The 52,321-nt window shown below is 46.1% G+C and carries 46 protein-coding genes and 1 tRNA gene (1 of these 47 only partly in view); 38 read left to right on the top strand and 9 right to left on the bottom strand.

Features of this window, described 5'->3' with window-relative positions:
• Together recJ and ICN46_RS07600 are read right to left on the bottom strand one after the other, a co-directional pair.
• A protein-coding gene (gene recJ, locus ICN46_RS07595) for a single-stranded-DNA-specific exonuclease RecJ (RefSeq protein ID WP_216206810.1) crosses the window boundary here: on the bottom strand, positions 1–1,002 show its 5' portion. It extends 744 nt beyond the left edge of the window; 1,002 of the gene's 1,746 nt are visible here — the first part of the coding sequence; its start codon is at positions 1,000–1,002; its stop codon lies beyond the left edge, outside the window.
• Positions 999–1,952 carry a hypothetical protein gene (locus ICN46_RS07600; protein WP_255538793.1) on the bottom strand — a complete coding sequence of 318 codons (954 nt, stop codon included), beginning with the start codon at positions 1,950–1,952 and terminating at the stop codon, positions 999–1,001. The genes recJ and ICN46_RS07600 overlap by 4 nt, the downstream gene beginning before the upstream one ends.
• 90 nt (positions 1,953–2,042) lie before the next feature.
• Between ICN46_RS07600 and ICN46_RS07605 the strand changes: the two genes are divergently transcribed.
• From ICN46_RS07605 to ICN46_RS07675, 15 genes are all read left to right on the top strand, one after another.
• Positions 2,043–3,305 carry a lipoprotein-releasing ABC transporter permease subunit gene (locus ICN46_RS07605; protein ID WP_216206817.1) on the top strand — a complete coding sequence of 421 codons (1,263 nt, stop codon included), beginning with the start codon at positions 2,043–2,045 and terminating at the stop codon, positions 3,303–3,305.
• Entirely contained in the window at positions 3,298–4,005 is a 708-nt protein-coding gene (locus tag ICN46_RS07610; protein WP_255538794.1) for an ABC transporter ATP-binding protein, read from the top strand. Before ICN46_RS07605 ends, ICN46_RS07610 begins: the two co-directional genes overlap by 8 nt.
• On the top strand, positions 4,002–4,853 hold the full coding sequence (locus ICN46_RS07615) for a TatD family hydrolase (protein WP_370625499.1): 852 nt from the start codon (positions 4,002–4,004) through the stop codon (positions 4,851–4,853). Before ICN46_RS07610 ends, ICN46_RS07615 begins: the two co-directional genes overlap by 4 nt.
• 4 nt (positions 4,854–4,857) lie before the next feature.
• Positions 4,858–5,691, top strand: a complete 834-nt coding sequence (locus ICN46_RS07620; protein ID WP_255538795.1) for a ComEC/Rec2 family competence protein — start codon at positions 4,858–4,860, stop codon at positions 5,689–5,691.
• The gene (locus ICN46_RS07625) at positions 5,675–7,198 is read left to right on the top strand and encodes a recombinase family protein (protein WP_216206820.1); all 1,524 of its coding nucleotides are present in this window, start codon (positions 5,675–5,677) and stop codon (positions 7,196–7,198) included. The genes ICN46_RS07620 and ICN46_RS07625 overlap by 17 nt, the downstream gene beginning before the upstream one ends.
• 563 nt (positions 7,199–7,761) lie before the next feature.
• Complete coding sequence (locus ICN46_RS07630) at positions 7,762–9,846, top strand: AAA family ATPase (RefSeq protein ID WP_216206823.1); 2,085 nt, start codon at positions 7,762–7,764, stop codon at positions 9,844–9,846.
• A 149-nt stretch (positions 9,847–9,995) separates the two neighbouring features.
• Complete coding sequence (locus tag ICN46_RS07635) at positions 9,996–10,247, top strand: hypothetical protein (RefSeq protein WP_216206826.1); 252 nt, start codon at positions 9,996–9,998, stop codon at positions 10,245–10,247.
• On the top strand, positions 10,244–10,543 hold the full coding sequence (locus ICN46_RS07640; protein WP_216206829.1) for a hypothetical protein: 300 nt from the start codon (positions 10,244–10,246) through the stop codon (positions 10,541–10,543). Before ICN46_RS07635 ends, ICN46_RS07640 begins: the two co-directional genes overlap by 4 nt.
• A 207-nt stretch (positions 10,544–10,750) precedes the next feature.
• Positions 10,751–11,038 carry a hypothetical protein gene (locus ICN46_RS07645; protein WP_216206832.1) on the top strand — a complete coding sequence of 96 codons (288 nt, stop codon included), beginning with the start codon at positions 10,751–10,753 and terminating at the stop codon, positions 11,036–11,038.
• 67 nt (positions 11,039–11,105) lie between these two features.
• Positions 11,106–11,759, top strand: coding sequence for a hypothetical protein (locus ICN46_RS07650; protein ID WP_216206835.1), 654 nt, complete (start codon positions 11,106–11,108; stop codon positions 11,757–11,759).
• 32 nt (positions 11,760–11,791) lie between these two features.
• Positions 11,792–12,172, top strand: coding sequence for a surface-adhesin E family protein (locus ICN46_RS07655; RefSeq protein ID WP_216206838.1), 381 nt, complete (start codon positions 11,792–11,794; stop codon positions 12,170–12,172).
• Positions 12,173–12,385: 213 nt separating this feature from the next.
• A complete protein-coding gene (locus tag ICN46_RS07660; RefSeq protein ID WP_216206841.1) occupies positions 12,386–13,078 on the top strand; it encodes a hypothetical protein in 693 nt (230 codons plus the stop codon).
• Between the two features lie 7 nt (positions 13,079–13,085).
• Positions 13,086–13,997, top strand: coding sequence for a DUF3427 domain-containing protein (locus ICN46_RS07665; protein ID WP_216206845.1), 912 nt, complete (start codon positions 13,086–13,088; stop codon positions 13,995–13,997).
• Positions 13,998–14,142: 145 nt separating this feature from the next.
• Complete coding sequence (locus tag ICN46_RS07670) at positions 14,143–15,858, top strand: DNA internalization-related competence protein ComEC/Rec2 (protein ID WP_255538796.1); 1,716 nt, start codon at positions 14,143–14,145, stop codon at positions 15,856–15,858.
• Between the two features lie 74 nt (positions 15,859–15,932).
• Complete coding sequence (locus ICN46_RS07675) at positions 15,933–16,235, top strand: hypothetical protein (RefSeq protein ID WP_216206848.1); 303 nt, start codon at positions 15,933–15,935, stop codon at positions 16,233–16,235.
• A gap of 81 nt (positions 16,236–16,316) precedes the next feature.
• Here ICN46_RS07675 and ICN46_RS07680 read toward each other — a convergent pair.
• Positions 16,317–16,393, bottom strand: a tRNA-Met gene (locus ICN46_RS07680).
• A gap of 258 nt (positions 16,394–16,651) precedes the next feature.
• On the opposite strand from ICN46_RS07680, the gene ICN46_RS07685 reads away from it, so the two are divergent.
• The 3 genes from ICN46_RS07685 to radA are packed head-to-tail and all read left to right on the top strand — an operon-like array spanning position 16,652 to position 20,404.
• Complete coding sequence (locus ICN46_RS07685; RefSeq protein WP_255538802.1) at positions 16,652–18,493, top strand: potassium transporter Kup; 1,842 nt, start codon at positions 16,652–16,654, stop codon at positions 18,491–18,493.
• Positions 18,494–18,537: 44 nt separating this feature from the next.
• Positions 18,538–18,999, top strand: a complete 462-nt coding sequence (locus ICN46_RS07690; protein ID WP_255538797.1) for a hypothetical protein — start codon at positions 18,538–18,540, stop codon at positions 18,997–18,999.
• 40 nt (positions 19,000–19,039) lie between these two features.
• A complete protein-coding gene (radA, locus tag ICN46_RS07695; protein ID WP_216206857.1) occupies positions 19,040–20,404 on the top strand; it encodes a DNA repair protein RadA in 1,365 nt (454 codons plus the stop codon).
• Positions 20,405–20,420: 16 nt separating this feature from the next.
• Here radA and prmB read toward each other — a convergent pair whose 3' ends face one another.
• The 3 genes from prmB to dapD are packed head-to-tail and all read right to left on the bottom strand — an operon-like array spanning position 20,421 to position 23,332.
• Positions 20,421–21,317, bottom strand: coding sequence for a 50S ribosomal protein L3 N(5)-glutamine methyltransferase (gene prmB, locus ICN46_RS07700; protein WP_216206860.1), 897 nt, complete (start codon positions 21,315–21,317; stop codon positions 20,421–20,423).
• 24 nt (positions 21,318–21,341) lie between these two features.
• Positions 21,342–22,493 (bottom strand): succinyl-diaminopimelate desuccinylase, encoded by a 1,152-nt coding sequence (gene dapE, locus ICN46_RS07705; protein ID WP_216206864.1) that lies wholly within the window; start codon positions 22,491–22,493, stop codon positions 21,342–21,344.
• An 11-nt stretch (positions 22,494–22,504) separates the two neighbouring features.
• Positions 22,505–23,332, bottom strand: a complete 828-nt coding sequence (gene dapD, locus ICN46_RS07710; RefSeq protein ID WP_216206867.1) for a 2,3,4,5-tetrahydropyridine-2,6-dicarboxylate N-succinyltransferase — start codon at positions 23,330–23,332, stop codon at positions 22,505–22,507.
• Between the two features lie 174 nt (positions 23,333–23,506).
• Here dapD and smc point away from each other — a divergent pair, with 174 nt between their 5' ends.
• Genes smc through ligA form a run of 3 tightly spaced genes read left to right on the top strand, consistent with a single transcriptional unit; the run spans position 23,507 to position 30,127 of the window.
• The gene (gene smc / locus ICN46_RS07715; protein ID WP_216206870.1) at positions 23,507–27,028 is read left to right on the top strand and encodes a chromosome segregation protein SMC; all 3,522 of its coding nucleotides are present in this window, start codon (positions 23,507–23,509) and stop codon (positions 27,026–27,028) included.
• Positions 27,029–27,046: 18 nt separating this feature from the next.
• The gene (locus ICN46_RS07720) at positions 27,047–28,102 is read left to right on the top strand and encodes a cell division protein ZipA C-terminal FtsZ-binding domain-containing protein (protein WP_216206873.1); all 1,056 of its coding nucleotides are present in this window, start codon (positions 27,047–27,049) and stop codon (positions 28,100–28,102) included.
• A 9-nt stretch (positions 28,103–28,111) separates the two neighbouring features.
• Complete coding sequence (gene ligA, locus ICN46_RS07725) at positions 28,112–30,127, top strand: NAD-dependent DNA ligase LigA (RefSeq protein ID WP_216206876.1); 2,016 nt, start codon at positions 28,112–28,114, stop codon at positions 30,125–30,127.
• Positions 30,128–30,130: 3 nt separating this feature from the next.
• Here the strand turns inward: ligA and ICN46_RS07730 are convergent, their stop codons facing one another.
• Both ICN46_RS07730 and map read right to left on the bottom strand, forming a co-directional pair.
• Positions 30,131–32,734: a [protein-PII] uridylyltransferase gene (locus ICN46_RS07730; protein ID WP_216206879.1), complete on the bottom strand. Its 2,604-nt coding sequence runs from the start codon at positions 32,732–32,734 to the stop codon at positions 30,131–30,133.
• 4 nt (positions 32,735–32,738) lie between these two features.
• Positions 32,739–33,575: a type I methionyl aminopeptidase gene (gene map / locus ICN46_RS07735; protein WP_216206882.1), complete on the bottom strand. Its 837-nt coding sequence runs from the start codon at positions 33,573–33,575 to the stop codon at positions 32,739–32,741.
• Between the two features lie 258 nt (positions 33,576–33,833).
• On the opposite strand from map, the gene rpsB reads away from it, so the two are divergent.
• The 16 genes from rpsB to ICN46_RS07815 all read left to right on the top strand — a co-directional run bounded on the left by rpsB (position 33,834) and on the right by ICN46_RS07815 (position 48,807).
• Positions 33,834–34,583 carry a 30S ribosomal protein S2 gene (rpsB, locus tag ICN46_RS07740; RefSeq protein ID WP_216206887.1) on the top strand — a complete coding sequence of 250 codons (750 nt, stop codon included), beginning with the start codon at positions 33,834–33,836 and terminating at the stop codon, positions 34,581–34,583.
• Positions 34,583–35,464 carry a translation elongation factor Ts gene (gene tsf / locus ICN46_RS07745; RefSeq protein ID WP_216206890.1) on the top strand — a complete coding sequence of 294 codons (882 nt, stop codon included), beginning with the start codon at positions 34,583–34,585 and terminating at the stop codon, positions 35,462–35,464. Before rpsB ends, tsf begins: the two co-directional genes overlap by 1 nt.
• A 184-nt stretch (positions 35,465–35,648) precedes the next feature.
• Positions 35,649–36,359, top strand: coding sequence for a UMP kinase (gene pyrH / locus ICN46_RS07750; protein ID WP_216206893.1), 711 nt, complete (start codon positions 35,649–35,651; stop codon positions 36,357–36,359).
• 11 nt (positions 36,360–36,370) lie between these two features.
• Positions 36,371–36,931, top strand: a complete 561-nt coding sequence (frr, locus tag ICN46_RS07755; protein ID WP_216206897.1) for a ribosome recycling factor — start codon at positions 36,371–36,373, stop codon at positions 36,929–36,931.
• 42 nt (positions 36,932–36,973) lie between these two features.
• Positions 36,974–37,741 (top strand): polyprenyl diphosphate synthase, encoded by a 768-nt coding sequence (gene uppS / locus ICN46_RS07760; protein ID WP_216206952.1) that lies wholly within the window; start codon positions 36,974–36,976, stop codon positions 37,739–37,741.
• Positions 37,731–38,588: a phosphatidate cytidylyltransferase gene (locus ICN46_RS07765; RefSeq protein WP_255538798.1), complete on the top strand. Its 858-nt coding sequence runs from the start codon at positions 37,731–37,733 to the stop codon at positions 38,586–38,588. The genes uppS and ICN46_RS07765 overlap by 11 nt, the downstream gene beginning before the upstream one ends.
• A gap of 5 nt (positions 38,589–38,593) precedes the next feature.
• Positions 38,594–39,778 carry a 1-deoxy-D-xylulose-5-phosphate reductoisomerase gene (ispC, locus tag ICN46_RS07770; protein ID WP_216206960.1) on the top strand — a complete coding sequence of 395 codons (1,185 nt, stop codon included), beginning with the start codon at positions 38,594–38,596 and terminating at the stop codon, positions 39,776–39,778.
• A 4-nt stretch (positions 39,779–39,782) separates the two neighbouring features.
• Complete coding sequence (locus tag ICN46_RS07775; RefSeq protein ID WP_255538799.1) at positions 39,783–40,925, top strand: M50 family metallopeptidase; 1,143 nt, start codon at positions 39,783–39,785, stop codon at positions 40,923–40,925.
• Positions 40,922–43,270, top strand: coding sequence for an outer membrane protein assembly factor BamA (gene bamA / locus ICN46_RS07780; protein WP_216206900.1), 2,349 nt, complete (start codon positions 40,922–40,924; stop codon positions 43,268–43,270). Before ICN46_RS07775 ends, bamA begins: the two co-directional genes overlap by 4 nt.
• Positions 43,271–43,288: 18 nt before the next feature.
• Positions 43,289–43,816: an OmpH/Skp family outer membrane protein gene (locus ICN46_RS07785; protein ID WP_216206903.1), complete on the top strand. Its 528-nt coding sequence runs from the start codon at positions 43,289–43,291 to the stop codon at positions 43,814–43,816.
• Positions 43,817–43,821: 5 nt separating this feature from the next.
• Positions 43,822–44,874 carry a UDP-3-O-(3-hydroxymyristoyl)glucosamine N-acyltransferase gene (lpxD, locus tag ICN46_RS07790; protein WP_216206905.1) on the top strand — a complete coding sequence of 351 codons (1,053 nt, stop codon included), beginning with the start codon at positions 43,822–43,824 and terminating at the stop codon, positions 44,872–44,874.
• Positions 44,875–44,933: 59 nt separating this feature from the next.
• Positions 44,934–45,383, top strand: a complete 450-nt coding sequence (gene fabZ, locus ICN46_RS07795) for a 3-hydroxyacyl-ACP dehydratase FabZ (RefSeq protein WP_216206908.1) — start codon at positions 44,934–44,936, stop codon at positions 45,381–45,383.
• Positions 45,383–46,180, top strand: a complete 798-nt coding sequence (lpxA, locus tag ICN46_RS07800) for an acyl-ACP--UDP-N-acetylglucosamine O-acyltransferase (protein WP_216206910.1) — start codon at positions 45,383–45,385, stop codon at positions 46,178–46,180. Before fabZ ends, lpxA begins: the two co-directional genes overlap by 1 nt.
• A 12-nt stretch (positions 46,181–46,192) precedes the next feature.
• Positions 46,193–47,395 carry a lipid-A-disaccharide synthase gene (lpxB, locus tag ICN46_RS07805; protein WP_216206913.1) on the top strand — a complete coding sequence of 401 codons (1,203 nt, stop codon included), beginning with the start codon at positions 46,193–46,195 and terminating at the stop codon, positions 47,393–47,395.
• Positions 47,392–47,985 carry a ribonuclease HII gene (rnhB, locus tag ICN46_RS07810; RefSeq protein ID WP_216206916.1) on the top strand — a complete coding sequence of 198 codons (594 nt, stop codon included), beginning with the start codon at positions 47,392–47,394 and terminating at the stop codon, positions 47,983–47,985. The genes lpxB and rnhB overlap by 4 nt, the downstream gene beginning before the upstream one ends.
• Entirely contained in the window at positions 47,986–48,807 is an 822-nt protein-coding gene (locus ICN46_RS07815) for a TrmH family RNA methyltransferase (RefSeq protein ID WP_216206918.1), read from the top strand.
• 8 nt (positions 48,808–48,815) lie between these two features.
• Here the strand turns inward: ICN46_RS07815 and ppsR are convergent, their stop codons facing one another.
• Positions 48,816–49,643, bottom strand: coding sequence for a phosphoenolpyruvate synthetase regulatory kinase/phosphorylase PpsR (gene ppsR, locus ICN46_RS07820; RefSeq protein ID WP_216206920.1), 828 nt, complete (start codon positions 49,641–49,643; stop codon positions 48,816–48,818).
• Between the two features lie 106 nt (positions 49,644–49,749).
• Here ppsR and ppsA point away from each other — a divergent pair, with 106 nt between their 5' ends.
• Positions 49,750–52,152 (top strand): phosphoenolpyruvate synthase, encoded by a 2,403-nt coding sequence (gene ppsA, locus ICN46_RS07825; protein ID WP_216206923.1) that lies wholly within the window; start codon positions 49,750–49,752, stop codon positions 52,150–52,152.
• Positions 52,153–52,321: the final 169 nt, after the last annotated feature.

A 52,321-nucleotide genomic window follows, 5' to 3' on the forward strand; every position in this document is an offset into this window, starting at 1 on the left:
AATCACCCGACGTTCGCGGTTAATGCGATCAAGCTCTTGAGCAAGTTCAAGCGCTTGATCAGTGTTGTCGCTTAGCAGTAATCGAATACCGAGAGTCATATCGGCAAGTCGACCGGCTGCATTAAGTCGGGGGCCAATCGCAAAACCGAGATCAAAGGTATTGGCACTGCGAGGATCACGTCCCGCCGCCTGAAATAGCGCGCCAATACCTGCTTGGCAAATGCCCGCACGAATGCGCTTCAGACCATTAAAAACCAGAATACGATTATTGCGATCAAGTTGAGCAACATCAGCAACTGTGCCTAACGCAACTAAATCTAAAAGATGTTCAATCTTCGGTTGAGTCTCGTTTGTAAACTTACCGCGCTTACGCAGTTCAGCGCGAAGGGCGACTAATAAGTAAAACATCACACCTACACCCGCTAGTGCTTTGCTGGGAAAATGACATCCTGGTTGATTGGGGTTCACAATCGCACAGGCTTTAGGTAAGCGGTCGCCTGGTAGGTGATGATCAGTAACAATGACCTCCATGCCAAGTTCACGAGCGCGTTTTACTCCAGCTTCGCTGGCGATACCGTTATCAACGGTAATGAGGTATTTGGGTTTTGGGTTTTGCTGGGCGGCCAATTCAACTACCTCTGGAGTCAAGCCATAACCCATAGTAAAGCGATTGGGGACCAAAAACTGGATAGGCGTCTCAGGCTCACTCAGCATTTTTAAGCCACGAACAGCTACTGCACAAGCAGTTGCGCCGTCGCAGTCATAGTCGGCAACCACCAGCATCGACTCTTTTCTCTCTAAGATATCTGCCAGAAGACTTGCAGTGCTTAAGCAGTTTTTAAGATCCGCGGGTGATAAAAGTTTTTTAAGATCAAGCGACAGCTCATCAGGCGATTGGACGCCGCGTGCCGCAAAGAGTCTAGCGAGTAACGGATGAAGACCACTTTGCGCTAACCAAGCACTTGTTCTTTCGGAGGCGGGACGTTGAGAAAATGGATTCATGATTGGGTGAGCTCTTTCCAGCTTAACTCTTCTGCTTTACGCCAAAACAATAAAGATTTTTTCTGAAGATCCTTGGCTTTAAAAGTGCGTTCACGAGTTTCACCCTTGGGGAAGTCGATGATCATAATTTCATCAAGTGCTTTATCAATCAATGCTTGCTTTAGTTTTGGCCAAATAGATTCAGGTTGATTGAACCAAGCAAAACCATTAACAAAATCAGAGGCGTTACATAAGTTGAGTTCTTGTAGATGTGGAGTTCCCAGAAATTTTGAGAGCCCAGCTAAGAGTGGATGCTCCCCATAGATGGTCTTTGCTTGTTTTAATGGTGCGGGCGTATGGACATCATTGAGTTTGCCAATACCACTGATCCAAATGGAATTTATCATGGGTGCCCCTCGTTGCTCACGGATCTCGTTGACTGGATCAATGTGCCAAAGCATTTGGATTTCATTCTGCAATTTTCGCCAGTTTCTTGCTACTCCTTCTGCATGCGTATCGCGTGGCATCCACCAATCAATATTGCGTCCATGCGCCTGGTCAATGCTATGACTTGCAAGACTGGCAAATGTGCCGGCAGCGATAAACCAATTGAGCACACCCTGAAACAGAATTGGATTTTGAAAATCTTCTTCAATCAGTGGAAGGGCAGCTTCCAATAATTTTCCTGACTCCTCGCTGCTGAGTTCAACTTGGTTGTGACTCATCAAGACCAGATGGTCGCGGGTAGCATGGAGGTGGACTGGTTGCAAGCAGGCAAGGATTTCATCTGGATTAACGGTCAGATTGGTTTGACCTAAAAGTAGTATGGGTGCCGCAGGGACCTTTTCCCCAAGCAGGAAGCGCTCATGAGGCAAGCCATTTTGAGGGGTGTTTTTAATGGGGTGATCGCCCTCAGGCTCAGCCGCATCGTCTCCAGGGAGCATGAGGGTAAAGCGTTTGGCGGAAGTCATATTTGTGGTCATTCCCTTGATTTTATGTGGCAATTCCTTATTTCACTCGATATTCCATCAGTCGCCTGCCAGATTCACTAAACTGTGGCTATGTTAAGACTTCCTATTGAGTTAGAAATTGGCCTGCGCTATACACGATCAAAGCGTCGCAAGACGGTTGGTAGGCGTGATGGCTTTCTTTCCTTTATCTCTGGTATTTCGACTGCAGGGATTGCTCTTGGGGTAGCCGCTTTGATTGTCGTGCTCTCTGTGATGAATGGTTTTCAGAAGGAGGTGCGCGATCGGATGCTTTCAGTGCTATCCCATGTTGAAATTACCGCTCCAGATGGGCTGGTTGATTGGGAGCCGCTGGCCCTCAAAGTTGCAGTGCAGCCGCACGTTGTAGGGGTTGCACCAATGGTGAGCTCTCAAGGGTTATTGAGTCGAGAGAGTGTCATGCGTGGTGTAGCCATTAGAGGAGTCTCACCAGAGGAAGAGGGTAAGGTATCTGCTCTACCAAAGCAATTTGTTGCCGGCAGCATTAATGATTTAAAGCCAGGTGGCTTTGGGGTTGCCCTTGGTGCGCAGCTTGCCTCTATGGTGGGGGCGCATGTAGGCGATCGTATCAATATGATCGTGCCAGAAAGTGATTTGACTCCAGCAGGTGCGATGCCCAGAATGCGCACCCTTCAAGTGGTTGGCATTGTGGATAGTGGTCACTATGAGTACGACAGTTCTTTGGCTATCATGCACTGGAAAGATGCAGCCGCTTTATTGCGCTTGCATGAGCCCTCAGGCCTACGTGTGAAAGTAGACGACATGCAGCGCGCCCCCGAGGTATCTGCTGAGTTAGCTCAAATTGTGCCTCAGGCCTTATGGGTGACTGACTGGTCAAAATCAAACCGCAACTGGTTTGCCGCCGTGCAAACCGAAAAGAAAATGATGTTCATTATTCTCACTTTGATTATTGCTGTTGCTGCATTTAACTTAGTCTCAACCTTAGTGATGACTGTGAATGAAAAACAGGCAGACATTGCCATTTTAAGAACCATGGGTGCAAGCCCTGGATTGATTCAGAGGATTTTTTTGGTCCAAGGTTTGGCAATTGGCTTATTGGGTTCATTAGCTGGAGTTGCTCTTGGCTTGCTCATTGCGCTCAATATTGATGTGATTGTTCCGGCGATCGAGGCCATTTTTCGTGTGCGCTTTTTGCCACGCGATGTTTACTTTATTAGCGAACTTCCATCGGATGTGAGGTTTGCAGACGTTCTTACTGTTGGGTTGATGGCATTTGGACTTTCCGTTTTAGCTACCCTATATCCAAGTCGCCGCGCTGCTAAGGTCCAACCTGCGGAGGCTCTGCGTTATGAGTGAGTTTATGAAGCAGGCGAATAGTTTGGTGCTGAGTGCAAAGGATTTGGCTAAAACCTATGGTCATGGTTTGTCTGCAGTAGAAGTTCTCAAGGGTATTAACCTCGATGTTGCTCCATCGGAGAAGGTTGCCATTATTGGTTCATCTGGTTCAGGCAAAAGCACTTTGCTGCATCTCTTGGGCGGCTTGGATATACCAAGTGCTGGCTCAGTTGTTTTGGCTGGACTCAATCTGAATAACTTACCGGTTGCTAAATTAGACCAATTGCGCAATCAAAGTTTGGGTTTTATCTACCAATTTCATCATCTCTTAGACGAATTTAGTGCGCAAGAGAATGTGGCTTTGCCTTTGCGTATTCGTGGACTGAGTTATGAAGAGTCTATGGATAGGGCAAGCAAGATTCTGAAATCGGTTGGTTTAGCTGCTAGAGAACTACACACTCCTGGAGAGTTGTCTGGGGGCGAGCGTCAACGCGTTGCTGTAGCTCGAGCTTTGGTGGGTAATCCTGCTTGCGTTCTGGCGGACGAGCCAACGGGCAATCTCGATACAGAGACAGCTGACAGTGTGTTTGATTTAATGTTAGACGTAGCACGTGAACAGGGCACAGCCTTCGTAATCGTGACCCATGATCCTATTCGCGCCAAACGTTGCGATCGTATTTTGCACTTAGAGCGCGGAATATTAAAGAACGTGGCTGCGTGAGTCTGTGTCAATCTTGGGTTGATACCCATTGCCATCTAGACGCACCTGAGTTTGAGAAAAACCTTTCCCAAGTGATTAATGCTGCAGCCCAGAATGGCGTTAAGGCAATTTTGCTGCCAACAGTGAAGGCTTCTGATTGCGACCATGTTAGAGCGCTTGCCTCCGAGTATGCTGAGAAAATTCCAGGTTTCGTTTATACGCTCGGTATTCATCCCCTGTATATCAACCAGGCGCAAGAATCTGACATCACTACTTTGAAGCATCAAATAGAAGAATCTTTCGTTGATCCTCGCTTTGTTGGTATTGGCGAGATTGGTTTGGATTACTTTGTTGAAGGTCTAGATCCGCGGCAGCAGGAATGGTTCTTTAATGCACAACTGGACCTAGCGGAGCAATATCAATTGCCGGTCGTCTTGCATGTACGTCGTTCCCAGGACGCTATTTTGAAGGCGTTACGCTCTAGAAAAATTCCCGGTGGAATAGCCCATGCATTTAATGGTAGCTTTCAGCAGGCAGAGCAATTTATTGGGCTTGGGTTTAAGTTGGGATTTGGAGGCGCTGCTACATTCGAGCGCGCTTTGCAGATTCGTCGACTGTTAAAAGAATTACCCCTAGATAGCATTGTTACTGAAACAGATGCGCCCGATATCCCCCCTGCATGGTTGCGTGAAGAGGGTATTGGTTTTAATGAGCCGGCATTCTTGCCTCGTATTGCTGCTGTATTAGCAGAGGTTCGCGGCGTCAGTAGTGATGAGTTTGCTATTGCTGTGTGGCGTAATGCCATGCATGTCTTACCCCGTTGGTCAGCATTACTAGCTGGTAATGCAAATCTCCACTTAACCTCCTAAGGTCTTGCGTTTAGCAATTGCGGCGTTTATCGCCGGGGGTTCGTTTCTGCTATTTTTACCCACAGTGCCTGACTATTGGTTGTCTGCAGCTATTTTTACGGTGGCCATTGCCCTACTCGGACTGCGCTTCTTTTCAAAGGCTACCAGCTCCCAGCATATATTCATCATCTTGCTTTGTGTGGCACTTGGTTTTGCTTGGAATGCAAAGTATGCAGACCACAGGTTGAAAAATATTCTCTCGCAAGAGTTGGAGGGACGGGAGTTGAGTATTGAAGGTCGAGTAGCTGCCTTGCCTCAAAGTAATTCAGCTGGGGCTAAGTTTGCCTTTGAGATTGAACATGTCTTATTAGGTGGTGATAGGATCGAGCAATTCCCCGAGAGAATTTATTTAAGCTGGCAGCCCGCTTGGAGAGATGCGCAAAAGATTCCGGAGGTGATTCCCGGACAACGTTGGGAGTTCAAGGTAAAACTAAAGCGTCCTTATGGCGCGCTCAATCCCTACGCTTTTGATTTCGAGCGCTGGTCCTTTCATCAAAACTTTGGTGCTAGTGGATCAGTTCGTTCAGGTGAGCTACTACTTGACAGAGATATTGGCTTCATCGATTTTGAATTAGCTGTAGAGTATCAACGTTGGAAGTTGAGGAAAAAGATTCAGCGATTACTTCCAGAAGATGCAGCTTATAGCGGCGTGATTGTTGCCCTTGTAATGGGCGATCAAAATGCGATAAACCAAGATGATTGGCGAGTATTTAATGCCACTGGCATTGGGCATCTCATTTCAGTTAGGTATAAAATTTACCTATCATTAGAGGGAAACAGATATGCCAGTTGCCTATAGTTACGCCCGCTTTAGCTCAGATAAGCAGAAGGATGGGGATAGCCTCCGTCGCCAGCGTGATCTAGCTCTCCAGTTCATTGAACGTAATCCAGAGCTAGAGCTTGATCTGGACACCACGCTAAACCTTACTGATGAGGGTCTTAGTGCTTATAAGGGTGTTGCCCAGACTAAGGGCGCACTAGGTGCATTCATACGATTGGTGGAAGATAAGCAAATAGCATCTGGATCTTACCTGCTGGTTGAGGCCCTAGACAGGTTGAGCAGGCAGACGCCACGTCAAGCCTTTAACCAACTTAATACCCTAGTAGATTCTGGGATTGTTGTGGTTACGCTAACTGACAACAAGATATACACCCGTGAGATATTGGACAGTGACCACGGAATGTCTTTGATCTTTGCCATCATGCTCATGGCTAGGGCACACGAAGAGTCTGTCACAAAAGGTCAGCGTATCAAAGCGGCATGGAGTAATAAGTTCGCCAAGATTAAAGATGGTGTGCAACTCACAGCTCGTGTACCTTTCTGGATCAATAAAGAGGATAAAAGCAAGTCAATTCCTGATAAGGTTGCCATCGTTAAGGAAATCTTTGAGATGAGCGCTAAAGGTATTGGAGCGATGCGTATTGCGCAAGATTTAAACGCTAATAAAAGACCAACCCCAAGCAAGCAATCCAAGAAGTGGGCGATTTCCAGCGTTAAGAAGGTGCTGGCGTCCGAGGCTGTATTGGGTACGTTGGTTACGTCAGATGGAGGTAAACATGAAAAGTATTACCCTGCAATCATTGGTCAAAGACTTTGGAGTAAATCAAGAATTACTAGTCAGAGCTCTAAGACGGCTAGAAGTACGGTTGACGTTCATCCCTTGAGTGGGCTGATGTTCTGTAAGAGCTGTGGAGCAACAGCACAGCGTAGCGGTAAGACAGGAAGGGTGAGGCAGGACGGCACGAAGAACAGCTGGAAAACATTAGTCTGTGCAAAATCCGTATCACACGCATCTAAATGCGAGTACCGATCCATTTCTTACGACAAGATACTACACTCAGTAATTATTGGGCTCGATCAGATGGCGGAATTTAGCCCGCAAGATGAGATCGGTAAACAGATACACACAAAAAGAAGTAGGGTGGAACAGTTACAGGATTTGATTGATCTTGTTACTGCGCCTACAGATGGCAGACCCGTTAAGGTGACAGCAACAGCTAAAGCTAATTTATCAAAAATGTTTGTTGAATTAGATGGCTTGCGAAAAGAAATTGATGAACTAGTTGAGATTCGTAGGCCAATGAACCAAAGGTTAATAGAGGGTGCTAGAAAAGCTATCCTAAAGGGCGAAGTCAATAATGCGCTAATGAGACAGGCAATTAAACGTAGTGAGATTGACTTTAAGAAAGCGCTATTAGATATTTATGGACACGATGGCAGCGCTATATCGGGGTTAGTTCTTAAAGACAGTGAGCAGCGTGAGAAGGATGAGGCAAAACGAGCTTATACATCGGTAAGGCGGTAAATGATTATTTCTTATTTTTTCGAGGGCAGATTTTCTCTGCAACTTACATAAGTATGCGTATGGTGTGAATTCCTCAATAAATACGTACTATTAGCTGTAACCTAAGAATTTGTGTTTAAAAGTGAATTATTTAGGGCGGGAACCGCGTTTTTGTTGTATTAGTATGTATGAGCGGTATTTTTTAATCAAGCTAAACCACTTTGGCCAGAAGTTGAAAGAAATACCTAAAAGCATTAAAATAAACAAGTTATACGGCGCTGCGTTGAGCGTTTAGAGGCTGCGGCCTTGGTGTTAGTCGCCAAAACTCAAAATCATAGCTGATGGCGGAAATTAACGACCCCGACATGTGGCTAGCCGGTAGTACAGGCGCCGCGCTTTAGACGCGGGTATGGTGTGTCAAGTAGACAAACAAGTGCGGTAGGGCGGGCGCTCTATTAGGCTTGGCAATTCAAACCAAAACGCTGTCGCAAAGACTATGGGTGGAGATGGGATCCACGGCGTAATCAGAAGAGCAAAACTTTTGTCGCTCTAAACGACTTCAAGTGTTTTGAAGGACTGATTGAATGATTAATTCACAAACGGCAAGAGGAGCCGCACAACCTCAAAAACCATCCTATGATCTATTGCCAGCGTCTATGCGCAATCTTAGGGCCTTTGTACCCTACAAACTCATGGCGCCAGAGCAGGGTAAAACCAAATGGCGCAAGCAGGCGATAAACCCTAGTACGTTAAAAGCGTTTGACTGGAACAATCCTGCTGATTTTGTAACCCTTAAAGAAGCAGATCAAATACTAAAAGCCAACCCTAAGTTTGATGGTATCGGAATTTGCTTTGCTGGTACGCCAATAATTGATGGACGATATTTGGTTAGTATCGACCTTGATGGTATTTACGATGGCGATCAACGCATCAAAGCACATCACTTATCTTTATTGAACGGCATTCAGGGGTTTGTTGAGACATCCATTAGCGGCTCTGGAAAGCATATTTTTGTATTGGCCGATGAACCGCTGCAGGACTTTAAAAATCATGAGTTGGGCGTCGAACTATTTGCTAGTAATGGATTTATCGCCTTAACAGGAGATGTTGACACTCAATTTAGCAAGGCCTTAGATGGTCCTAGTTTGGATGCAAGCCATCTTTTACTCTATCAGCGTATTTGGAAGCAGGAGTACGATGCGTTTGCCACAGAAAGTGAGCGCGATCCAAATATGTCGCCTGATGAGCTTCATGATTTGGTGATGTCTGTGCGTCCTCCTGATCCGGGTAGAGATACGTGGATCAGAATTGGGATGATTTGTCATCACCAGACGCGTGGTGATTTAGATGGTCTGGATGCTTGGCGGGACTACTCACTTCAGGGTTGTGAGCATCCTGAAATTTATGGCTCCCCAGCAAGTGAATCCGAACTGCAATACCAGTGGCATTCCTTCAAAAAGTCTCCAGCCGCTGGTCGATCGGTAACACACAGAACCTTACGATACTGGGCAAAACAGGATGCGCCAGTTGATCAGGATGTATTTAATGACGCTGAATACGATTTAGAGGAGACCACGGCAACAGAGTATGTGATTGACGGGTTTATTGCTGAGGGAATTTTTGTTCTATCTGGACAAAGTGGAATAGGTAAGACGACCTTATTACTTCCATTAGCTGCTTTAGCAGCACATATCTGCGCCGTTGATCATCCATTAAAACCAAATCTGCGTCGCCCAGTGCTGTATTTAACTGAGGATAAAAAGCAGGCTGTTCGGATTCTGTCAGGCTTGAGGAAGCATTGTGGCGTCAATATGAGTGCCACGGAAATGAACCAGTGGTTCAAGATTCGGGAAACGCATCGCATGAATAAGGATGAGATTGCTCAGCTTATTCGTAAGTTTGCCGATGAGAACAAGATGTATATGAAAGATGTTAATGGCAATGACGTCTTGATTCCAGTACTCATTATTGCTGATACAGTTGCTGCCACACTAGACTTGGATGACGAGAACAATAACTCAGAAGTCTCAAAGTTCATATCCAAAATCAAATCAGCATGCTCGGATACTGGAGCAAGTCTTTGGCTAATTGCCCATATCAGTAAGGCCATGAATCGGGCGGATGTAAATGATATGAGTGCCAGAGGTGCCTCTGCATTCGGTGCTGATGCCAATGGTACTGGATTTGTAATTGCTGGCGAAGGGGGCGATGAAGGGAAACGCTTTCTAATACTGGGTAAAAAACGATACGAGGTTAATTTCAATGAGGTTTCATTCACGACTCAAAAATATGACCTCCTTGTTAAAAACCGATTAGGACAAACCTTATCTGAGTCGTACCGAATTGGGTCAATTGAAAAATCATCAGAGCAAAATCGCAAGGCCTCCTCACAGCAAGCTCAGTTAACTCGCGATGAGAACATTGTTCTTGATGCGATTCGCCAGTGTGGAAGTATTTACCTACCAAAAACATTAATTGGCACTTTGACTGGAATGGCCTCTGGTAACGGCTATCAAAGACTGGGTGGGATCTTGGCTAAGTTGGTTGCTGATCAGGTATTAGAAGTTATGAGTACAAAAGATGCAAAGGCAAATGGCGCCAATGTATCCGCAAATACCAAAGAGGTCTACCGAATCAAGCCCGGGCCAGATTTTAAGGTCCACGAGTAGTTTTTTCCTCTAATAAATGGAAATGGAAGAAACAACCTCGAAAGAATGGGGTGCAAAGCACACCCATTCCTTATCTCTTTTTCGCTCTTTCGGAAACAGCTAGAAATAGTACGAAAGAGTGGAAATAACTCTACTTATTGAAAGAAACAATGAACGATCAAAATAATCCGATCCTTTCGTTAACGCCTAACCAGACAACTGAGCTGCGTCAAATTTGGGAACAGCAAAAACAAGAGCTTCACCCAGACGACTATCGCTTCATTAAGGTCAAGCTCAGCCGACCTGCCGCCAAGCTTAGTCAAAAGCAAGCCTATCGGATGATGATGACGCTTGCGGAAACAGACTACGAGCCAATACCAGAGTGGCTGATTGCTTTGTTTGATCCGCAGGAGGACAAATGAATCAAATCAATTGCCCCCGTTATCAGCGATGCAGTGCCGCGATTTGCCCTCTTTGGCGCCCAGTTCTAGAGCAGAAAATGGTAAAGGGTGAGCGCGTCTGCGGCGTGCTACTTGAATACCAAAAAACTGAATCTAGGGCGATATTAGCTACCCACTACGGCATGCAGACGCTTGAGGTAATGGCTGAGGCTACTGATCTGATAAAAGACCGTGGCGGGTATCTGCTTCGTTCGGCTCTAACTCGAGCCGCATCAACTGGAACACGACTATCGCTGCAAGGTTGTGATCAAGTCTAGGCGGGCGCGAGGGGCTGAGGCGGTGATTTACCTTATAAAAAGCCCCTCAAACAAAAATCCGTGGCTATTGGATATGCACTTAGCGCTATCACAGCAATAAGCCACGGCAATTTCAACATCAATCTAAGTAGTAAAACGACAATCCCGCAGTTTTCCCAGCTACGGGATTGTCACCCATTTAATTAAACCAAATAGGAGATATAAGAAATGGACAAAAAACAGGCCAAAACAGGTCGTAACAAGAACAAATTGACAACAAATAGGCAAGTAACCGATATGGCGTTAACCCTTTGGGAATGTTCCGAATACATCAACAAGTCAATGATGCGCACGAATTTAAATTCCTACTTTAGAGATAGGGTAGCCCGATTAACCCAGCGTCTCAAGAAGGAAGCCGTGGACTTGGGCAATGATTTGACCGCGCCAAATGAGAGGGCATTTGAGACGATCCAATCTACAAAAATGATAGCTAGACAGCTTGGGCTGGTTGAATAGGTTTCTATCAATTATGCATGTAATATGTATAACCAATATAGCAATTAAAGAGTTTTAGGAGTTAAAAATGAATTTAGCTGATGTAAGCATTGCTGACATTATTATTTTTATATTTAAAGTATTTATAGCGATTGTCATTATTGCTTGGATCATTGGAATGATTGGCGGGTTTGCTAAATTTCTCGCAGACATCGGCAAACTTTTTCAGTCAATACTTTCCGACCTTTTCCCTATAATTTTTAATAGCCTAGGCAGTGTTTTTAATAGTATTTGGAGACACTTAATTAAGATTGGATTTAGAAACTCATTTTGGAATCTGGTTCCTTTGCTTTGGGTATTTATAGAGATTTTTACTGCAATTTTATCTCTCTTATTTTCTCGACCTAATAGCACAAACTTTTGGCCATGGTGGAAGTATGCGCTACCTGGAGTTATTGTTTTTGGCGCAACTCTTGCGATAAATATTATGATTGGAAAATATCTAGCTAATAGAGGCATGTCATCTAAATTGGAGAATAACTCTTGCGATAATTTTACTATCGAAGAAATGCCAATTGAGGATCATGACATTGGACATAACGAAGAAAGCAATCCCTTAGAGGCTTCAAATCTGTATTGCTATCAATGTACTAAAAAATTAGGACTTGTATCAAAGAAGCATCGTGGCTTTCACTATTGTGATGCGTGTTATTTATATTGGGCTGATAGAAAAAAATGGTGAATAGCGGGATGATTTCGAAGTCAATAAAAAAGTTGCTTATAGTTAGCCTATTGTTTATATCCGTCAATACCTTTGGACAGCTATGGGAACCTGTTGTCGAGTCTGATGATGGTTCTGTTTACTCATACGATCCAACAACAGTTAAACGGGAGGGTGACATAGTTACATACTGGGAGTTATCTGACTACTCGAAACCCCTAAAATCAGGTCATCTGATAGTCGCATCTTCAAAATCTAAAATCATTCAAGACTGTAAAAATAATAGATATAAAGTTGGTGACTTCATGGATTATGACGGTCACAAAGGTACTGGAAATATAGTAAATGTCGCTATGGTGACGGAGACTAATTGGTACAAAGGCGGCGAAGGTTCGGTGAATGAAGTGATGAAGAATTTGGTCTGCAAGCAATAATGAGGTTTCAGGCTTTTTTGGAGTTACGTTTGGCCTAAATAATGTTATGAAACAGTCGGATGGTTCTGAGTTTATAAATGGGAAAGTCAGCTAGTAAGTTAGCCATTAGGAAGAAAAAAGATAAGAAAATTTAATAGGGTTTTATTGGTGGCGTGAGAAAATTTTAGGTTCAAATGTTTTAACGCAATTAATTTTTAAAAAGAGGGACTGATTTTGACTATTGTTATTGCGATCCTTTTGGCTCTAATTTTTTGGGCTCTGATCAAGGATAAGCCAAGGGGTTGGCTTATCGGTGAAAGCCCAGCACTTACAGCTGCAGCCTTCACCTTATTTTTTATTTCTTTGTGCCTTTACTACTTTGGCCTCTTTTTATCCCTCTCAGACTCAGAGACCTCAGAACAATCTTGGTATTACTGGCCGACGATATTGTTTTGGGTTTTTGGCTTTCCTGCTTTGTTGTTTATTGACAAAGGCGCCATGGCTAAAAGAGTTTTTTATGAATCTCGTAAAGAATTCTTTAAGTTGTCTTTTATATGCCTCTGTAGTACGGGTGGTTTTTTTGTTTATGTTTTGATTTATCAGTCGACCGAGCTTTGGGTGCACGAGAATAAAGTGCTAGGTTATTTAATTTGTATTTCAATCTTTTCAATTCCTTGGCTAATATTCGTAGCCAAAGGATTCATAAAGAAACAGATGTCTATTCGTTTAATAGTGAGCGATGTTCTTAAGGGGATTATATTTTTTATATCCCTTTATTTATTCGGAACCTATTGGAATGAAATAGTTGCCGGGCTTGCTTCTAAAGTTCATTATTTTTGGGTCGCCAAAGGCTTTGCTATCTTTAGTTTTATTTACATAATGTTTAAAGTATTTGAGAGCATTGACATGCGGACTAAGAAAAAATAATTAATCTATGGAATTCACTCACGGCGCACCATATACCCGCATATCTATTGGCGATCTTATAAATGATGATCGACTAAAAACTAGTCGCGAAGGCATTATTTCATCCGGTAACAATATTTTATTGTTTGTAACGCTTGATAAAACCAAGCAACTGAATGCCAAACTACAGTACAACGATTTTTTCGAGAATGATTTATTTCACTGGGATTCTCAAACCACCCAAACTATCAACACTCCACGCATTCAAAAAATCGTAAAAGGTGAGGTTGAGGTCCTCTTATTTGCGAGAGTCCATGAGAAAACAAAATCAAAAACTAACGCGTTTATTTATTGTGGAAGGCTTTCATATAAGTCTCATAACCCCGATACCTCCAAACCTGTCCACATAATTTTTACTTGCCTTGACTACGAAGAGGAGCCAAACGCTCAACTTGCCAAGATTTATGACTGGATACCTTCGGGCGATCAACCCAGAACGGCGAACTATGTGACCGTTGCACCCAATGCTAAGGCTGTTAAACAAAGTGGATCAGGCGGGCAAGGTTACGCAAAAGATCGGGCAGCTAAAGTGGCGACTGAATTGCATGCTATGAGGGCGGCAATAGACTTCTATAAAAATTTAGGCTATGAAGTAGTTGACACATCGTCCAATGAGTCATTTGACCTCCTATGTGCCAAGGGTAGTGAGGTATTAAAGATTGAGGTGAAGGGTACGGCCAGTCTAGGGAAGCAGGTTCTGGTAACTGCCAACGAAGTTAAAGAGGCAAGAATGTCAGGAGTAAAAACAGATTTGTTTATCCTCCATTCAATAAAAGTTGTTGAATCCAAGGCTACTGGCGGAACCATTAATCGCATTGAATGCTGGAATCCTTCGGACGATAGCTTGGTGCCAACGATGTTTAAGCATTCAATTTCCTAGATATTTTCAAAAAAATTATCTGAGTTTGCTTCTTGTCGGAGCCTCTCGATCGAGGGGGTGGGGTACCTGAAAAGTCGGGGTTGGTTATAAAAGAAGCCCCCGGTACCCATTGAGCTAAAAACATGCCCAAAATGATGGGTAATAATTGCACTTAATCTCGATCTCGGGACTTCACGTCACCATGCTCGCAGGGCTTGGTGCCGGACTGGCCGCAAAGTTATGGCGTCGCAAGTCTTTACCACTCCTAATTCCTGTCAGCAAGTTAGCCGCTGTTTCAGGATTTGTAACGGCATTTTTTTATGCGTGGTTGGCTGGCTTTCAAATTCCAGCGCAAAGAACTATGTATATGGTTGGAGTGGTCGCTTTTGCTTTGTGGTCTGGCCGTAACCCTCGATCCTTTGACATCTGGTGGTGGGCCCTTGCAGTTGTTGTGCTGATTGACCCCATGGCGCCTTATACCCCGGGATTTTGGTTGTCTTTTGGGGCGGTAGCCGCCATTCTTTACGGCATGGGTAGTTCGGCTGGTTTGCTAGGTATTCCAACGGGTAAAGAATTAGAGGTGCATTGGAGGCAGCGAATAATACAGGCGCTGCGAGAGGCTTGTCGTGTGCAAGTAATAGTCACCATAGCCTTATTGCCGTTTACCTTGTATTGGTTCTATCAAGTATCAATAGTTTCCCCCTTGGCAAATGCATTTGCGATTCCCTTGGTGAGTTATATCGTCACACCGCTAGCAATTGGCGGCGCGCTTTTGCCAGATTTCATCGGTAAATGGCTACTGCTCCCAGCGCATGCATCGATGGAGTATCTGGCAGTCATGTTGAGATGGATGGCGAGCTGGAAATGGGCTGTAGTTTGGTCAAGTCAGCCTACGTGGTGGGTAATGTTGGTTTCTGGGGTCGGGATCATTGCTGCTATTCGACCGGGCTCAATTAAGAAGAGTTGGCGATCAAGAATCCTGGGGGTGTCCTTACCAGCACTGTTATTTCTTGTGCCCAACTCAGGACTCAATTTACGAGATGGAGAATTTAGGGCGACGGTTCTAGATATCGGTCAAGGCACCTCAGTGTTGATTGAGACCGCATCCAAAAAATTGCTTTATGACACCGGCCCTATTCAGGGTAAAAAAGATGATGCCGGCAATCGAGTAATTTTGCCTTACCTTAGAGGACGGGGAATCGATCGCGTTGATCGACTGGTGATCAGTCATAGCGATAGCGACCATGTTGGTGGTGCCGCAACCCTCCTGAAAGAGGTACGCTTTGATTTGATGATGGGCTCATTACCGATTTCAAATCCTCTGTTAAAAAATGTACAGGCGCGAAAGATTTCAACTCTACCATGTCGTTTTGGTCAAAGCTGGGTATGGGATGGGGTGGAGTTTCATGTTTGGCATCCACATGAGGAAACCATTTTTGAATTCCAATACCCAGCTAAACCAAACGAAATGAGTTGTGTGCTTGAGGTTCGTAACCAGACCACTTCATTTTGGCTAACGGGTGACGTAGAGAAGCAAGCTGAAGCTGAAATGGTAGGGCGCTTAGACATGGCGGCACTTGAAGAGATTGAGGATAAAGAGCTTATCTTTATGGCGCCACATCATGGGAGTAAAACTTCTTCATCGGAAGCCTTATTAATACGTTTGAGCCCAGATCAGGCATTTGCACAAAATGGATACCGTAATCGCTATGGCCATCCTCACCCTATAGTGACATCCCGCTACCGCACTCTCGGCATTCCGTTTTATCAGTCTCCAATTACAGGTGCGCAGATTTGGACGTTTCCCAACACAGGGGAGGCGCCAAAAAAACGAATATTTTGGAGGGATGAGGCTAAAAGACTCTGGCATCGCCGTGAGTAGGTAAAAATATCTTTACATTTATTGCTCACTTAGTCCTGATGGCGTAGTCTTAATAAATGAAAGGAATAGAGCCAATGACTGAACTAAAAGGATTTTGTGTTTGCCTGACTGTGGGCAGTTTGTGTTTAAGCCCTCTGAATGTTTTAGCTCAGGCGATCACTTTCTCTCCGTATACCAAAGAACAATTACAGCAATTTAACTCTCAACCCATTGCACCAGCAATTTCTGTGAACGAGGTTGATGGGCAAACTCAGAGGCCACAAGATTTGAGGGATTCAAAATTCTATCAACAGCCTCTAGGCGAGGAGCAGGCTGAAGCTCTTGAGACCCAGTCGGCGGATCCATATACCCCTATGCAGCCGGCGGTAACTTTTTAGCTCGGCATGGCAAATCGATCTAAGTTATGGCGATTCAAAGTAAAAAACCTTCTAACTCAATGAATTAGAAGGTTTTAAATTTGGTTGCGGGGGCAGGATTTGAACCTACGACCTTCGGGTTATGAGCCCGACGAGCTGCCAGACTGCTCCACCCCGCGTCTGAAGCTGCAATTCTACCATTTTTAGGGTCTATCTGTCGAGGTTTACCTTCAATTACTGCATAAATAAAGCGCTTTTAGGGCTTCTACAGCGTCCTTAGCCAACCTGCATAAGGAGTAACATATTGCCACGCAACAATCATTAGAGGTCTGTAGATGTCACTTAGTAACCCAGAGTATTCTGAATCTTCGCTTTTAAGACCGGTTGAGGTTACCCGCCAGAATCATGCGCATAAGAAGGGCGCCTCGTTAACGCTCATGATTGCGGCTATTGGGGTTGTGTTTGGCGACATTGGAACCAGTCCGTTATACGCCTTGAAGGAGTGTTTCAGTCCTGACCATGGCATTCCATTTTCCCCTGGTGCTGTATACGGGGTTATTTCAATGGTGTTCTGGGCTTTTGCGATTGTTGTATCCCTAAAGTATGTTTTGTTTGTGATGCGCGCCAATAACCATGGCGAAGGTGGCATCTTGGCTCTGATGGCCTTAGCGCTGCGGACGGCTCCAGCGGGATCTAAAAGATCCTTACTCATCATCATGGCGGGTGTTTTTGGCGCCTGCATGTTTTATGGGGATGCCATTATTACACCAGCGATTTCAGTCTTATCTGCTGTTGAGGGCATGGAGGTGATCTCAAGTGATTTCACTAGATACGTTATACCTGTCACTATTTTTATTTTGGTCGTCCTATTTTTTATTCAAAAAACAGGTACCGATATTGTTGGAAAATTATTTGGACCAGTGATGCTGATCTGGTTTGCAGTGATTGGATTGATGGGTTTGCACCAAGTGATTCAGAATCCTGCGATATTTGGCGCGATTAATCCAATGCATGCTATTCATTTTATGAATGAGCATGCGCTTCAAGGCTTTATTGTCTTAGGTGCGGTATTTTTGGTGCTCACTGGCGCTGAGGCCCTATACGCAGATATGGGGCATTTTGGCGCTAAACCAATTAGGATGGGTTGGTTCTTTATTGTGATGCCTTGCTTGATCTTAAATTACTTTGGTCAAGGTGCAATGTTTTTGAGTCATCCCGAGGTTATTACCAATCCATTCTTTTTGATGGTGCCAGAAGGTTTTGTCTTCCCATTGGTGATCCTTGCTACTGTAGCTACAGTTATTGCATCTCAAGCAGTAATCTCCGGCGCTTTTTCAATGACGAGCCAGGCTATTCTTCTGGGTTTTGTACCACGGATGAAGGTGCGACACACTTCCGATCGTGAGATTGGTCAAATCTATATGCCTTTTGTGAACTGGACCTTATTAATTTTGGTTGTCGCTGTTGTTTTGGCATTTAAGAAATCTGAAAATCTGGCTGCTGCATACGGTATTGCTGTGACTACTACGATGATTGTCACCACATTTTTGGCGGCAATTGTGATGCGGGTAGTTTGGCGGTGGAATACGCTTCTGGTAAGTTTGGTAATAGGCGCTTTCTTAGTCGTGGATTTTGCATTTTTAATGGCAAATCTTTTGAAGATCATGGAGGGTGGTTGGTTTCCGTTATTGCTCGGAGCCGCCTGTTTCTTGCTGCTGATGACTTGGTATCAGGGGCGTCAGTTATTGCGCCAGCGCTCAGTAGAAGAGGGTATTGAGCTTAAGGGGTTTATAGATGTCTTAATGCAAAATCCCCCGCATCGTGTAGAGGGGACTGCTGTTTTCTTGACTGCCCACGTCGATTATTTACCCGTTTCTTTCTTGCATAACTTAAAGCACAACCATGTTCTTCATGAGCGCGTATTTTTCTTAAAAGTTAGCATTTGGGATGTGCCATATGTGAAGGATGATGAGCGCATCACTTTGCGTGATCTGGGAAATAATATCCACATTGTTCGAGCTGTATACGGCTTTAATGAAACGCCAGACATGGGTAATATTATTGAATTAATTGAAAAATCTTCAGGCCTGACATTTGACTTAATGAATACCTCATTCTTCTTATCACGTGACACAATTGTTTCTACGGAACTCCCAGGGATGGCCATGTGGCGCGAGCGTCTTTTTTGTTGGATGTATCAAAATGCTGGCCGTCAATCTGACTTTTTTAAGATCCCAGCTAATCGCCTAGTTGAATTAGGTGCGAAAGTAGAAATTTGAGAGAGGTCAATTCTCTGCGCTTAAAAATATTCATTGGGATATTTTTGTTCCTTGGTTCGACAGCTGGGGTGGCTTTAGCTACTCCTGCTGAAGAGGATCAGTTGCAGCAACTAGATAAGATTGAGAGTGAGCTCGAGGTTCAGCGTGACTGGGCAAAATATCGCTGGGAAAAAGCTTCTGCTGACTGCTATAAAAACTATTGGGTGAATTACTGCCTATCGAGTGCTAGGGCTGATTACCGTAAAGAGATTGACCCTATTAGGGCTCAAGAGGTTGAACTGCATGAGGTCCAGCGTAAATTGCGCGAGAGCCTAAAGAACCAGCGTGATTCTAAGCGAGCCGCTGAACGTGCAGCACCAGAAAAAGCTGCTGAACGTACCGCCAATCAACGTGAGTTCGAAGAAAAGCAAAAGGATGCCGCAACTCGTGCAGCCGATAGAGAGCAGCGGCGCAAGGATGCACCCAAGCGAGCGCAGGAAAATAAAGCAGGAACACAGCTCGATTAATTTCGGCTGATATCAAGCAGCTATACAAAAGGGTAATACTTTGGCTAAGGTTAAGACGATTTACATCTGTCAGTCATGTGGCGGAACATCTGCCAAGTGGCAGGGTCAATGCCCATCTTGTCAGGCGTGGAATACTCTCGAAGAGGGTTTGCCCGAGGTGAGTTCTAATTCTCGTTTTCAGGGCCTAGCTCAATCTTTGCCAAGGCAAAAACTTTCTGCAATTACTGCTGAAGATCTGCCAAGGTTTAGTACTGGTGTTGAAGAGTTTGATCGAGTGCTTGGTGGCGGCTTAGTTCCGGGTGGTGTTGTTCTCTTAGGCGGCGATCCAGGAATTGGTAAATCAACCTTGTTGTTACAAGCTTGTGCCGAGATGAGTGCTGCTGGTATGGATGTACTCTATAGTAGTGGCGAAGAGTCTGCGGCTCAAATCGCATTGCGAGCGAAAAGAATTGCTTTGGATGCACCTCAGCTTGAGGTGCTTGCTGAGATCCAGTTGGAAAAATTGCTATCCATTATGGATACAGTTAAACCTCAGGTTTTAGTGGTCGACTCTATACAGACTCTGTATTCAGAAGTGTTGAGTTCCGCACCTGGATCTGTTGCTCAGGTGAGGGAGTGTGCTGCTCAGTTAACAAGAGCGGCTAAGTCTAGTGGCATTTGTGTACTCATGGTTGGGCATGTCACAAAAGATGGTCACCTTGCTGGGCCGCGAGTGTTAGAGCATATTGTTGATACTGTTCTCTACTTTGAGGGTGATACCCATTCCTCTTTCCGCCTAGTGCGTTCGATTAAAAATCGTTTCGGTGCAGTCAATGAGCTTGGTGTCTTTGCTATGACAGAAAAGGGTTTGCGAGGTGTTGCCAATCCTTCTGCGATCTTCCTCTCCCAGCACGCTGAGATGGTGCCTGGCGCATGCGTCCTGGTAACACAAGAGGGCAGTCGTCCATTGTTGGTAGAGATTCAGGCCTTGGTAGATACGGCACATATTCCTAATCCCAGAAGATTGGCAGTTGGCCTAGAGCAGGCCAGGCTCGCCATGCTCTTGGCTGTTTTGCATCGTCATGCTGGAGTAGCTTGCTTTGATCAGGATGTCTTTTTAAATGCTGTAGGTGGCGTCAAGATTTCTGAGCCCGCTGCAGACTTGGCTGTACTGCTAGCAATCCAGTCATCGATACGTAATCGCGCTTTGCCAAAGGAGTTGATCGTATTTGGTGAGGTTGGTCTGGCTGGGGAGATTCGCCCATGCCCACGCGGCCAAGAGCGGCTTAAGGAAGCTGCAAAGCTCGGCTTTACTATTGCTATTATCCCAAAGGCAAATATGCCCAAGGCGAAGATTCCTGGATTGCGGATGATTCCGGTGGAACGTATTGATCAGGCTATTGCTGCCGCTGCTGAGCTAAGCTAAGCCATCTCTTCAATGCTTAATGCAGGTCTTCTGCCTGAATGAGTAGCACTTGCTCATCACCGGCTGATACTTCCATCCAAATGGCTGGAATCTGGGGAAAAGCTTTTTTGAAGTTCGCATACTCATTGCCGATTTCAATCAGAATGGCGCCTCTGTCTGTAAGGTAGTCGGGCGCTGATGCAATGATGCGTCGAATTAGGTCCATACCGTCATCGCCACCAGATAAAGCGAGTACAGGCTCTGCATGGTATTCAGCGGGGAGGGAATTCATGGAGCTTAAGTTCACATAAGGCGGATTGCAGATGATTAAATCAAAACGATTTTCATCATTAGGCTCCTCTAGTGCATTCCATAGGTCACCGCTGAGCAAGTCTATTTGAGAACTTAAGCCGTGACGATCAAGATTACGTGAGGCTACCGAAAGTGCGGGCATGCTAATGTCACATGCGGTCACGTGAATATCTGGACAGGAGAGCGCCAGTAAGATGGCCAAGGAGCCATTGCCAGTGCAAAGGTCTAATGCTTTGCCATCGGCTGGCAACCATGTCTCTAGAGAGCCATCAACAATTAGCTCTGCGATCCAGGAGCGCGGCACAATGCTTTGTTCGCTACAGAAAAAAGGCACACCCATTAACCAGGCCTCACCCAATATGTAAGCCAAAGGCTTGCGGGTCTCGATGCGCATCTGCGCAATTTCCAATGCTTTTTGATGTTGATCTGCTGCGATTGTTTGATCTAGCTGATCAAGAGCGTCACTTGGGCTCACGCCTAGTTGTTTACTAGTAATCCAAAGTGCCTCGCTTTGAGCGTCGATAGCACCGTGACCATAGTGCAAATCGGCTGCTTCTAGAATTTGCGTAACTTGATCAATACACTGATTGACTGTGGCTGCTTGTGAAGGCTCAGGGTCCATGATGGCGTGGTTTAAGTGAGGTAATTAAGCAATCAATTGCTCAAGGGTCTTGCGGTAAATATTCTTCAGAGGCTCGACATCATCGATGATGACGCACTCGTTAATTTTGTGACTAGTGGCATTGAGTGGGCCAAACTCCACTACCTCTTTACAGATCTTGGCAATAAAGCGCCCATCACTTGTGCCGCCAGTAGTGGAGAGTTCTGTGTCAATTTGTGTTTCTGCTTTGATGGCATTGCGCAGAGCATTTGCTAAGTCACCATTGCCGGTAATAAATGGGCTGCCACCTAAAACCCAATCGATTTCAAAATCGAGATTGTGAGTCTTGAGGATGCTTTCAAGGCGTTCGCGCAATTGCTCTGGCTTGCTCTCAGTTGAGAAGCGGAAATTGAAATCGACTACCAACTCATTGGGGATGACATTGTTTGCGCCTGTGCCAGCGTGCACGTTAGAAATTTGGAAGCTAGTGGGTTGGAAGTATTCATTTCCCCGATCCCATTCAGTCTGAACGAGTGCTTGAATAGCGGGTGCGGAGATGTGAATGGGATTTTTACCAAGGTGGGGGTAGGCGATGTGAGCCTGAATGCCCTTGACCTTGAGCTTTCCAGAAAGTGAGCCGCGACGACCATTTTTGATCATGTCGCCAATGTTCTCTACTGAAGTAGGCTCACCAATCACGCAATAGTCTAGGCGTTGCCCATGTTTTTGCAGACGATCGCACATGATGACGGTGCCATCGTTGGCAGGCCCCTCTTCATCGCTGGTAATGAGGAAGGCGATCGAGCCTTGGTGATTGGGGTGGGTGATAACAAACTCTTCGGTCGCCACCACAAAACCAGCGAGCGAGGTTTTCATATCAGCAGCACCACGGCCGTATAACAGTCCATCACGAATGGTGGGTGTAAACGGATCACTTTCCCACTTATCCAGCGGGCCGGTGGGTACGACATCGGTATGGCCAGCAAACATCAGAACTTTGCCCTGATCCCCAGATGTGCCTTTTTTGATTGCCCAAAGGTTAGTTACCTGAAAATTTTCGGGACCGCTAACAACACTTTCAGTATGAAAACCGATTTCCTGCAGTCGCTTGGCAATCAAATCTTGGCAGCCGCCATCAGCAGGCGTCACTGAACGACAGGCAATGAGAGCTTCTGTTAGTTCGAGGGTGGCGCTCATATTAGACAGACTTAATCGCGCAATAATTCGTTGATGGCAGTTTTAGCTCTAGTTTGAGCATCTACTTTTTTCACGATAATAGCCGCGTATAGGCTGTACTTTCCGCATGCGGAAGGTAAGGAGCCTGGGACTACGACTGAGCCTGCAGGAACGCGACCATAATGCACTTCGCCAGTCTCTCGGTCATAAATCTTGGTGCTTTGACCGATATAGACGCCCATCGACAATACGGCATTTTCTTCAATAATCACGCCCTCAACGACTTCTGAGCGGGCGCCAATAAAGCAGTTATCTTCAATAATGACTGGGCCAGCTTGGATTGGTTCTAGAACGCCCCCAATACCAACGCCACCAGAAAGGTGAACATTTTTGCCGATTTGGGCGCAAGAGCCTACTGTGGCCCAGGTATCAACCATCGTACCTTCACCAACATATGCACCAATATTGACGTAGGAGGGCATTAAAACGGCATTTTTCCCAATAAACGAGCCTCGGCGAGCCATGGCTGGGGGAACAACGCGAAAGCCGCCCTTGGCAAAGTCATCGGCAGTGTAGTTTTCAAACTTGCTCGGAACCTTATCGTAAAACTGGGTATAGCCGCCAGCACCCATTGGTTTGTTATCTTCTAGGCGAAAGGAAAGCAGGACGGCTTTTTTAACCCATTGATTTACCTCCCAGTTGCCAATGCTACGGCGCTCAGCAACACGGATATCCCCTGAATTTAGGCCTTCCAGGACGGCGCTAACCGCATTGCGGATCTCAGTTGGAGCAGACTCAGGTGAGAGGTTTGCGCGGTTTTCCCATGCTTGTTCGATGATGCTTTGTGGTGATTGGCTCATGCTTTTCAGTTAACTATCAGATTGTTAAGGGGTTTTGACCCCGAAGGTAGATTTATCATTATATCGATGGGGCAAAAACCCGTGCGACTAGCCTTAAGCTTGCTATCATCTTCCCACTTTAGTCTTAATTTTTACCCCCTTATTTGAACCCTTTTTTACCCTGTAAAGTACGCCGTGCAACTGAACTCCATCAAACTTTCCGGCTTTAAGTCTTTCGTCGATCCCACGCATTTTGAAATGCCAGGCCAATTAATTGGTGTTGTGGGTCCTAATGGTTGCGGAAAGTCGAACATTATTGACGCCGTCCGCTGGGTTTTGGGTGAGTCCCGAGCTAGCGAATTACGTGGCGAGTCTATGCAGGATGTGATCTTTAATGGATCGGGTCTGCGCAAACCGTCTGGTCGCGCTAGCGTTGAGCTTATTTTTGATAATTCTGATGGTCGTGCACAAGGCCAATGGAGTGCCTTTACTGAGCTGGCCGTAAAGCGCGTTTTAACTCGCGATGGTAATTCTAGCTATTACGTAAACAATCAAGTAGTGCGTCGTAAAGATATTCAAGATATTTTCTTGGGCACTGGTATGGGTCCAAGAGGCTACGCCATTATTGGTCAAGGCACTATCAATCGTATCTTGGAAGCCAAACCTGAAGAACTTCGCGTGTTCTTGGAGGAGGCTGCTGGAGTTTCTAAATACAAAGAGCGTCGCAAAGAAACCGCATCACGCCTAGAAGATACTAGAGAGAATTTAGTCCGAGTCGAAGATATTTTGCGTGAACTCGATCAGCAACTGACGCGCCTTGAGAAGCAAGCCACTGTCGCAGAACGTCATGCAGAGCTTTCTACTGAGATGAAATCTCAGCAACAGTTACTTTGGTTTGTGCGCCAAACTGAGGCTGGTAAAGAGCAAGAGCGCCATGCTAATGGTATTCGTGATACCCAAGTGAGTTTGGAGGAGCAGACGGCAAAATTGCGTCATGCTGAAACAGAACTCGAAACAATGCGGACACAGCAGTACGCATTGCAAGATAAAGTTTCAGAAGCGCAAGGTGATTTATACCAAACCAATTCTGATGTAAGCCAAGTAGAGTCGCAAATTCGTTATGTGCAAGAAGCGCGCCAGCGCTTGCAACAACAGACTCAAGATTTGCATGCTCAGCTTCAGCGCTGGACTGTTCAAGAAACGGATGCTGCACAGGCACAACGTACAGCAGAGCAGGAACTCAGTCTTGCTTCTGAGAAAGAGCAATCCTTGCTTGCGGATCTCAATGGTCTTCAGGATCAAATGCCGCGTCATGAAGAGTCTTATCAATTGAGCGCAAGGGCGGCAACCGATGCTCGTGATAGTTTGGCAATCATCGAGCAGCGTCTGGCTAGCTTGGGTGAGCGCACTAGAGCAATCACTGCACAGCTAGATGAACTGAAAGGGCGCGAAGCGCGTCTCGACGGCGAACTTGCTGGCATGCGTAAGCCAGATGCAGAGGCCTTGCAGATGGCGTTAGATCGTCATTCAATGGCGCAACGCAAAGTTGAAGAAGCCAGACAGCGTGCCGGGGAAGCTCAGCAGCGCGTGCCTGCAGCAGATGAGGCGCGCAATACAGCTCAACAGCAAATTCAGTCTGCAAATCAGGACTTGGCTCAAACAGAAGCAAAGTTAACTGCCTTGACAGCCTTACAGGCTAGCGTTCAAGCGCAAGGAAAGATTGGCCCTTGGTTGGAAAGCAAGGGTCTCAAAGAGAGTAAGCGTCTCTGGCAAGAATTAAAAGTAGAGAGTGGCTGGGAGTCTGCCCTCGAGTCTGTTCTGCGTGAGCGCCTTGCTGCTGTTACCGCAAAGAATGTCCAAGAGACTTTGGCTTTGGCGAATGATGCACCGCCGAGTCGCTTAGCTATTTTGTTGACCGAAGAAATTGCTCCTGCGCATACTGCCGTACCAGCGGATTTTATCCAATTGCTAACAAGAGTGCAGAGCGCTGGCGCACCAAGAGTTTCCGCTGTTTTGCAAGAGTGGCTCGATAATATTTATATCGCCGATAGCCTCGAAGATGCCTTACATCGTCGTGAAAAATTACCAGCAGGCGGGGCATTTGTAACTCAGCAGGGCCATTTGGTCAGCCGTGTTGGTGTGCAGTTATATGCTGCCGACTCTGAACAAGCTGGAATGTTGGCGCGCGCTCAAGAAATGGAAGGTCTTGAGAAGCAGTTGCGTGCACAGCGCTTAATCCAGAGCGAGTTACAAGGTGAGTTAGATCAATGCATCGCGAATTATCAGGCTGCGCATCAAGCCGCAGAGCAAACTCGCATTAACGCAGAGCATGCTGTTCAAGAAGTTCATGGTTTTGAAGTAGAGAAAATGCAACTGACTCAGGCTGAAGAGCAATATAGCCAACGTGCTGCACAAATTCAGGGAGAGTTGGGTGAGTTGCGCGAGCAGATGGAGCAACTGACTATTACTCGGGAACAATCCTCATCCGAGTTACTTGAGTCAGAAGAATTAAAAAATGGCTTACAAGAAAATCTAGCGCTTGCCCAGGAAAAGCTGGAGCTTGCAACACAGGAGCGCGATCGTTTGCGTGAATCCTTGCGAGTGGCTGAAATGTCAGCGCAAGAAGCCGCTTTCGCTACTCGCTCATTACAACAACGCATTGCCGATTTGCAGCGTGATCAGAGTACTGCCCGTACACAGATCATGGAAATTCAGGATAAGCACGCTCTTGCTGAGCAAGAACTTGAAACATTAAGTGACGAAGAGGCCCAAGATAAATTGCAGGGCCTATTACTTGCTCGCAGTGCCCGTGAAGCTTCCTTGGCTAATGCTCGGACAGAGCAGGATGCCCTATTACATCAGTTGCGTGAGGCTGATGAGGTCCGCATGCAAATTGAACGTAGTTTGCAGCCAATGCGCGATAAAGTGGTTGATTTACAGTTGCGCGAACAGGCTGCTCGTTTGAACTTTGAGCAGTTTGCAACCTTATTGTCTGACGCAGAGGCTGACTTAACTGCCCTAGAGGCGAACTTCAGCGCCGACTTAAAGGTGGGTGCATTGCAGACCGATGTGAATCGCTTGAATGCTGAGATCCAATCATTGGGCCCAGTCAATATGGCTGCTTTGGATGAGTTAGCAAGCTCTCGCGAACGTAAGCAATTTTTAGACGCTCAGTCTGCAGACTTAAATGAAGCAATGCAGACATTAACGGATGCGATTGCCAAGATTGATGCTGAGACCCGTGATTTATTGCAGGGTACTTTTGATCAGGTGAATTTACATTTTGGCAAGTTATTCCCTGAGCTCTTTGGTGGTGGTCACGCTGAATTGGTGATGACTGGCGAAGAGATTTTGGATGCTGGCGTACAGGTGATGGCGCAACCTCCAGGCAAGAAAAATAGCTCTATTTATCTCCTCTCGGGTGGTGAGAAAGCTTTGACTGCAATTGCTTTGGTGTTCTCCCTCTTCCTCCTAAATCCAGCTCCATTCTGCTTATTGGATGAGGTTGACGCACCATTGGATGATGCAAATACCTTGCGCTATGCCCAGTTAGTCGCCAAAATGTCTGATAAGACGCAGTTTTTGTTTATTTCGCATAACAAGATCACTATGGAAATTGCCAATCAGTTAATCGGTGTCACCATGCAGGAGCAGGGTGTTTCCCGAATTGTGGCGGTCGATATTTCTTCTGCGGTATCGATGGTGGAGGCCGCTTAAGTGCCATTAGAGCAAATCATGACAACCCTAGATTTGTCTGAGTTGCAATTAGCGCTTGCTGCCATTGGCTTACTGATTTTGTTAGCCGTTGCGGTTTTAAATTTGAAATACGCCCGCGCTCGCCGCAAAGCAGGAGAGGAGCAAAACCTTTCTCGGGACGAGTATTTTGTTCGGGAGCCAAGTTTCGGCGGGGCTTCTACCGCTGATTCGCAATCGCGAATGGAGCCCGGTTTCGTGACAGCCCTTAAGCCAGCTATTCTTCCTGTGCAAAAGCAAGTTATTGACCCTCGCATTGATTGCGTGATTACCTTGCGTTTTGATGAGCCAATTAGTGGGTCTGAAATCCTGCACGAACTCAATGCTTGGACCAGTCTGGATGGGCAGACCAATACAAAGTGGATGTGCGAAGGCTTAAATGCGGATGTAGATGCCGCGGAAGACTGGGAAGAGTTGCGTGAAAGTGCTTCTTATGCTGAATTGCAGTTAGCTATTCAATTGGCTAGCCGTCTTGGTCCCATTGGCGTTTTAGAGTTATCTGATTTTTGCTCCCGCGCCCAAGTGCTTGCCGAAACGCTAGGTTCGCAAATCGATATGCCGAGCGTCAATACGATGCTTGATGGTGCAAAAGAGTTGGATGTGATGGCTGCTGAAAGCGACATCCAGTTAAGCATCAACATTTTGTTTGATGAGAAGCTATCTTGGTCGGTGCTACAGGCGTTTATGTTGCATAGAGGATTTCAACTTGCCCCAAATGGTAGACAGTTTAATTTCTTCGGTAACGATCAATTCTTGTTTAATAGCGCCGATCTAGATCCCAGCGCCTCTGTTACCCAGTTGACTTTACTCTTGGAAGTGCCTCTAGTGGATCACGCGCAACGCCCATTCGAGAGAATGCTGGGCGAAGGCTTTGAAATTGCCCAATCGCTTCATGGTCGTTTGGTTGATGACAATGGTATTAATCTGACAGAGGCTGCGGTAGTGAGTATTCGTCAGCATTTGGATGTTTTGTATGCCAATCTTGAGCGAAGTGGCGTTGCCGCTGGCTCTTCTACCGCAAGTCGATTGTTTAGTTAAGGAAGTGCTTTGCAGTCCTCCAGTCCGACACATTTAGCGGATCGTTACGCGTTCTTGCAAGAAGAGCTGGCTCGTTTAGAGCATGCCTACTATGTACTTGATACACCCTTGCTGCCAGATATCGAATATGACCGTCTCTATCGAGAGATGCTTGAGATAGAAATTGCCCACCCGGAGTGGGTTACTGCTGATTCTTTATCGCAGCGGGTAGGCGGGAGCGCTCTCAAAGAATTTGATTCTGTTGAGCATGCTGTGCCAATGCTATCCCTTAATAATGCTTTTGAGGATGCTGAACTCGTTGCTTTTGATCGCCGTTGCCGAGAAGGTCTACACCTTAGTCAAGTTGACTATGCGGGTGAGTTAAAGTTTGATGGACTGGCAATTTCTTTGCGTTATGAAAATGGTTCTTTAGTTAGGGCTGCTACTCGTGGCGATGGAGCCTTTGGGGAGGATGTAACCTCTAATATCAAAACCATTCGAGCAATTCCCTTAAAGTTATTGGGAAAAAATATTCCTACGGTATTGGAAGTGCGCGGCGAAGTCTTTATGTATCTTAAAGACTTTCAGAAGATGAATCAACGGGCTGCAGCCTTTGGCGAAAAGGAATTTGCTAATCCTCGTAATGCCGCAGCCGGTAGTTTGCGTCAGTTAGATTCTAAGATTACAGCTAAAAGACCACTTTCTTTCTTTGCCTATGGTCTTGGTGCGCTTGAGCCGCAATCTTGGTTGCCAAAAACGCATGAAGAATTACTTAATACTTATGCAGAATTGGGTCTGCCGGTTTGTGCGGAGCGCAGAGTCCTTCACTCTGTAGAAGATATCTTAGCCTTCTATAACGAGATCGGAGTCAAACGTGATTCTTTGTCATACGACATTGATGGAGTTGTCTACAAGGTCAACTCTTTTGCGGATCAAGCTAAATTAGGTTTTGTCTCAAGAGCCCCCCGATTTGCGCTAGCGCATAAATATCCTGCGCAAGAAGCGCTTACTACCGTTTTAGGAATAGATGTTCAGGTGGGTCGTACGGGTGCCATTACTCCGGTTGCAAGACTTTCTCCAGTTGAGGTCGGTGGCGTGACTGTAACGAATGCCACACTCCATAACGAGGACGAAGTTAAGCGCAAGGATGTGCGAATTGGGGATACAGTTTCAGTGCGCAGAGCTGGGGATGTTATTCCAGAGGTCGTTTCGGTAATTAAAGACCGAAGGCCAGCTGATGCAGCTGAATTTATCATGCCAAAAAACTGCCCAGTATGCGATTCTCATATTGAGCGTCTTGCTGATGAAGCGGTGGCACGTTGTAGCGGCGGACTCTTTTGTGGCGCTCAGCGCAAGCAAGCGCTAATTCACTTTGCCCATAGAAGGGCCTTAGATATTGAGGGCTTAGGCGAGAAGATTGTCGATCAATTGGTAGATCAAAACCTCGTCAGAACTCCTGCAGATCTTTATCGCCTAGGTTTTACCGCCTTGGCCAATTTAGAGCGTATGGGAGATAAATCTGCTGATAACCTGATTCAAGCGATTAACAAGTCCCGGAGTACCAGTCTTGCTAGATTTATTTTTGCGTTGGGTATTCGTCACGTGGGAGAAACTACCGCAAAAGACTTGGCCAACCATTATCAATCGATGCATGCCGTCATGAATGCCACCCTAGAGGATCTTTTAACGGTTAAGGATGTTGGTCCGGTAGTAGCTGACTCTATCGTTAGCTTTATGCAAGAAGCACACAACCGTGAGGTGATCGAACAACTCTTAGCTTCCGGTATGCAGCTATCTGTTGAAGAAAAAATCATAAGTGTCGCAGTAGTAGGAAAGACTTTTGTCCTGACGGGTACCTTTCCAACTATGACAAGAGATGAAGCAAAAGATCTATTAGAAAAAGCCGGTGCTAAAGTTGCTGGCTCCGTCTCAAAGAAGACGGACTATGTTGTTGCTGGATCGGATGCTGGTAGCAAGCTCACTAAGGCGCTAGAGCTGGGTATTGCCGTCATAGATGAAGTCGCGATGCTGGGGTTGCTCAAGTAGCGCTTAAGTTCCCAGCACTTCTAGCAATTCGGTTTCCAACTGGATTTGTAGCTTTGGATTCTTACTTAGATTTGCTGCATCCAATAGCAGTACGTCTTCAATGCGTTCACCCAAGGTATTGATTCTGGCTGTATGCAATGAAACTTGGTGCTTAGCTAATACTCGAGAGATGGCATAGAGCAATCCAGTACGGTCACTTGCAGATAAGGAAAGAGAGTAGTACTGACCTCGTTCATCAGGGGCGATATGAACGCGAGCCTGAATTGGGAAGCTTCGGGATTGTCTAGACAGGCGCCCCATACTTGGGTTGGGTAAAGCATTTCTACTTTGTAGAGCTTCAGTGAGTTCATATTCAACCAATTGAATCAGATCTCGATAGCTGCCACCTTCATCTACTAGATTACTGCCTGAGATTTGGAAGGTATCCAATGCGTAGCCATGGCGCGTCGTATGAATGCGGGCATCCCAAATAGAGAAGCCATGGCGCTCAAAATAAGCGCAAATACGAGCAAATAAATCTTCTTGGTCTTTGACGTATACGGCAATTTGTAAACCTTCGCCGATAGGGGAGAGGCGCACTCTGACAATCGGCGTTTCACTATCGACTTTATTGAAGAGATGACGCGTTAACCAAGCAATATCCCCAGCATCTTGCCTGAGAAAGAAGGCAACATCTAATTGCTTCCATAGCTGTTCATAGCTTGAATCTTCTATGCCATAAAGGCGTAGCTTGATACGAGATTCTTCCTGATGTTGCGCCAACTCTGATGATGCGTCAGGTTTAGCGCCACCCAACACTCTGAGTGTTGCCCGATAAAGGTCTTCTAGTAGTTTGCCCTTCCAGGCATTCCACACTTTAGGACTGGTGCCACGCACATCTGCTACGGTTAATAAGTACAGCGCAGTGAGGTGGCGCTCATCACCCACTTTTTTGGCGAAGGCCTTAATGACATCAGGGTCGGTAATATCTTGTTTCTGCGCCACTTGACTCATATTGAGGTGCTCAGATACTAGCCAGACCAATAATTCAGTATCGACCTTATCAATGCCATGCTCTCTTGCAAATTTGCGGGTATCCGCTTTACCTAGGACGGAGTGGTCGCCACCTCGACCTTTGGCAATATCGTGAAAGAGTGCAGCAATCACCAGCAGCCAAGGTTTTTCAAAGTGGGCAATGAGGCTACTGCAAAATGGAAACTCATGGGTGTGCTCAACCACCATAAAGCGCCGTATATTACGCAGCACCATCAAAATATGTTGGTCTACTGTGTATACGTGAAATAAGTCATGCTGCATCTGGCCGACAATTTTTCTAAATGCTGGTAAGTAGCGACCTAAAACGCTAGTGCGGTTCATTAAATGAAATGCGCGACTGACGCCTTCAGGTTGTTTTAGGAGCTCAATAAAGAGTGCTCTATTAACTGGGTCTGCGCGCCATTTGCTATCCATAGTCTGGCGTGCGTTGTAAAGCGCTCTAAAGATAGTGGCGGATAAGCTCTTTACATTCGCTGTTTGGGCAAAAGCTAGGAAGGTCCTAAGAATTTGTTCGGGATGTTTTTGATAAAGCTGAGGGTCAGTGATATCTAGCACGCCCTGGCGCTCAATAAAGAATTCATTTCCTTCGCCAGGGATTGGGCGGGTGGTTTTAGATTCCTGTGGGAAGAGCAGTGCCTCAATATTCTGTAGCAGCACATCATTTAATTGGGCAACTGCTTTTGCGGCCCAATAGTAGCGCCGCATGATGGCCTCGCTTGCAAGTCGATTGGACTCTTCAGTAACGCCCATAACCTTCGCTAATGGTGCTTGAAGGTCAAAAGCCAAAACATCCTGTCTGCGACCAGCAAGTAAATGCAAATTAGCTCTCAGAGTTTCCAGGAATCTTTGGTTGCGGTTAAGCTCAGTTAATTCACGTTTTGTTAGAAGCCCTGCTTGATGCAAATCCTTAAAGGTATTGCCCAGTAATGCTGCTTTACTGACCCAAGCAATTACCTGGAGATCACGCAAACCGCCAGGACTCTCTTTGCAGTTAGGTTCCAATGAATAAGGGGTGTCCTGATACTTGTAGTGACGTTGAATTTGCTCAGCCAGCTTAGCCTGGAAAAAGGTTTTTGGATCAAGCGAGCCTTCAAATGTTTTTGCAAAGTCAGTAAACAGTATTTTTTTTCCGCCAATCAGGCGAGCTTCCAGTAGTGAAGTGCGAACTGTGATGTCTTGTTCTGCCTCACTGATGCATTCGGCTACTGTCCTGACAGAGGAGCCAATCTCTAAGCCTGTATCCCAGCAATGTGCAACGAATTTTTCAATCTTGCTAGACAGGACTTCTTCGATGAGTTTTTTGTTGTCCGGAAGTAAAATTAAAATATCAATATCAGAAAATGGGAACAAAGCCCCCCTACCAAAACCGCCAACTGCAACCAAAGTTGCTTCATTATTTAAGTCGCATGAGCTCCACAAGCTCATCAAAAGCTGATCGCTTAATTTACTTAGTTGCTTTGTCAGTTTCGTAACTGATTGATGCTCACGAAATTCTGCATAAGCAATCTCACGTGCAGAACGCAAGCTTTTTGCATCGGTAATTGGTGACAAGGGCTGCGCTTCCTTGGTCATATGGTTAAGTGCTTGCGGGGGTGGGTCTAAATGAAAGACCTGCAACGCAATCTGGCGGAGGGTTGCTACCCTCGGACCATGTGAGAACTTCTACCCCTGTAGCCGTGACTAAAAGGGTATGCTCCCATTGCGCAGAAAGGCTGCGATCTTTTGTTTTGACTGTCCATTGATCTGGCATGGTGCGGATTTCGCGGCGTCCAGCATTAATCATTGGCTCAATCGTAAAGGTCATGCCTACCTCCAGTTTTTCACCGGTACCAGGACGCCCGTAATGCAGGATTTGTGGGTCTTGATGAAATACTTTGCCAATGCCATGACCGCAATATTCGCGTACGATGGAATAACCTGCTTTTTCAGCATGCGTCTGAATGACATGGCCAATATCGCCGAGCGAAGCGCCTGGTTTAACTTGAGCAATTCCAAGCCAGAGACATTCAAACGTAATTTGAGTCAAGCGCTTTGCCATAACAGAAACTTCGCCGACCATAAACATTCGACTGGTATCACCGTAATAACCGTCAGGTGTAATCACGGTGATATCTAGGTTTACGACATCGCCTGCCTTCAGAATCTTTTCCCCGGGAATGCCGTGACAAATCACATCATTGACTGATGTACAAATGGAGGCCGGGAAAGGTGGGTAGCCAGGCGGTTGGTAGTTGAGTGGAGCAGGAATGGTTTTCTGGACGTTTACCATGTACTCATGGCAGATACGGTCTAACTCACCGGTGCTCACCCCTGGCCTTACATGGGGTGCTACGTGATCAATGACTTCGCTGGCTAAGCGGCCAGCTTCGCGCATCCCTTGGATGTCTTTTTCTGCGGTAAATACACTATTCATGCCTTGATTATCAACGACTTGGCATATTTCAGTTGATGACTAATGCCTAATTTTTAAGCATATTACTCATTTTGGTGCGTAGCTCAATTCAAAACTAGAGGGCTGAGGGCGGCTCAAGCTAGCTAGGTGATTGATATTTAAGCTATAATTTGGACATCAGGTCTATTTTTGGCTTGAAATCGCGAGTTGGACCTTCCAGGGTGGCACTTTTTAGTGCAGCTAGGATCCAACTTTAGAACACAACCCTTAGGAGAAGTTATGTCAGTAACTATGCGTCAAATGCTAGAAGCCGGTTGCCATTTTGGTCACCAAACCCGTTTCTGGTCACCAAAGATGGCCCCTTATATTTTCGGTCATCGCAACAAAATCCACATCATCAACTTGGAAAAGACATTGCCAATGTTTCAGGATGCCCTGAAATTTGCAAAGCAAGTTGCTGCTAATCGTGGCACGATTTTATTTGTTGGTACAAAGCGTCAATCACGCGAAATCATCGCTGAAGAAGCTGCTCGTGCCGGCATGCCCTACATTGACAGTCGTTGGTTGGGCGGTACGCTCACCAATTTCAAGACCGTTAAAGGTTCGCTAAAGCGCTTAAAAGATATGGCAGTTGCTAAAGAAGCTGGCGACTGGGAAAAGCTTTCCAAAAAAGAAGCTTTGACCAATGATCGCGACCTCGATAAATTACAAAAAGCACTTGGCGGTATTCAAGATTTAAATGGCGTTCCTGATGCAATTTTTGTCGTGGATGTCGGTTATCACAAAATTGCAATTACCGAAGCCAATAAGCTTGGTATTCCAGTGATCGCTGTAGTTGATACCAATCACTCGCCAGAAGGCATTGATTACATCATCCCTGGTAACGATGACTCCAGTAAGGCTGTTCTTCTCTACGCTCGCGGTATTGCTGATGCGATTCTCGAAGGCAAAGCGAACTCCGTTCAAGAAATCTTGACTGCTGTTAAAGAAGGTGAAGAAGAGTTTGTTGAAGAAGGGAAAGCTGAATAATGGCCGCTATTACCGCTGCAATGGTTGGCGAGTTACGCGCCAAAACTGATGCTCCGATGATGGAGTGCAAAAAAGCTTTGACCGAGGCCGATGGTGATATGGCTAGAGCAGAAGAGATTCTGCGTGTAAAGCTAGGTAGTAAGGCTGGTAAAGCCGCTTCTCGTGTAACTGCTGAAGGTATTGTTGCTTCATTTATTAGCGGCACTACTGGTGCATTGCTCGAAGTGAACTGCGAAACTGATTTCGTTTCCAAGAACGATGACTTTTTGGCATTTACAAACGAGTGCGTGAAATTGGTTACTGAAAAGAGTCCAGTGGATGTTGCTGCTTTACTTGCCTTGCCTATGAACGGCTCTACTGTTGATGCAGTGCGTACTGCCTTGATCGGTAAGATTGGTGAAAACATCATGCCGCGTCGCTTTAAGCGCTTTATGGGCGACAGTAAGTTGGTCTCCTATCTCCACGGTACTCGTATTGGTGTAATGGTTGAATTTGAGGGTGATGAGATTGCCGCTAAAGACGTAGCAATGCATATTGCGGCAATGAAGCCAGTAGCTCTATCAATGGCTGATGTTCCTGCTGAATCTATTGCTATTGAACGTAGTGTTGCTGTTCAGAAGGCTGCTGAATCTGGCAAGCCACCTGAAATCGTTGAAAAAATGGTTGAAGGTTCTATTCAGAAGTACCTCAAGGAGGTCTCTTTATTGAACCAAACCTTTGTTAAAAACGATAAACAAACTGTTGAGCAAATGCTCAAGGCTGCGAATACAACAATCAAAGGTTTCACGATGTTTGTTGTAGGTGAGGGCATTGAGAAGCGTCAGGATGACTTTGCGGCTGAAGTAGCGGCTCAGGTAGCTGCCGCTAAAGCAACTGCTTAAGCGATTAGCCAGGGTAACCCTGGTATCTGTCATGCTCAAAAGGGCATAGAAACCTTGGTTTCTATGCCCTTTTGTTTTATCTGGCTTAAGACCTTTATAATTCGCCAAAGATATTAAAAAAGTACTTAAAGATCAATAAGCTAAGTAGTGAAGTTACTTGGCAAATTACGGAAAACGGAAAATAATGCCAGCCTACAAACGAGTCCTACTGAAGCTATCTGGTGAAGCCCTTATGGGGGATGATGCTTTTGGCATTAATCCAATAACGATCGATTCCATGGTTGCCGAAATAGCGCAAGTGGTCAACAGCGGTGTTGAGCTTGCTATTGTCATTGGCGGCGGTAATATTTTCCGCGGTGTAGCGGGTGGTGCAGCAGGAATGGATCGCGCAACTGCAGATTACATGGGAATGCTTGCAACGATGATGAATTCCTTGGCACTGCAGGATGCTCTGCGTCAAAAGGGTGTTGAAGCAAGAGTTCAATCGGCTATTCGTATGGACCAAGTAGTTGAGCCCTACATTCGTCCGCGCGCTATTCGTGCGATGAGCGAGGGCAAAGTAGTTATTTTTGCGGCTGGCACCGGCAACCCGTTCTTCACAACCGATACTGCTGCTGCCTTGCGTGGTGCTGAGATGGGGGTGGAAATTATGTTGAAAGCAACCAAAGTCGATGGTATTTATAGTGCTGATCCTGTGAAAGATCCTAGCGCGACTTTATATAAGACCATTACGTTCGACGAGGCTTTAATTAAAAACTTACAAGTTATGGATGCCACTGCATTTGCTTTGTGCCGTGATCGTAAGCTACCAATCAAAGTATTTTCAATTCTTAAGCCGGGCGCGTTAATGCGCGTGGTTCAGGGTGAGCCTGAGGGCACACTAGTACACGTTTAATAGGAGGCTTGATGTCTGCAGCAGAAATTAAAACCACTACCGATCAAAAGATGCAAAAGTCTCTTGATGCCTTAAAAACCAATTTAGCAAAGATTCGTTCTGGTCGTGCTAACCCGGGAATTCTGGAGCATATTCAAGTGGATTATTACGGCAACCCAACACCGTTGAGCCAGGTTGCCAGTTTAGGATTGGCGGATGCTCGCACGATTAACGTTCAACCATTTGAAAAGACAATGGTGGCAGCGATTGAAAAGGCAATCCGTGACTCTGACTTGGGGCTAAATCCCGCCTCTCAAGGTACCATCATACGCGTACCAATGCCTGCCTTAACAGAAGAGCGTCGCCGTGATTTAACTAAAGTAGTTAAAAACGAAGGTGAAGAAACAAAAATTGCTGTGCGTAATTTGCGCCGCGATGCCAATGAGCATTTAAAGCGTCTCACTAAAGAGAAAGAAATTTCGGAAGATGAAGAGCGTCGTGCTACTGATGAAATCCAAAAGATGACTGATAAGGCCGTCATCGATGTTGATAAGATCATTGCCGAAAAAGAAAAAGAGATCATGACGGTTTAGTAACCCGATTGACTGAATTCTTTTTAATCTGTTTTTATGACCTTGCACACTAGCTCTACTTTAGTTGTCCCCGAAGTAAGTGCTATCCCTCGCCATGTGGCAATCATCATGGATGGCAATGGACGCTGGGCAAGTAAGCGCCATATGCCGCGAGTAGCTGGGCATTCAGAGGGATTGGGCGCGGTTAGAAAAATCGTCCAAGAGTGCCGTCGTATTGGCGTCGAGTATTTGACTGTGTTTGCTTTTAGCTCAGAGAACTGGCGCCGCCCACCAGAGGAGGTGGGTTTTTTAATGAAGCTATTTCTCAAATCACTTAAGGGTGAAGTATCCCGTCTTGCTGAAAACGACATTGCTCTTCGCCTAATTGGTGATTTAAGTCGCTTTGATGTAGCCATTCAGGAGATGGTGCAGTTTTCTGAGGAGAAGACTGCCGACTGCAAGAGTTTAACTTTTACCATTGCGGCAAATTACGGCGGTCGCTGGGATATTTTGCAGGCGATGCGTCGCTGCTTAGATGCAAATCCAAACTTGAGATCCGAGCAGATTACCGAAGAGTTGCTGCAACCATACTTAGCCATGGCTTATGCTCCAGAACCGGATTTATTTATTCGAACCGGCGGAGAGCAGCGGGTTAGTAACTTTTTGTTGTGGCAGTTGGCGTATAGCGAACTCTACTTTACTGATGTATTGTGGCCTGATTTTGATGAAGCGCAATTACATAAAGCTTTTGAATGGTTTGGTCAGCGCGAACGTCGTTTTGGTCGCACAAGTGCTCAGCTTGCTTCGCAGGCAATGAGTGATGCAGTTTGATCAGACATCCGGTAACCCAATGCTAAAAACCCGAATTTTTACCGCCCTCGTTCTTTTGGCGGTGCTGTTACCTATTTTATTTTTACTCCCAGGAATTTACTTAAGCGGTTTTTTTCTTCTGGTAGTGTTGCTAGCTGCATGGGAGTGGAGCCGTTTGATTGCTCCTGGCTCACAACTTGGTGCCATCCTATATTCCACATTTTGCTTGCTTATCATCTTGGGTTTGCTGGCTCTGAATCGGTCCGAGTGGCAGTTTGCTTTACTCGCCATGGCTGTCCTGTTTTGGTTCTTCAATGCCCCTTTTATTTTGGCGAGAGGCTTAAATCTATCGCTTGATAAATGGCGTTACTTCTATTCTATTTTGGGATTTATTTTGCTGCCGGCAACCTGGTTTGCTTTGATTTTTTTGCGTGAGATTGGCCTAAGCTTTCTTTTGTCGACGATGGTCATGGTGTGGATTGCTGATATCGGCGCTTACTTTATGGGTAAAGCTTTTGGTAAGCATCGTTTGGCAGCACAAATTAGCCCTGGTAAATCTATTGAGGGCGCTTTAGGTGGTCTCTTGCTTTGTTATGTATACGCAGTTGTATGTGTTTTTTATTTACCATTGGATGCCACATTATTTGGCTCTTGGGCAATGCGTTACGGCTGGTTGCCAATGCTGCTAATGGTGACAGTCTTAACAGCTTTTAGTATCTTTGGTGACTTATTCGAGTCTCAGCTAAAACGCTTGGCTGGTGTAAAAGACAGCAGTCACCTGTTGCCTGGTCATGGTGGTGTTTTGGACCGCGTCGATGCATTGCTGCCCGTCATGCCAATTGCTGCGTTGCTTGCGGGACTAGTCTAATGTCATTGAGGCGGGTTGCGATTCTAGGTTCCACAGGATCGATTGGCATCAATACGCTTGATGTCATTCGTGCGCATCCAGAGCGCTTTAAAGTCGTTGCGCTGACTGCTAACAAACAAATAGATCGTCTGGCGGAGCAATGCATAGAATTTAATCCGACTATTGCGGTTGTTGGTGATGCAGCTGGTGCCTCACGCCTGCGCACGGCTCTTCAGGAAAAAAGGATTGCTACACAGGTGTTATGTGGCTCCGAATCCTTGGTAAGCGCTGTGACGCAATCAGATTGCGATACGGTCATGGCTGCTATTGTTGGCGCTGCTGGTTTAGTGCCCGCCTTGGCGGCAGCCAAATCGGGCAAGCGGGTATTGTTGGCAAATAAAGAAGCGCTAGTAATGTCTGGCGATTTATTTATGCAGGCAATGCAATCGGGCGGCGGCGAGTTGCTCCCAATCGATAGCGAACATAATGCAATCTTTCAGTGCCTTCCACAGCAATTTACTAAAGCACCCCACGATTACTTAGGTGTTGAAGAATTATGGCTAACTGCTTCTGGCGGGCCATTTAGAGATACGGCAATGAGTGAACTTTCATCGATTACACCCGATCAAGCTTGCGCCCATCCGAATTGGGTGATGGGTAGAAAGATCTCGGTCGATTCGGCAACGATGATGAATAAAGGGCTTGAGGTCATCGAAGCATTTTGGTTATTTGGGTTGCCACTAGAAAAAATTAAGGTACTTATTCATCCTCAGAGTGTTGTGCACTCGATGGTACTTTATCGCGACGGATCTGTGATCTCTCAAATGGGGCAGCCGGATATGAGAACGCCGATTGCTTATGGCTTAGCATGGCCGGAGCGGATCCATGCTGGGGTTGGTCCTTTGAATTTGACGCAACTAGCTGCACTGAGTTTTGCTGAGCCAGATCTAACACGCTTCCCCTGTTTGGCTTTGGCCTTTTCAGCGGCGAATACCGGTGGGACAGCGCCCACGATCTTAAATGCTGCTAACGAAATTGCAGTGGCAGCATTTTTAGATGCAGGCTTGCCTTATTTGCGAATTCCAGAAGTGGTAGAAAAGACCCTTAATCACATCTCGTCGGTTTCAGCAAGCTCGCTTGAACTTATTCTCGATGTTGATGCTAAAGCTCGTCACGTTGCCAGCAATATTATTCGTCAGATGAATCATTAGTGGCATGAATCCTCTGCAAACTCTGATTACATTAGCCGCCTTTTTGCTGACTCTCGGCGTACTAGTTAGTTTTCACGAGTTTGGCCATTTCTTAGTGGCTCGCCTTTGCGGGGTTCGTGTTCTGCGATTTGCTCTTGGGTTTGGCAAACCACTTTTTACTTACGTAGCGCGCAATCGAACAGAGTGGGTTGTGGCGACCATTCCATTGGGTGGGTACGTTAAGCTATTAGATGGGCGGGATATTGAGCAGCGGATTTCAGAGTCGGAGCGGTTTGAAGCCTTCGATGCTAAACCGCTCTGGCAACGTTCATTGATTGTTGCTGCTGGACCATTAGCAAATTTTATTTTGGCAGTGGCCTTATTTGCCATTATTTATATAAGCGGGGTAGCTCAATTGCCCGCACGCCTTGATGCCCCTCCTGAAACTTCCTTGGCAGCCGACCTCGGCGTGATTGCTGGTGATCAGGTGGTCGGCTGGAAGTCTATTCCCGATGGCTCTGAAAATGCCCTGAATGCCGAAGGTTTTGACGCGATTCCCAGTTGGAATATCCTGCGCTGGAAGTTGCTTGATGCTGTTACTGGGAGGGAGGGGTTTGTTTTGGAGTTACGCAACCCGTCAGGCGGCCATTCTTTTAAGGTCTTTAAAGGTGTTGATTTGCCTCAAATCAGCCCTGAATCAGACCCTTTTATGGCCTTGGGGGTGCGCCCTCTGCCAAGTCCTCAAAGTGAGTGGCTAAAGCTTCAGCTGGGGCCTTTGGACGCCCTTGTTTATGCATCTGAGCGAGTCTGGTTGATTACCAAAGTCTCTACCCGCCTGATGTTGGGTTTATTCACCGGAAATACCTCCCTGAAACAGTTGGGCGGCCCTTTAAGTATTGCTGATATGGCGGGCAAGTCTGCGCAGATTGGCTGGCAGCCGTTTTTAGCCTTTTTAGCACTTATGAGTATTAGTATCGGCCTGCTCAATCTAGTGCCGTTACCGATGTTAGATGGGGGTCAGCTCCTGTATGATGCATGGGAGTTGGTTGCCGGTAAGCGAATTTCGGTTTCAATGCAAGAGCAGCTCCAAAAAGTGGGCTTTTTCTTGTTGATTTCACTTTCTCTGCTGGCCTTGTTTAATGATTTACAACGCTATCTTTCGCCTTGAATTTTTTGACCTCAATACCTCGCCTTTTTGTTCGATTTCTTGCGCAAGTGATCCTGATTGCTGCCGCTGGATTTTTTGTAAACGCACATGCGGCTGATTCTTTCGTTATTAAAGATATTCGCATTGAAGGCTTGCAGCGGGTAGAGCCTGGAACTGTATTTAGTTATTTACCTGTTCAGGTAGGCGATACATTTACAGAAGAGAAGGGTGCTGAAGCAATTAAAGCTTTGTATGGCACTGGCTTTTTTAGAGATGTACAAATTCAAGCTCAAGGGGATGTCTTAATTGTGATCGTCGATGAGCGACCAACCATTTCGCGTATCGAGTTCACGGGGATGAAAGAGTTTGATCAGGAGATTGTGCGTAAATCCCTGAAGGCGGTTGGGGTTGCAGAAGCCCGCTTTTACGATAAAGCGTTGATCGATAAGGCCGAACAAGAGTTAAAGCGTCAATATATTGGTAAGGGTATGTATGCCGCCGAGGTTGTGGCAACCGTCACCCCGGTAGAGCGTAATCAGGTTGCGATTTACTTCAACATTGATGAGGGTCCTGTTGCCAAAATCCAAGAAATTAATTTCATTGGAAATAAGGAATTTAGTGAAAGCACTTTGCTAGGCGAGATGCAGCTCAAAACGGGTGGCTGGTTATCTTGGTATAGCAAAGACAATTTGTACTCCAAGCAAAAGTTAACGGCCGATCTTGAGACCATTCGATCTTATTACCTCAATCGCGGTTATTTAGAGTTTGTTATTGAATCGACTCAGGTATCTATCACGCCTGATAAAAAAGGGATTTATCTCACAATTAGTATTCGTGAAGGACAGAAATTTACCGTTAAAAATGTTCGTCTAGCTGGTGAGTTACTGGGCAAGGAAGCTGAGTTAATGCAGTTGATTACTCTCAAGCCTGGCGATACTTTTTCCTCGGCAGAGTTGACGAAGAGTACCAAGGCTATTGCTGAGATCTTAGGTTCCTATGGTTATGCATTTGCCACCATTAATCCGCAGCCTGATATTCGTCGTGAATTAAGTGAGGTTGACTTAACCTTGGTGGTTGATCCAGGTCGTCGAGTGTATGTTCGTCAGGTTGCTATTAGTGGCAATGCTAAAACGCGCGATATGGTGATTCGTCGCGAGATGCGTCAGTTTGAGAGCTCTTGGTTCGATAGCGACAAGATTGAGCTGTCTAAAAAACGTCTGGGTCGATTGGGTTACTTTACTGAAACCGACGTTACAACTCAAGATGTCCCAGGGTCGCCAGACCAGGTGGATGTTAACGTTGCTGTAAAAGAAAAGCCCACTGGGGCAGTGACGATTGGCGCTGGCTTTTCCTCGACCGAGAAGGTAATTCTCTCTGCCGGTATTAATCAGGATAATGCCTTTGGTACCGGTACTGCGATTGGTTTAAATGCCTCGCTCGGTAAGATCAATCAAAACTTAACCCTGTCTCAGTACGACCCTTACTTCACTGAGGATGGCATCAGTCGTTACACTGATTTGTACTACCGTTCATCCAAGCCTTTGTACTATGTTGGCGACCCTGATTACCAAATTAAGTCTGTTGGCTCGAACATAAAATTTGGTGTTCCCTATACCGAGGTTGACCGGGTTTTCTTTGGATCAGGTATTGAAGCTTTTAGGATATCGACAACTGCAAATACCCCAACGCCATACCTCAACTATGCGCAAAATTACGGTATCGCAGCGCCTGGTTACCCTGCAACATTAACTACCTACAACGTTCCCTTGACGGTAGGGTGGTCACGCGATGGCCGAGATAGTTCTTTGATTCCATCTGACGGTTCTTTGCAGCAACTTTCCGGAGAGGTTGGGACCCCGGTTGGAAATATGACTTTTTACCGTTTGTATGGGCAGTACCAAAAGTACCATTCATTCTCCAAGGGTAATATCCTGTCATTCAATGGCGAGCTGGGTTATGGCGAGGCATATGGCAGCAATCCTTTCCCAATCACTAAAAACTACTATGTAGGTGGTATCGGTTCTGTGCGTGGATATGCGCCAGGCTCATTGGGCCCCCAATACTTCAATACCAATACAGGCACTTATCAGCCAACTGGCGGGCAATCCAAAATTGTGACCAACGTCGAATACACCTTCCCCGTGCCGGGTTCCGGGGTTGATAAAACCTTGCGTCTTTTCACTTTTGTGGATGGCGGTAATGCGTTTGGCACGAATATCAACCTAGTTTTGAAGTATTCCTACGGCTTGGGTTTATCATGGATATCACCACTGGGTCCGCTAAAATTCAGCTACGGTATACCGGTCAAGTCTCAGCCAACGGATAATATCCAGCGTTTGCAGTTCCAGGTAGGTACGGCGTTTTAATTGTTTAAGGAAAGTTTTATGAAGCTTTGTTTCTCTTCTAAATGGGTTCAATTGGGCATCGTTGCTTGCGCATCAGCCATCTCTTTACCTCAGGTGTTTGCCCAAGATACTGGCACACGTGTTGCTGTTGTGAATTCTGAAAAAGTCTTTAATGAATCTAACCTTGCCAAGGCAATGCAAACACGCTTGCAAAATGAATTCACAAAGCGCCAAAATGATTTGCGTGACAGCGCACAAAAAATTAAGTCTGCCGCTGAAAAGTTAGACCGTGATGGTGCGGTTATGAATGAGGCTGAACGCATTCGTCGTCAACGCGAGTTAGCCGACCAAGATCGCGAATTACAGCGTAAGCAACGTGAATTTACTGAAGACTTAAATCAGCGCACATTTGAAGAGCGTGCCAAGATTGCTGAGAAGGCAAATTCCGTGCTGAAACAAATCGCTGAACAAAGAAAGATTGATGTCATTGTTCAAGAAGCTGCTTATGTTAGCCCTAAAGCTGACGTAACGGACGATGTCATCAAGGCCCTCAATAGTCTTAAGTAAGTTCTATGCCCACCGCCATCGAGCTGGCCGAACAGTTTCAAGTAAGCTTGGTGGGGGGTAGCTCCCACGCGTTTCTTGGCCTCGCTCCTTTGGAGCGAGCGCAGTCAAATCAAATTTCATTCCTTTCAAACCCGTTGTATCGCCAACAGGCAAGCGACAGCGATGCAGGCGCACTCATCGTAAGTAAAGCAGATTTAGAGTTTTTGCAAGCCCATCCCGGCAAAAATTCTGCACAGCGAGCATATTTTGTTTCTCATAATCCCTATGCAACTTTTGCAAGGATGGCGCAGCACTTTGCTAAAACAAGTGCCCCAACTTATGCTCCTGGAATACATCCTAGTGCTGTCATAGATTCAACAGCAGTCATTCCCGCTTCTTGCCACATTGGACCGTTTGTACAAATTGGAGCTGGCGTCCAGTTAGGTGAGCGTGTGGTTGTTTTGGGTAATACTGTTATCGGCAGAGATAGTCTGATTGGTGAAGATACCTTGCTTTATCCATCCATTTCTATTTATTACGCGACCAAAATTGGTAAGCGTTGCATTATCCATAGCGGTGCAGTGATTGGTGCGGATGGCTTTGGTTTTGCCCCTGATTTTTCTGCTGCTGGCGGTGAGTGGGTTAAGATTCCGCAAACTGGCAGGGTAGTGATCGGTAATGATGTAGAAATCGGAGCATCGACAACCATTGACCGTGGCGCCTTGAGTGACACTGAAGTTGGTTCAGGAACGAAGATTGATAATCAGGTACAAATTGCCCACAATGTTGTGATTGGTCAGTGCTGCGTAGTTGCTGGCTGCGCGGCTATCTCAGGCAGCACTAAGATTGGTAACTTCTGCATTATTGGCGGGGCGGCTAATTTTGCTGGTCACCTTACTATTGCCGACCGAACAACAGTTTCTGGTAATACCTCGATTATTCGCTCTATTACTGAGCCGGGACAGCATTTCACGGGTGTGTACCCATCGATGTTGCATGGCGCTTGGGAGAAAAACGCAGCCATCTTGCGTGGCCTAGATAAAATACGGCAACGCTTACGTTTGCTAGATAAGAAGTAAGTAATGGGTCTTAGACTCTTAATCAACCAGTTTATTAAATATTTTTTGCGGATCATCTTATGAGTACAAATATAGCTATTGATATCAATCAGATCATGAAGTTGTTGCCGCACCGTTATCCATTCTTGTTGGTTGATCGAGTGCTGGAATTTACTCCGAGACAAAGTATTACTGCGATTAAGAATGTCACGATTAATGAGCCGTTCTTTCAGGGGCACTTTCCAGATTTTCCAGTGATGCCCGGCGTCTTAATTATCGAAGCACTTGCACAAACCGCTGCTTTGCTAACCTTTACAGAATCAAAGGCAGATGATGCCGTTTATTACTTTGCAGGTATTGATGGCGCACGCTTTAAAAAGCCAGTACTTCCCGGGGATCAGTTGGTTATGGTTGCAACTTATCAGCGTGAAAAAGCAGGTATTTATAAGTTTCATGTAAAAGCAACGGTAGATGGTGAACTGGCTGCTGAAGCGGATATTACCTGTGCCGTGCGCTCGAAAGGCAACTAATGACTTTGATTCATGCATCCGCTGTAGTTGATAGCAAGGCAGAGTTGGCTAGCGATGTTATGGTCGGACCTTATTCTGTGATTGGCCCAAACGTCAAGATAGGGGCGGGCACTAAGATAGGGTCACACTCAGTGATCGAGGGTCACACAACTATCGGCAAGGAAAATACCTTTGCCCACTTTGCCGCAATTGGTGGCCCACCTCAGGATATGAAGTATCGCGGTGAGCCTACACAACTTATTATTGGCGATCGTAATACTGTCCGCGAGTTCACCACAATTCATACTGGCACAACTCAAGATGAGGGCATTACTCGGCTTGGTAACGATAACTGGATCATGGCTTATGTGCATATTGCCCATGATTGCCAAATTGGTAGCAACACTATTTTTGCAAGTAACGCGCAGATTGCTGGGCATGTTCGCGTGGATGATTGGGCAATTATGGGGGGCATGTCTGGTGTGCATCAATTTGTTCGGGTTGGTCAGCACGCCATGCTCGGTGGCGCTTCAGCTTTAGTGCAGGATGTTCCACCATTTGTGATGGCTGCGGGTGATAAAGCGTCCCCACACGGCATTAATGTGGAGGGCTTAAAGCGTCGGGGTTTTTCCAATGAGACTATTACCGCCTTGCGTCAAGCCTATAAAGTCCTTTACAAAGATAGCTTAAGTTTTGAAGAGGCAAAGGTGGAAATTCAGAAAATGGCTGCTGCTAGCGGATCTGACCTAGCTACCGCATCAAAATTGCAAGAGTTTCATGACTTTATCGCCGCCTCAACTCGCGGCATTATTCGATAACGATAGGTCACCTTGCCTAAATTAGCCTGCGTAGCTGGTGAACCTTCTGGCGATTTGCTGGCTGCCCCTGTATTAAGTGCCTTAAACCAAATCCCAGATATGTCTGGTTTAGAGGTATATGGCATTGGGGGTCCCCTAATGCAAGCGGAGGGGATGCGCTCTGCTTGGCCAATGGAAACCCTAAGCGTGCGTGGCTACGTTGAGGCTATTAAGCAGCTTCCAATGATTCTGAAGCTTCGTAAAGAGCTCATTGAGCATCTCCTCAATGAGGGTCGCCCAGATGTGTATTTGGGTATTGATGCGCCTGACTTTAATTTGGGGGTTGAACTCCAACTTCGCAAGGCAGGCATTCCGACCCTGCACTTGGTTTCACCTTCTATTTGGGCGTGGCGCGCAGGTCGGATCAAAAAAATTGCTCAGGCTGTTGAGCGCATGCTGTGCATTTTTCCATTCGAAACGGAAATCTATGATCGTGCTGGGGTTGCGGCTACCTATGTGGGTCATCCACTGGCAAGTGATATTCCTGCGGAGCCTAATTCTGCCAGTGCCAGAGAACGCATTGCTCGGACTCTAAAGATTGCTCCCTCTGATTTAGGTGGAAAGGTGATTGCAGTTTTGCCGGGAAGTCGAAGCTCAGAGATTGAGCACATTGCCCCAATCTTTTTTGACACTATCAAACTCTTAGCTGGGCGATTACGCGGAGAAAAATTGCAGTTTTTAATTCCGATTGCTGCGCCTCATTTACGTAAACCTCTTGAGCAGCTGTTAGAGCAAACGCATGAGCAGCAACCCGATATTCAGATTCACTTAATGGATGGCCAAGCTGATGTTGTTCTTGAAGCGGCTGATGTTGTCTTGATTGCAAGTGGCACCGCTACCTTGCAAGCAGCGCTTTGGAAAAAACCCATGGTAATTTCTTACAAGGTACCTTGGTTAACAGCGCAAATTATGAAGCGTCAAGGCTACTTACCTTATGTTGGTTTACCTAATATTTTGTCCGGGGAGTTTGTTGTGCCTGAGCTACTGCAGGATGAAGCTACCCCAGAAAAGCTGGCCAATGCGGTGTTAGATTGGCTTAACAGCCCAGTTAAGGTGAGCGAGCTCAAAGCGCGCTTTGCAAAAATGCATGAAACCTTGCGCCGCCCAACGGGCTTGCTAGTTGCTCAGGCAGTGGCCCAGACCATTCATGACCATCAATATCATCGCAACGCATGAGTGCCATTTGGATTTGTGGTGTAGATGAGGCTGGCCGAGGTCCCCTGGTTGGTGCTGTGGTTGCTGGTGCGGTAGTGCTAGATCCAAGCAATCCGATTGAAGGTTTAAAAGATTCAAAGAGGCTTACTCCAGCAAGAAGAGAGTATTTATTTGAGCAAATCATGCTTAAAGCAAAAGCCTGGGGTATTGGTGAAGCTAGCCCTGCGGAAATAGATCAGATCAATATACTGCAGGCAACAATGCTGGCAATGCAACGTGCGGTTGAGGATTTGACGGTTAGATTGGGTGTATGGCCTGATAAAGCACTCATTGATGGTAATCGTTGCCCTGATTTGCCGATTCCGATGGAGGCGATCGTCAAAGGTGATGCAAAGGAGCCGGCTATCTCAGCGGCATCTATTTTGGCAAAAGTCACGCGTGACCGGCAAATGGCAATCTTGCACGAGCGTTTTCCGCAGTATGGTTTTGCTCAACATATGGGTTATCCAACTGCCACTCATTTTGCCGCCCTAAAAGAATTTGGTGTTTGTGAAGAGCATCGCCGTAGTTTTTCTCCGGTGCGAAATGTTTTAGAGACAATGGCAAGATAAATGAAAACAGAGATCATCTCTTCAACAGAGAATTCATTATTTAAAGAGTTACGCCTTTTGCAGGCTACTGGTTCAAAAGGGCAGAAGGCACGGGCTTCTAGTGGTCAGGCGCTACTGGAGGGAATTCATCTTATTCAAACCTGGATTGGCGATCCAAATCTGAAGGTGTTACTGACTTCCGGAACTGGTTTAAAGAACCCAGAGATCGCTGAGGCAGTCTATTCGCATCTAGAGACATGCCCAGACACACGTTTATATCAATTGGATGTAGCTTTATGGGATGAATTGAGTGAGTTGGTGAATGCACCTCATATTGCAGGATTGCTCAAGCTCCCGCAGTCTTCTATCAATCCTCCCCAAGCTATTTCTACTTTGGCTGGTGATGTATTAATTTTGGATCGCATTCAAGATGCCGGTAATGTGGGATCAATTCTGCGGACTGCTGCGGCAGCTGGCTTTGCCCAAGTGATTGCAGTATCGGGTTGCGCACACCTTTGGTCAAACAAGGTATTACGCGCTGGCATGGGCGCACACCGTCTGCTAGACCTTTATGAGGGATGGTCAACCCAGCAAGTCTTGAGTGCAGTTACTGCCCCATTGATGGCTGCTACTGCAGATGGTGAAAGCGATCTCTACACTCTCACAAAAGAATTGATTCATCCGGTTGCCTGGCTGATGGGTAGCGAGGGACAGGGTGTATCTGAAGAATTTTTGGCACAGGCTAAAGGTGTAGCAATTCCTATTGACCCACGCGTTGAGTCGCTAAATGTCTCGACGGCGGCAGCTATATGTTTGTTTGAGACTGTGCGCGTAAGGCGCTAAACCGAGCCTTATCCCAAAATGGTTTTGTCGGATTTAATTGCCTGTAAAACTGTTGTGGCGATTTCCTCAATAGATTTGCTAGTAGTGACAACCCAGGGAATGGATTCTTTCTTCATCATTGCAGTAGCTTCATTGATTTCATAGCGGCAATTTTCAAGCTTGGCGTAGTTGCTTCCGGGGCGTCGCTCATTCCGAATTTGTGACAATCTTTCAGCGTCAATCATGAGGCCAAAGATTTTTGTGCGGTAGGGAATCAGGTCTTTGGGGAGTTGACCTCGCTCAAAGTCTTCCGGTATGAGGGGGTAGTTTGCCGCCTTCAGTCCATATTGCATGGCCAAGTAGAGACTGGTTGGTGTTTTACCTACTCGAGATATTCCTACGAGGATCACATCGGCTTCTGCCAAGTTTTTATTGGACTGACCATCGTCATGGGCTAGGGAGTAGTTAATTGCCTCAATACGGTCTCTATAGGCATCGGTATCCGCATTGTGGTGGAGCCGGTTCATGGCATGAGTAGATTTGATGCCTAAGGCATTTTCAAGTGGGGCCACAAAGGTTTGGAACATGTCCAAAATTAAGCCATTTGCTTTGCCTACAATGGCATTGAGTTCGGGATTCACCAAAGTGGTGAAAACGATTGGGGATACCCCATATTTGGAGGCTGCCTGATTAATGTTGCTGACCGCATCATGTGCCTTATCAGTGCTATCCACAAAAGGGATACGAATATGCTTAAAAGTGGCCTCAAATTGAGCCAAAATCGACTGACTGAAGTTCTCGGCGGTAATGCCGGTGCCATCAGAAACAATAAAAACTATACGGGTTTGGGTAGTCATCAGAATGGCCTAAAAGTCGAGGTCAGCACTACAATAGAAAGTTAATGAAGTATGCCCCATTTTGAGTGGCTGCTAGACCAGTTTCCTTATCTTTAGAGAGTATTTTATGTCCAACCAACAGCAGCAAAGTAGTAGTGCCGTAAATGCCTACGTTTTACCTTTTGAGCAACTTCGGATGACGGATGTTGAGTCCGTTGGCGGTAAGAATGCCTCACTGGGTGAAATGATCTCTCAATTGGCCACCACTGGCGTTCGGGTGCCAACTGGTTTTGCGACGACGGCGCTCGCTTTTCGTGATTTCTTGCAGCATAACAATCTGACCGAACGTATTCAGAAGCGCTTAGAAAATCTCAATATTGACGATGTGCGCGCACTTGCCCAAGCTGGCGCTGAAATTCGTCACTGGATTGAGACTGCGCCTTTTCAAGCGCGTTTGGATGAAGAAATCCGCACCGCCTTTAAGAGGCTAGATGATTCGGGTAAAGGTTCTTTTGCAGTTCGCTCATCTGCTACTGCGGAGGATTTGCCTGATGCTTCGTTTGCTGGACAGCAGGAGACCTTCCTGAACGTCGAGGGTATTGATGATGTCCTTAAAAAAATTCGTGAAGTATTTGCCTCTCTGTATAACGATCGCGCAATTTCCTATCGTGTTCACAAGGGCTTTGCACATGCTGAAGTAGCTTTGTCTGCTGGTATTCAGCGCATGGTCCGGTCTGATTTGGGTGCCGCTGGTGTGATGTTCACTTTGGATACTGAATCCGGCTTTGAGGACGTTGTATTTATTACTTCAAGCTATGGTCTAGGTGAGACTGTGGTTCAGGGCGCAGTAAATCCTGACGAGTTCTATGTTTTTAAGACCACTTTGGCGCAAGATAAAAAAGCCATTATTCGTCGCTCTTTGGGCTCAAAACTCATTCAGATGCAGTTTGCTCCAGCAGGCTCTACCGAGAAGGTGCAAACAGTTGACGTCACTCCAGAGAAGCGCAATCGTTTTTCTTTAGAGGATGCTGATATTACTGAGTTGGCCAAATATGCTGTCATCATCGAAAAGCACTACGGTCGTCCGATGGATATTGAGTGGGGTAAAGACGGTCAAGATGGTCGCATTTATATTCTGCAAGCTCGCCCTGAAACCGTAAAGAGCCAGGCTGCTGGCCAGGTGGAAATGCGCTACAAGTTGAAGGGTAGCTCTAAGGTTTTGGCTAAAGGTCGTGCAATTGGGCAAAAGATTGGGGCTGGTCCTGTGCGCGTGATTCGTGATCCGAGCGAGATGGATCGGGTGCAGCCTGGTGATGTTCTGGTTGCTGATATGACAGACCCCAACTGGGAGCCTGTCATGAAACGTGCTGCTGCGATTGTGACTAATCGTGGCGGTCGTACTTGCCACGCTGCGATTATTGCCCGCGAGTTAGGTGTTCCCGCGGTAGTCGGTTGTGGTGATGCTACAGAGCATTTGCAAGACGGCATGATGGTGACTGTTTCTTGCGCCGAGGGTGATGAAGGCCATATTTATGATGGTCTGATTGAGACTGAAGTCACCGAAGTTTCTCGTGGTGTATTGCCCGATATTCCAGTGAAAATCACGATGAATATTGGCAACCCTCAATTGGCATTTGATTTCTGTCAGATTCCGAATGCTGGTGTTGGCTTGGCCCGCCTCGAGTTCATTATCAATAACTACATTGGCGTACATCCACGCGCAGTATTGGAGTATCCAAATATTGATCCCGATCTCAAGCGTGCTGTTGAGAGTGTCGCTCGAGGCTATGCAAGCCCACGTCAATTCTACGAAGATAAATTAGTTGAGGGGGTAGCAACGATTGCGGCTGCCTTCTATCCAAAGCCAGTGATTGTGCGTTTGTCTGACTTTAAGTCAAATGAATACAAGAAGCTCATCGGCGGATCCCGCTATGAACCCGATGAAGAAAACCCAATGCTAGGTTTCCGTGGCGCATCCCGTTACGTTTCCGCAGACTTTGGGGACGCCTTTGCGATGGAGTGCGCTGCGATGAAGCGTGTCCGTGAAGATATGGGTCTTGATAATGTAGAAATCATGGTCCCATTTGTGCGCACGATCAAGCAAGCTGAGCGTGTCATCAGCATGATGGAGAAACTTGGCCTTAAGCGCGGTGTTAACGGCTTGCGCCTCATCATGATGTGCGAGATTCCATCGAATGCGATTCTGGCCGATCAATTCCTTGAGCACTTTGATGGCTTCTCAATCGGCTCTAACGATATGACGCAGTTAACCCTGGGTCTGGATCGCGATTCTGGTATGGAGCTTTTGGCGATTGACTTTGATGAGCGCGATCCCGCAGTTGAATTTATGATTGCCCGTTCAATCGAAGCATGTCGCAAGCAAAATAAATATGTTGGCATTTGCGGTCAAGGCCCTTCAGATCACCCAGACTTTGCTCGCTGGTTGGTGCAACAGGGGATCACTTCAATCTCATTAAATCCCGATAGCGTAGTGGCAACCTGGGAAATGTTGGGTAAGAGCTTGAAGTAAGTTTCAGCAATTAGCTAAGAAAGTAAAAAGGCCCAGTCAATGTGAACTGACCCACAAAAGTTGGACACCCAATCCAACTCAACAGGGTCAGTCTCATGTCCAAATACAGCAAAGAGTTCAAGCTAGTAGTCATTGAGCATTACCTCTCCGGTAGGGGTGGTTTTAAAAC

This window comes from Polynucleobacter sp. Latsch14-2 (genome assembly GCF_018881925.1).
GTDB lineage: Bacteria > Pseudomonadota > Gammaproteobacteria > Burkholderiales > Burkholderiaceae > Polynucleobacter.

What these genes read in the sequence shown, in the direction of transcription:
- ppsA (WP_216206923.1), top strand. Translation starts at nt 49,750, where the DNA reads ATGTCCAACCAACAGCAGCAAAGTAGTAGTGCCGTAAATGCCTACGTT.
- ICN46_RS07650 (WP_216206835.1), top strand. Translation starts at nt 11,106, where the DNA reads ATGAATTTAGCTGATGTAAGCATTGCTGACATTATTATTTTTATATTT.
- prmB (WP_216206860.1), bottom strand. Translation starts at nt 21,317, where the DNA reads ATGGACCCTGAGCCTTCACAAGCAGCCACAGTCAATCAGTGTATTGAT.
- map (WP_216206882.1), bottom strand. Translation starts at nt 33,575, where the DNA reads ATGAATAGTGTATTTACCGCAGAAAAAGACATCCAAGGGATGCGCGAA.
- tsf (WP_216206890.1), top strand. Translation starts at nt 34,583, where the DNA reads ATGGCCGCTATTACCGCTGCAATGGTTGGCGAGTTACGCGCCAAAACT.
- dapD (WP_216206867.1), bottom strand. Translation starts at nt 23,332, where the DNA reads ATGAGCCAATCACCACAAAGCATCATCGAACAAGCATGGGAAAACCGC.
- ICN46_RS07765 (WP_255538798.1), top strand. Translation starts at nt 37,731, where the DNA reads ATGCAGTTTGATCAGACATCCGGTAACCCAATGCTAAAAACCCGAATT.
- ICN46_RS07645 (WP_216206832.1), top strand. Translation starts at nt 10,751, where the DNA reads ATGGACAAAAAACAGGCCAAAACAGGTCGTAACAAGAACAAATTGACA.
- ICN46_RS07605 (WP_216206817.1), top strand. Translation starts at nt 2,043, where the DNA reads ATGTTAAGACTTCCTATTGAGTTAGAAATTGGCCTGCGCTATACACGA.
- ICN46_RS07610 (WP_255538794.1), top strand. Translation starts at nt 3,298, where the DNA reads ATGAGTGAGTTTATGAAGCAGGCGAATAGTTTGGTGCTGAGTGCAAAG.
- rpsB (WP_216206887.1), top strand. Translation starts at nt 33,834, where the DNA reads ATGTCAGTAACTATGCGTCAAATGCTAGAAGCCGGTTGCCATTTTGGT.
- frr (WP_216206897.1), top strand. Translation starts at nt 36,371, where the DNA reads ATGTCTGCAGCAGAAATTAAAACCACTACCGATCAAAAGATGCAAAAG.
- ICN46_RS07625 (WP_216206820.1), top strand. Translation starts at nt 5,675, where the DNA reads ATGCCAGTTGCCTATAGTTACGCCCGCTTTAGCTCAGATAAGCAGAAG.
- ICN46_RS07635 (WP_216206826.1), top strand. Translation starts at nt 9,996, where the DNA reads ATGAACGATCAAAATAATCCGATCCTTTCGTTAACGCCTAACCAGACA.
- dapE (WP_216206864.1), bottom strand. Translation starts at nt 22,493, where the DNA reads ATGAGCGCCACCCTCGAACTAACAGAAGCTCTCATTGCCTGTCGTTCA.
- ICN46_RS07600 (WP_255538793.1), bottom strand. Translation starts at nt 1,952, where the DNA reads ATGACTTCCGCCAAACGCTTTACCCTCATGCTCCCTGGAGACGATGCG.
- ICN46_RS07630 (WP_216206823.1), top strand. Translation starts at nt 7,762, where the DNA reads ATGATTAATTCACAAACGGCAAGAGGAGCCGCACAACCTCAAAAACCA.
- lpxA (WP_216206910.1), top strand. Translation starts at nt 45,383, where the DNA reads ATGACTTTGATTCATGCATCCGCTGTAGTTGATAGCAAGGCAGAGTTG.
- ICN46_RS07640 (WP_216206829.1), top strand. Translation starts at nt 10,244, where the DNA reads ATGAATCAAATCAATTGCCCCCGTTATCAGCGATGCAGTGCCGCGATT.
- ppsR (WP_216206920.1), bottom strand. Translation starts at nt 49,643, where the DNA reads ATGACTACCCAAACCCGTATAGTTTTTATTGTTTCTGATGGCACCGGC.
- ICN46_RS07775 (WP_255538799.1), top strand. Translation starts at nt 39,783, where the DNA reads ATGAATCCTCTGCAAACTCTGATTACATTAGCCGCCTTTTTGCTGACT.
- rnhB (WP_216206916.1), top strand. Translation starts at nt 47,392, where the DNA reads ATGAGTGCCATTTGGATTTGTGGTGTAGATGAGGCTGGCCGAGGTCCC.
- ICN46_RS07675 (WP_216206848.1), top strand. Translation starts at nt 15,933, where the DNA reads ATGACTGAACTAAAAGGATTTTGTGTTTGCCTGACTGTGGGCAGTTTG.
- ICN46_RS07685 (WP_255538802.1), top strand. Translation starts at nt 16,652, where the DNA reads ATGATTGCGGCTATTGGGGTTGTGTTTGGCGACATTGGAACCAGTCCG.
- ICN46_RS07785 (WP_216206903.1), top strand. Translation starts at nt 43,289, where the DNA reads ATGAAGCTTTGTTTCTCTTCTAAATGGGTTCAATTGGGCATCGTTGCT.
- ICN46_RS07720 (WP_216206873.1), top strand. Translation starts at nt 27,047, where the DNA reads ATGACAACCCTAGATTTGTCTGAGTTGCAATTAGCGCTTGCTGCCATT.
- pyrH (WP_216206893.1), top strand. Translation starts at nt 35,649, where the DNA reads ATGCCAGCCTACAAACGAGTCCTACTGAAGCTATCTGGTGAAGCCCTT.
- ICN46_RS07665 (WP_216206845.1), top strand. Translation starts at nt 13,086, where the DNA reads ATGGAATTCACTCACGGCGCACCATATACCCGCATATCTATTGGCGAT.
- ICN46_RS07815 (WP_216206918.1), top strand. Translation starts at nt 47,986, where the DNA reads ATGAAAACAGAGATCATCTCTTCAACAGAGAATTCATTATTTAAAGAG.
- fabZ (WP_216206908.1), top strand. Translation starts at nt 44,934, where the DNA reads ATGAGTACAAATATAGCTATTGATATCAATCAGATCATGAAGTTGTTG.
- ICN46_RS07730 (WP_216206879.1), bottom strand. Translation starts at nt 32,734, where the DNA reads ATGACCAAGGAAGCGCAGCCCTTGTCACCAATTACCGATGCAAAAAGC.
- lpxD (WP_216206905.1), top strand. Translation starts at nt 43,822, where the DNA reads ATGCCCACCGCCATCGAGCTGGCCGAACAGTTTCAAGTAAGCTTGGTG.